A 53,351-nucleotide genomic window follows, 5' to 3' on the forward strand; every position below is an offset into this window, starting at 1 on the left:
CATGCCCACCGGGCTCAACAACCAGGGGAGCATTGTGAGTGTTGTGTTCCACACGAAATGACGAAGGACCGCGGCAAGCCCCCTTAAGCTGTGGCCTCATGAGCGACACCACCCTGCCCCACCCTTTGCTGGCGCCGCTGTTCGAGGCCGAACGCCAGCGCTTCATCGCCGCCCACCCGCAATCGCTGGCCCTGTCGCAACAGGCGCAGGCGCACTTTTTGTTCGGCGTGCCCATGCACTGGATGCGCGACTGGCCCACCCCCGCCACGCTCTTTGTGCGGCAGGCGTTTGGCGTTACCCTGGAATGCGCAGACGGCGTGCACTACACCGACTTCTCCCTGGGCGACACAGGCGCCATGTTCGGCCACAGCCCTGCCCCCGTGGCCGAAGCCATTGCCCGCCAGGCCGCGCGCGGCCTCACCTGCATGCTGCCCGCCACACAAACGCCCGAGGTAGGCGAACTGCTGGCGCAACGCTTCGGCCTTCCCGTGTGGCAACTGGCCATGACGGCCAGCGACGCCAACCGCTTCGTGCTGCGCTGGGCGCGCGCCGTGACGCGCCGCCCCCAGCTGCTGGTGTTCGACGGCTGCTACCACGGCGCCGTGGACGACACCCTGGTGGACATGGACCCGGGCACCGGCCAGACGCTGCCACGCCCTTCGGTGCTGGGGCAGGTGCACAACCACCACAGCTACACGCGGGTGGTACCGTTCAACAACCTTCAGGCGCTGGAAGCCGCACTGGCCGACGGCCAGGTGGCCGCGCTGCTGGCCGAACCCGCGCTCACCAACTTTGGGCTGGTACCGCCCGAGCCAGGCTTTTGGGAAGCGGCCCAGGCCCTGTGCCGACGTTACGGCACCCTGCTGGTGCTGGACGAAACCCACACCCTGTCCACTGGCCCCGGCGGCTACACCCGCACCCACGGTCTGCAGCCCGACATGCTGGTGGTGGGCAAGGCTGTGGCCGGGGGCCTGCCCTGCGCCGTCTATGGCTTCACCGAAGACATGGCGCGGCGCATGCGCCTGGCCAAGGAAAGCGCCCCCGAAGGCCACAGCGGCATCGGCACCACGCTCACCGCCAACCCGCTCACCCTGGCCGCACTGCGCGCCGCGCTGGAATATCTGCACACGCACGAGGCCTACGGCCACATGCTTGACCGTGCAGAGGAGCTGGAAACCGGGCTGATGCAACGCATCCAGGCGGCCAGGCGGCCCTGGACCGTGACCCGCATGGGCGCGCGCATGGAACTGCAGTTCATGCCCCGCACCCCACGCAGTGCGCAAGACGTGCGCGAACTGGGCCAACCCGAACTGGAGGCCTTCACCCACCTCTTCATGCTCAACCGGGGGGTGCTGCTCACGCCCTTCCACAGCATGATGCTGTGTTCACCCGCCACCAGCGCCGACGACGTGCAGCAACTGCTGCGCAACTTCGACGAACTGCTGGCGACGCTGCCCTTCTGAGCGGGCCAGCGTCAAAAACCTTCAGCCGCCCAGCCCGATGGGCGCTGGTGCGTCGTGCACGATGCGCTGGAACAAGCGCTCGTACTCCGGCGTGGCCGGGTACTTGCCGGTGAGCGGATCGCGGTTCGCACCGAAGGCCTCGTCCAGCTCGCGCCAGTCGTCGGCGCTGAGGCTTCTCTCCGCCTCGGGCAGGATCTCGTGCTCCTCCAACCGCATGTGCTCCAGGTAGAAGCGCATGTAGCGGTCGTAGGCGTCCACGAATGCCTGGCGGCGCGAATCGCCCAGCAGTTCCCAGGCCAACAGCAGGTGCTGCATCTCGCGCACCGAAGCCTCGCCCTTCATGTGGTCCTGCTCCAGCCGCTCGATGGCCGTCATCGTCTTGGGCGCCACCCGCACCACGCGCGGGAACAGCAAGTCTGATTCCTTCGGGTGGTGCAGCCGCTCGGGAAACTCGTCGATGTAGAACAGCATGGCGCGCAGCGTGTCAAAGAAGCGCTTGGCGTCATTTCCCGGGCCTTGCTGGACCAGCAGGTGCAGAGACTGCAACATGGCAGACAGCGCCATGTGTTCGTCGCGGATGACGCGCAGGGTTTCGGGGGTGGGCATGGAAAAGGGTCTCCTTGTGATGACTCAAGGATGGCAGCGGCGGCGGCACCTTGCATTGACGCATGTCAAACACACCCATGGCACCGGCGGACCAGAATAGGCAGACAAGCCCCGACTACCGCAAGTGGCCAAGAAATTCCCGATCAACCCGCCACACCCCGAGCGCATCTGCTGGGGTTGCGACAAGTACTGCCCAGCCGGCGACATGGCATGCGGCAACGGGTCTGACCGCACACAGCACCCTGCCGAGTTGTTCGGGCCGGACTGGAACGAGTGGGAGCCGCCTGGCGAAGCGTTTCGCAAACCTGCCAACGCAGAGTCCACCGCGACCGATTTCACATTTCAATAATGTCAACCGAGGAGAAAACCATGAGAATGAAAACCCTTGTCATGGCTGCCTGCATGGCTGCCGCCCTGTCGGGATGCGCTCTGACAACCGACACGATCGCGCTGCAATACACCGCACAAACCGGGGTAGCGAAGATTCCGGGTGCCAACAACGTATCCGTCAGTGTTCAAATCTCTGACCAGCGTCAGGACAAGAGCAAGGTCAGCAGCAAGAAGAACGGCTTTGGCATGGAAATGGCCCCCATCCTGGCCACCGAGGATGTCACCGTAACGATTCGCAGGGCCATTGAGCAAGAGTTGCTGGCACGAGGATTCCAGCTGGGTTCGGATACTGCGCTGGTACAGATCGCAGCCGATCTGACCCGCTTTTACAACGACCACAAACTGGGTTTTTTTGCCGGTGATGCGATAGCAGACTTGAACATGTCGGTGAATGTCAAATCCCAAAAGGGCGACCTTTTGTATGCCCGGCAGGTCGTTGCGCAAGGCATCGAACCCAATACCCAGCTGATGACGGGTGAGAACGCCCGGCTCGCGCTCAACCGGGCGCTGGAAAACGGCATGAAGTTGCTCTTTGAAGACCAGGCATTTCTGGCCGCCTTGGTCAGTGCCTCCAAGGCCAAGTGACAAGCGCGGGTAAGTACATTCAGCGTTGCGGCCGCCAGCGCTTGAGCAACAGCGCGTTGGTCACCACGCTCACCGAACTCAAGGCCATGGCGGCACCCGCCACCACTGGGCTCAGGTAACCGAGCGCCGCCAGCGGAATGCCCGCGGTGTTGTAGACGAAGGCCCAGAACAGGTTCTGGCGGATCTTGCCCACGGTGCGGCGCGAGATGTCCAGCGCGGCGGACACCAGCAGCGGGTCGCCGCGCATCAGCGTGATGCCCGCCGCGTGCATGGCCACGTCGGAGCCGCCTTGCGCGTGGCTCATGGCCAGGCCCACATCGGCAGCGGCCAGGGCGGGCGCGTCGTTAACACCGTCGCCCACCATGGCCACGCGGTGCCCGCCCGCCTTGAGTTCGGCCACACGCGCGGCCTTGTCGCCTGGCAACACCTCGGCCAGCACCTCACCTTCCTCGGGCCGCAGGCCCAGGCGGCGCGCCATCGCTTCGGCCGCGCCCCGGTTGTCGCCCGAAATCATGGTCAGCCGCAGGCCGCGCGCGCGCAACTCGGCCACGGCTTGTGCAGCGCCGGGTTTGGCCTCGTCGGCAAAGGCCAGCAGGGCCAGGGGCACCACCCGGGCGGGTTCGGCACCGGGCTCACCGCCCTGCCCCACGGCCAGTGCAGACACGGTGGTACCTTCGGCCTGCAGTGCGCGGGCCTGTTCGGCCAGCGGCCCCAGCACCACACCCAGTTCTTCCATCCAGCGCAGGCTGCCCACGTAAATCCACGCCCCCTGCACCCGCCCGCGCGTGCCCCGGCCGGGTACGGACTGCACGTCCTCGGCAGTCTGCGCGTCGGTGGATGAAGCGGCGGCAGCCTGCACCACTGCACGGGCCAGCGGGTGTTCGCTTTGCGCCTGCAAGGCAGCAGCGGTCTGCAATGCACCTGCCTCGTCCACACCCTCGGCAGGCACCAGCTTCACCAGACGCGGTTCGCCCACGGTGAGCGTGCCCGTCTTGTCAAAGGCCACGGTATCCACATGGTGCGCCACCTCCAGCGCCTCTGCGTCCTTGATGAGGATGCCGTGCCTGGCGGCCACGCCCGTGCCTGCCATGATGGCCGCCGGTGTGGCCAGGCCCAGCGCACAGGGGCAGGCAATCACCAGAACGGCCACGGCATGCAGCAACGCCCCTTCCAGGGGGGCACCTTGCCACAGCCACCACGCCAGGAAGGTGACCAGCGCAATCACCAGCACCGCCGGCACGAACACGGCAGCCACCTTGTCCACCATGCGCTGCACTGGGGCCTTGGCAGCTTGGGCATCTTGCACCAGCGCGATGATGCGGTTGAGCACGCTTTGCGAACCCACCGCCGTCACCCGCACCTGCACCGCGCCATCTCCGTTCAGGCTGCCGCCAGTCACATGGTCGCCCGGCTGTTTGGCCACCGGCATGGGCTCGCCCGTCAGCATGGACTCGTCCACCTGTGTCTGCCCTTGCAGCACTTCACCATCGGCGGGCAGGCGCTCGCCAGGTCGCACCATCACCACGTCACCCGGCAGCAGTTCGGCCACAGGCACGTCCTGCATCTCTTCACGCTTGATGCCGTCGGGCAACAAGTGCGCCACCTCAGGCCGCAAGGCGTGCAGCGCGCGGATGGCCTCGGTGGTCTGGCGCTTGGCACGTGCCTCCAGCCATTTGCCCAGCAGCACCAGGGTAATGACCACTGCCGACGCCTCGTAATACAGGTGCACCATCTCGTCAGGTTCGGCCCGCAGCCACAACCAGGTGCTCATGCCCCAGGCAGCGGTGGTGCCTATGGCCACCAGCAACTCCATGTTGCCGGTGCGGGCCTTCAAGGCGTGCCAGCCCGCCACATAAAAACGCGCCCCCAGCACAAACTGCACCGGTGTGGCCAGCAGGAACTGGATCCATGCAGGAAGCATCCAGTGCTTGCCCAACAGGTCGCCCACCATGGGGCCAGCCAAGGGCAATGAAAGCAGCACACCCAGTACCACCGGCCAGGCATCGCGCGGCAAACCCAGCACGCCCGTCTGGCTGGCCGCTTCGTCCACCTCAATGGGCCGGGGTTCGTAGCCTGCGTCGCGCACCGCACGCTGGATGCGCGCTGCCATCGCGGGTTGAACACCAGCCTCCTCAGCCACCGGGTTTTCGGTCCAGCGCACACGGGCCGACTCGGTGGCCAGGTTGACCGTGGCCTCCTGCACCCCTGGCAACTTCTTCAAGGCGCGCTCCACACGCGACACGCACGAAGCGCAAGTCATGCCGCCGATGCCCAAGTCCAGCTCGCACACCGTGCCGTCGGCACCATCAAGGGAGGTAGTTGCAGTGTTCATGAGGGGCAGTATGAACCTTGACACCATGTCAGAGTCAAGCGTTCCAACACAAAAAATCCGGCCTTGACCTTCCCACCATGGAAAGGTTCATACTTCTTTCCACAAACCCTCATCAACCCCTTTTCGAACAGGAGAACCACCATGACCCAGACCTTCACCGTGACTGGCATGACCTGCGGCCATTGCGAAAAAGCCGTGACCCAGGCCATCAAGACCGTGGACCCCCAGGCACAGGTGCGCATTGACCGCCAGCAGAACAAGGTGGAAGTGGAATCCGCCCAGCCGCGTGACGCCATTGCCCAGGCCATTGCCGAAGAAGGCTACAAGGTTGCGGCCTGAACCAGAGCCCTCGAAGATGAAAGTCCACGCCGACACGGCCCCGCTGCCTGCCAGCGGCTGGCCGGTGCACATTGGCCAGGCGGCGGCGTTGTCGGGGGTGTCGGCCAAGATGGTGCGGCACTACGAATCGCTGGGGCTGCTGGCTCCTGTGGGCCGCACCGACAGCGGCTACCGCCTTTACAGTGCCGCCGACGTGCACACCCTGCGCTTCATCAAGCGGGCACGCGACCTGGGTTTTTCCATGCCCGACATTGGCGAACTGGTGGGCCTGTGGCACGACAAGGGCCGCGCCAGCGCCCAGGTCAAGGGCATCGCGCAGCGCCATGTGCAGGCATTGCGCCAGCGCATTGAACAGCTGCAGGCCATGGAGCGCAGCCTGCAGCACCTCACCCACTGCTGCCAGGGCAACGACCGGCCCGACTGTCCCATCCTGGATGACCTGGCCGGGCTTTGACAAACCGTGACGCTTCTTTACACAAGCGTCACGCAACAAGGGGCAGCCCGACACACGCGGGGCAGACACTTTCCTCACCGCAACCGCAAAGGAAAGGAAGCCACATGAAACCCATCACCAAACGCCTGCTCATCGCCACCGCTGCCGCTGGCGTGCTGGCCACCACCGCCACCGCCTGGGCCTTTGGCGGCGGCCGTGGCTGTGCCATGGAAGACGGCCCCCGCGCCGAGCGCATGCAGGAACGCATGCAAAAACGCATGGCGGAACACGAAACCCGCCTGAAGGAAGCCCTGAAGCTGACACCCGCCCAGGAAAGCGCGTGGAAAGAATTCACCGCTTCCATGCAGCCGCCCAAGGCACCGGCCCAGCGCCTGGACCGCGCCGAGTGGGACAAGCTGACCACGCCGCAGCGCATGGAAAAGATGCAGGCCCTGCGCAGCGAACGCGAAGCGCACATGAACCAGCGCCTGGAAGCCGTGAAGAAGTTCTACGCCACGCTCACACCCGAACAGCAAAAAGCGTTTGACGAACAACACCAGCGCATGGGCCGCCACGGCGACCGCAAAGGTGGCCAGCACGGTGGCCACGGCCCCATGCATGGCTGATATCCGGCACCGCGAACCCTTCTCCTCACTTTGCCAGCCTTCGGGCTGGTTTTTTTATTTATCAACAAGTCTGTGGATAAAAATTTAAGAACACATAACTTATCCACAGGAAATTGGATATCTCCCGACTTGTTACCTGTTTCCACCATCCGCCCAAGGCCCTGCTCCACATGGTTTGAAATTTTCCAAGTGCTTGATGGAAAAACACAAAATGACCTTTTCCACAGAAGGGGCCGGTGCTTACTACTACGACTATCTTTAAAAATTAAATTCAAAGAAGAATAAGAACAACAAGGTACGCCGCCTTGGCCCCGCTCCGGCCGGCTTCCGGCCCCTTTCCCCGGGTTTTTGGCCTGCGCGACTGTTAAGATTTGGTTTTTCGCCCTTCAAACCCTGCATGTCATCCGCTTCCCCGGGCTCCGGTGCCCTGTCTTTCGAGATCAAGAGTGCCCAGCTGCCCCTGGTAGCCTTGCTTCTGCGCAGCACCGACACCGGGCAGCTTGCGAAGGATCTGGCCCAGCGCTTTGGTGACGTTCCCGACTTTTTCGACAACGATCCCCTGTTGATCGACCTGTCTGGCGTGCAGGAAGACAGCGCGGTTCCGGATTTCGCCGCGCTGCTGCCCTTGCTGCGCGAGCGCCGCTTGCTGCCGCTGGCCGTCAAGGGCGGAGGCGAAGCACAACGCCAGGCGGCCCTGGCTGCTGGTCTGGTGGCTGCCGAAGAGGCCACCTGGACACGTTCACAGGCAGCCCAGCCCGCAGCGCCAGCCGCCCCTGCGGCACCCGCGCCGGTGGCGGCGCCCACGTCTGCCCTGGTGGTGGACAAACCCCTGCGGTCCGGTCAGCAGGTCTATGCGCGCGGGCGCGACCTGGTGGTGCTGGCCATGGTCAACCCCGGTGCCGAGGTCATTGCCGACGGGCACATCCACGTGTACGCGCCGCTGCGTGGCAAAGCCATTGCGGGGGCGCGCGGCAACGCCGACGCCCGCATCTTTGCCCAGGCACTGGAAGCGGAGCTCATTTCCATCGCTGGGGTCTACCGCACCAGCGACGTGCCCTTGCCCGACAATGTGCGTGGCAAGGCCGCCCAGGTGCGGCTGCAAAGCAGCGCCGAAGGCGACAAACTGCTTCTTGAACCCATACTCTGATCTGAAAGAACCACCCAAATGGCAAAAATCGTTGTCGTGACTTCCGGCAAGGGCGGCGTGGGCAAGACCACCACCAGTGCCAGCTTTGCCACTGGCCTCGCCCTCAAGGGCTTCAAGACCGTGGTGATCGATTTCGACGTGGGGCTGCGCAACCTCGACCTCATCATGGGTTGCGAGCGCCGTGTGGTGTATGACTTCATCAACGTCATCCACAACGAAGCCAACCTGAACCAGGCACTCATCAAGGACAAGCAGTGCGACAACCTGTTCGTGCTGGCCGCCAGCCAGACGCGCGACAAGGACGCCCTGACCCAAGAAGGCGTGGAACGCGTGCTCAACGACCTGGCAGGCATGGGCTTTGACTACATCGTCTGCGATTCGCCCGCGGGCATCGAGACCGGTGCCCTCATGGCCATGCACTATGCCGATGAAGCCCTGGTGGTGACCAACCCCGAAGTCTCCAGCGTGCGCGACTCCGATCGCATTCTGGGCATGCTGGGCAGCAAGACCAAGCGCGCCATGGAAGGTGGCGAGCCCATCAAGGAACACCTGCTCATCACCCGCTACAACCCCAACCGCGTGCAAGACGGCCAGATGCTGTCCCTGGAAGACATCCAGGACATCCTGCGCATCAAGCTCATTGGCGTGATCCCCGAGAGCGAGACCGTGCTGCAGGCGTCCAACCAGGGTGTGCCCGCAGTCCACATGCAGGGCACCGACGTGTCCGAGGCCTACAAGGACGTGATCGAGCGCTTCCTGGGCAACGAGCGCCCGCTGCGCTTCATCGACGCCGAGAAGCCCAACTTCTTCAAACGGCTCTTTGGAGGGAAATGACCCATGTCCTTCCTGTCCTTCCTGCTGGGTGAAAAGAAGAAAACGGCCAGTGTTGCCAAGGAACGGTTGCAGATCATCCTGGCGCACGAGCGCTCGGGCCGCAGCGCGGCCGAGCCCGACTACCTGCCCGACCTGCAGCGCGAGCTGGTGGCCGTGATCGGCAAGTACGTGCACATCAACCCGGACGACATCAAGGTCAACCTGGAACGCCAGGACAACCTCGAAGTGCTCGAAGTCAAGATCGAGCTGCCCGACGCACGTTGACCCCACACACCGAGACCTTGCCCATGTCACTCAAGATCGTTGTCTATTCCAAGTCTGCCTGCCCGCAGTGCGAGTCGGCCAAGATGCTGCTGAAGTCCCGTTCCATCGATTTTGAGGAAATCAAGATCGACGACGAGGCCGAGCGCCTGGCCTTCTACGAGAAATGCGGCCCCGCCGTGCGCCAGATGCCGCAGATCTTCATCAACGACCAGCGCGTGGGCGGTTTGACCGGCTTGCAGGCAGCACTGGCGCAGCTGGGGCGCTGATTTCCCGGGCTGCGGCTCAGGCAGCTTCGCGTATGACACCTTGGTAGCCAAGGTGGTGCATGCATTCCCGCAATACCAGCAGTTCTGCTGCAACCCTGCGCCCTGACGGCCATCCGTCCAGCAGGCCTTTGATACTGTTTTGGTGATTGTGTTGCCTGGCGCGTAATCCCTTTCCAACCGCGTGTACTGCGGCGGGCCCATACCATGGGGCCATTCTGATGAAAGGACTGCGCAGTGGACCAACCCCGAATTCTGGTGATCGCTGGAAGTGCCCGGCAGGGCTCCTGGAACGTTGCACTGGCGGCCTTCGCGGCCCGGCGCGCGCAGGCGCTGGGCATGCAGCCCACAGTGCTGGACCTGCGTACCCTGGCCTTGCCCATTTACGACGGCGACCTGGAGAAGACCGCTGGCGTGCCCCAGGGGGCCTTTGAGCTGCAACGCGCGCTGGAGGCGGCTGACGGCCTGCTGGTGGTGACGCCGGAGTACAACGGCTTTCCCACACCGCTGTTCATCAACGCGTTCGACTGGCTGTCGCGCATCCAGCCTGCCGCCAGTCAGCGGGGCGGCCCGGCCACCACTGCGAACAAGCCGGTGGCGCTGCTGGCGGCATCGCCCGGCGCGGGTGGCGCGTTGCGGTCCATGAACTATGTGCGCCAGTACTTGCAGATGGCGTTCCAGATGATCGTGGTGCCGCAGCAGTTTGCCCTGGCCCGCGCCAATGAAGCGTTTGACGAGCAGGGTGGTTTGAAGGACGAGCGTGCCGCGCAGACCGTGGATGGTGTGCTGGCGGCATTGCGTGGTCTGGCAGTGGCGCTGGCCGGTACCCGCCCGCCACGCTGATCAACGGCCCAGCCGCTGCGACCGCCACTGCTCAAGCTGCCGGCGGTCGTTCGCGCTTTCTGCCTCAATGGAGTCTTGAGGCAGCTGCTTGAGGCACTCTTCCAGTGCCTGCGCATCCATTTTTTCGGTGGCTGGCTGCACGGCAGGGCCTTGGTCTGACCTGCCGTCCCACGCATAAGGGTTCCTGAACGCGGGGCGGTCGGGCAGGCAATCGTCCTTGTACACGGGCGGATCGTCGGTGGCAAAAGGCTGGAACGAGATGGTCTTTTCAAAGACCAGGGGTTTGCCCGTCGGCGTGGGTGGCAGTGGCGGCATGTTTTGGATGGCCTTGCGCGCCAGCTGCTCGGCGGCGGGAGACGTGCTCCACAGCGTTTCCAGGCGGGACAACGTCCCGTCCGGTGCGATTTCCACCAGAAACCGCACCTCGCCCTGGTCGGCGCCTTCGAAGGCTGTGCCCATCATGCTGCGCACCTGTTGCCCCCAGGTGTAGCGGTAGCGCTTGCTGTTCTTCAGCTTGTAGGTGGACGCAAGCGCCCACTCCTGCGCGGTAGGGGCGGGCGGCGCGGCCATGTAGGCCCGCTCGCGTTCCGTGGCCGGTGGTGGCACGTCGTCGCTGGGCAGGGTGATGGCCGCAGCGGGCGCGGGCAGAGGTTCAGGAGCCAGGGCTTCGGCTGGCGGGGGCGGCTCGGGGGAGGGCGCTTCAGGCGGCGCTGGCGCCATTTCCAGAAAGACGATGTTTTCCTCCGGCCGGGCCTCTGGCGGCTGCGGTTGTCTGAACGCGTACGTGCCAGCCAGCGCCAACACCAGGGCATGCAGCGTCACCGACAGGAAGACGGCGAGGACGTGCTCTTTTCTGGGGTGGTGCATGGGGCGCAGGTGCGGCGGCAAGGTTCGGAGGATTCTGCGCCTGAATTTTCGTGTATATTTAATCTAAATATCTTTAGAATGTTAACATGAACAAACGACAGCTCAAAGATCTGCTCTACGAGCAGGTGGCCCGCATCGGCAAGGCGGTGGCCAGCCCCAAGCGGCTGGAGTTGATCGAACTGCTGGCACAGGGCGAAAAGTCGGTGGAACAACTGGCCACGGAGCTATCGATCGACATCAAGCTGGCGAGTGCGCATCTTCGTGCGCTGCGCGAGGCGCGGCTGGTCACTTCCCGCAAGGAGGGAAAGTTCGTTGTCTACCGCCTGACTGGCGACGACGTGGCGGGGCTGTGGGTCAAGCTGCGGGAGGTGGCTGAAGAGCACCTGCTGGATCTGCGGGTGGCCCTGGACCAGATGGTGGCCGAACCGAAGAAGCTGGTGTCGCTGGACCGCCAGGCGCTGATGAAACATGCCGAGCTGGGCGAGGTGGTGGTCATAGACGTGCGCCCGCAGGCGGAGTACGAGCAGTCGCACCTGCCGTTTGCGCGTTCCATGCCGGTGCAGGAGATTGCCAGCCGCCTGTCGGAACTGCCCAAGGACAAGGCCATCGTCGCCTATTGCCGTGGCCCGTTCTGCCTGTTCTCTGAGGAAGCCTACGAACTGTTGAGCAGCAAGGGCTACCGGGTGCACAAACTGCTCGATGGCGTGAGCGAATGGCAGGCGGCGGGCATGCCTTTGAACACACCCTGATACGCCGACAAAGGACAGATATGTTTTTCAAGCAGCTGGCAACGCGTGAAGCTTCCTTGTCCTACTTTTTCGGCTGCGCGGGGCTGGGCCAGGCCGTGGCCGTGGATGTGGTTGCAGGCGACGAGGGCTGGTTTGTCCAGCAGGCCCAGGAGGCGGCGGTGCAGATCACCCATGTGATCGACACCCATGTACACGCGGACCACCGCTCGGGCGGGCGTGAACTCGCACGCCGGGTAGGGGCACATTACTGTCTGCACGAGGCGGCGCGAGAACTGGTGGCGTTTGACTTCGAGGCGCTGCGGGACGGCCAGTGGCTGGACATTGGCAACGTGAAGATCGAGGTGCTGCACACACCCGGCCACACGCACGAGAGCATCTGCCTGCTGGTAAAAGATGTGCGGCGGGGTGACGCCCCCTGGTTCGTGGTGACGGGTGACACGTTGTTTGTGGGCGCGGTCGGCCGCCCCGACCTGGCGGGCCACGAACAAGAGATGGCCGCCACACTGTGGGACAGCCTGCACCGCAAGTTGCTGTGCCTGCCCGACGAACTGGAGATCTACCCTGGCCACCAGGCGGGCAGCGCCTGTGGCGCAGGCCTGTCGGGTAAGCCTTCGTCCACCATCGGCTTCGAAAAGCGCTGGAACCCCGCCCTCACGCAGGACAAGGCCACCTTCGTGCGTGAACTCACCGCCAACATACCGCCACGGCCCGCGGACATGGACCGCATCGTGGCGGCCAACGTCGCCGCCTGACGCGGCAGGCGCGCCGCGATGAAACACGAACACGGCATCCGGGTCAACCTGGGGCAGTTTCTGCACCAGCTGCTGCAGGTCTTGCTGGTGGGGTTGACCATCGGCATGATGCGCACAGTGGTGCCCGCGCTGGCGGAGTCCGAATTTGGTGTGCCCAAGACGTCGTTCCTGCTGCTGACGGCGTTCGTGGTGGCGTTCGGCGTGGTCAAGGGAACCATGAACTTCGTGGCGGGGCGGCTTTCCGAGCGCGTGGGCCGCAAGCGTGTGCTGCTGCTGGGCTGGCTGGTGGCCTTGCCGATACCGGTGATGGTCTGGTACGCGCCAGACTGGAACTGGGTAGTGGCCGCCACCGTGCTGCTGGGCGTGAACCAGGGGCTGACCTGGTCGATGACGCAAACCGCCAAGCTGGACATCACGCGCATGCAGGAACGCGGGCTGACCCTGGGCCTGAACGAGTTTGCGGGCTACGTGGGTGTGGCGCTGGCGGGCATTGCCACCGCCTGGCTGGCAACGTGGCTGGGGCCCCGCCTGGGGCTGCTGCTGTTTGGCATGGCTGTGGTGCTGAGCGCACTTGTTCTGACGCAGCTGTGGGTGCGCGAAACTCTGCCCTGGGCGCGGGCCGAGGCGGCACGGCACGCGGCGGGCCCTGGCCAGCTTTTGGCGCAGCCCCGCTACCCCCGCAACATCTCCAGCGCCCCCGGCACCTGGGAGGTTTTCACACTCATGAGCTGGCGGGACCGGAGGCTGTTTGCCCTGAGCCAGGCCGGGCTGGTCGAGAAGTTCGTTGACGCGCTGGTGTGGGTCTTCTACCCGGTCTACCTGTACCAGATGGGGCTGAGCCTGCCGCAGGTGGGCTCGGTGATAGGGGTGTACGGTTTGTCTTGGGGGGCGTCGCAACTGTTCACGGGGCGCCTGTCAGACCGCATCGGCCGGCATGGCCCCAACGTGTGGGGCATGTGGTTGTGTGGCGCTGGCGTGGCCTTGATGGTGCTGGGCCAGGGGGTGCTCTGGTGGTCGGTGTCTGCCGCGCTGTCAGGGGTGGGCATGGCGCTGCTGTATCCCAACCTGTCGGCTGCGGTGGCGGACATCGCCCACCCCAACTGGCGGGGCACGGCCATCGGCATCTACCGGTTCTGGCGCGACCTGGGCTATGGCATCGGGGCGCTCGGGCTGGGTTTGACCGCCCATTTCACGGGTCAGGTGGAGGCAGCCTTCTGGTTTGTCGCGCTGTCCATGGGGGTTTCAGGCACCGTTCTCTGGTGGATGGGCGACGAAACCCACCCCCGGCTCAACCCGGAGCTGTGCGAGTAGTCAGCGCACCAGACTCTGCAGCGCGCTGATGCCCACCGGCGGCTGTGCCTGCCACGGCAGCACAAACAGCTGCCTGGCCAGCCGCCCCTGCTGGATGCGCTCGATCTGTCTGGCTTCCCCCGCCAGCCTGGCCTGCAGCAACGGGTCTGCGGGGGCCGCTGCCAGCAGCGAACGGTTCAACACCCAGGCGTAAGGTTCCACGTTGGCGCGGCGCAAGTCGTCCTGCAGGGCGCTGGCCTGGGACACGGGCGTGGTCTCGGGCAAGGTCACCAGAATGACTTGCGTGTAGCGCGGGTCCTGCAGGCGCATCAAGGGCGTTACCACCCGCGCGCCCGTGCGCTCCCCCAGGCCGCGCAGCATCTGGCGGTGGTAGGCACCGGTTGCGTCCATCAGCAACAGCGAGTGGCCGGTTGGTGCCGTGTCCATCACCACAAACGCGCTGGATGCCTGGGCCACCATGTGTGAGAACGCATGAAACACGGCGACCTCTTCGGTGCAGGGTGACTGGAGGTCCTCAAGCAGCAAGGCGCGCTCGTGCTCGTCCAGGCCCTTGCCTTTGGTTGCCATCATCTTGTCGATGTAGCGCTGGGTTTCCACCTTGGGGTCGATGCGGCTGACCTGCAAGCCGTCGGCGTTGCCGTCCAGCGTCAGGCTCAGGTGGGCGGCTGGATCGGTGGTGGTGAGGTGCACCTGATGGCCCTTGGCTACCAGGCCCAGCGCCAGGGCTGCGGCGATGGTCGTCTTGCCGACACCACCTTTGCCCATGACCATCACCAACCCGCGCCCCTGGCTGGACAGCTGCTCGACCAGTTGGGCCAGAGCAGGCAGGTCCAGCGCCTGGTGCTCAGCCATGTTGCCCAAGGGGTGCAACGCTTGCGCCAGGTCGTCGTTCAACAGCGCGCGCAGGGCTGGCAGGCCAACCGAATCGAATGGCCGCAAGGGCACCCGAGCCTGGGGCAGCGAGCGCAGCACTGCGGGCATGCCTGCCAGGGCCTGCTCGCCTTGACGGGCGACGGACTGGGCCACGGGGTCGCCTGCAAGCGAAGGCTGGAACACCGCGTTGAGCACCAGCCACTGGTGCGTCAGGCCAATGTCCTGCAGTTCCTCGGCCGTGCGGCCTGCCTCGGCCAGGGCACCGGCTTCGGCGCGCGCCACCAGTACCACGGACGTCTGCGCAGGGTCGGTCAACGCCGCCAGGGCCTGGTTGAAGCGGGACTCCTGCATCTTCAGGCCCGAATGCGGCCCCAGGCAGGAAGCGCCCCGGTCGTTGCCCGCCAGAAAGCCGCTCCAGGCCTTGGGCAGGCTCAACAGGCGCAAGGTGTGGCCGCTGGGCGCCGTATCAAACACCACGTGGTCAAAACGGCTGGCACCGCCAGCCAGCAGGCTGGAGAACTCGTCGAAAGAGGCAATCTCGGTCGTGCATGCGCCAGACAACTGTTCCAGCACCGTGGCCTGCTCTTCGGCGGGGGCGCCCGCCATCTGGGCCAGCACGCGGCTGCGGTACTGGTCGGCGGCCACGTCGGGGTCGATGTTGGCCAGCTCCAGCCCGGGCACACCCGGCACGGGCACCGGGGTGTTGGACAGGGGCACGCCCAGCATCTCGTCCAGGTTGGACGCGGCGTCTGTGCTGACCAGCAAGACGCGTTTGCCAGCGTCGGCCAGGGCAATGGCCGATGCCGTGGAGACGGAGGTTTTGCCCACCCCGCCTTTGCCGGTGAAGAAGAGAAAGCGGGTAGGGTTTTGTAGCCAGTTCATGGGAGTGTTGGGGGCGCAAGGCAAGGAGGCTTCAACCCACAGTATGGGGGAGGAACGGCCCTGCGCAGTGCAGACACGCTGCGGGAATGGGGCGAAGATTACGTTCGCGGAGGGGACGTTCTCCTGGGGCACTGAATACCGGTTTGGCGGTCTACAGTATTGCCGGGAGCATCAGGTGGTGTTTCGTTAAAGGGGCGTTATCAGCCGGAAACGGACTATGCGGGTTACTGAGCTAACGGCGGCTTCAGGCTGGGGGCGGACGGTCAGGTTGGGCCCGCATATTGACGGAGATCGCCAATACCTGACATTGGGCAACGCTCACCTTGAGCGAGTGGGGTCGGCCGGGAACAGACATCACGAGCAAACGGGCCTACTGTTGGTTCCTGTGGCGCTCAGGCCTCGCCGAGTGATGTTCGATCAGCCCCTAGCCCCAATTTCCCTCGTAGGAGCGCCTTCGTCACATTAAACACCGCGTCGAACGCCTCACCCAGCTCTGCTTCGTCTGCCGCGCCGGTGTGGACGAGCTGTCCCCGAAGGTCGTACGCTCGTACCACGTTACGCGCTATCTGTTTTCGATCTGCGGGCAGCCCAGGGCCCGTAAGGACCAACTCGCGCACTCTTCGCCGAATAGAAGTCTCTTTGCGGAAATCCAGTTCTCTCCTCAGCGACTCAAGTGCGAAGTTCTCCTCTTCGTCATGGCATTGAGAGAGCCGCGCGTCGATGTCTGCAGTCAATTGCGATAACAACTGCACTGCGGAAGTGTGTTTTGGAATCTCTGGTGCAAGCACTTCCAGAACCATCATGAGCGTGAGCAGCCGTGCTCTTTGCGACGTCTCAAAGAACTGACCGAGGTACAGCGAGATTGCGGTCTGTAGTTTAGGATCGTCAATGTCAGACAAGTCCGCTGCGTGGATGCCTTCTACGATCGTGGAGTGGACCTTATCGAAGGGGGATGACACTGTCGCGGTGATGTCGCCAAGGCCCAAGAATCTGATGTTTTCATCTGTGCGGAAGATGGCGTAGCCGGCCTCGTCAGCAAGTCCGTGAACAGGCGAGTCGTCCGGCAAGCCGAAATTCCTAGCAACGTTCTTCCCGGCTTGCACTGGATCGTCGGCGAACGTGATCTCGCAATGCCGGAATTCTGGGATGAACGCTACGTGGTGCACGAGGGCCATGCTCCAGAGCCCTGCCTTCACGCGCGGCAAGAAACTCGTCGCCTCAGTCTCACTGGCGAATCCGGAAACCCGGATGATCAGGTGGCGGTGTCGCAATTGGAAGACCGCAGGCAGCCCGGCGATCTGTGTTGCAACCGGTTGGTCAATACCGGCGATCGGCGACTGCCCAAGTGTCTTCACCGATACACGCAGCGTGTAGGTCATTATTCTGGCCCGAAGTTTTACCCGTGCCATGGTAGCGTCGAGAAAACAGGCGGACAGCCTGCGGGGCGGAGGATGACCGTTTCCGACCCGCCGCCGTCATTCGCTCGTCTATGGTCCGCATGGGTCAGTGACAGCATTGGCGCCGAAACCGGGAATATGACGTCCACCGGCGCCCGACCGCTATCGCTGCAAAGCGGTCCGTCCCTCAAAGCTGTTGATTGGCTACAACGGGTCGAAAGCTACCTTTCAAACCCATCAACCACTGCCATAGCCCCCCTCACCTCACCCCCGCCTTCCGAATCCTCTCCCAATCCTTCAGCGTCTGCTGCAAGCGGTTCTTCTGGTTCGGGTGGCCGTTGGCGAACGTTTTCACCAACCGTTCCTTGAGTTCTGCATTGGGCAGCGGTGCCGCCAGGGCCTTGAGCTGGTCTATCAGCAGCATCACCGTCTGAAAACTCCCGGACTGCACCGCCAGAGCCAGCATGCCCTGCCCGTCGGGCGTTTCGCTCAGCACGTTGGCGCCCTGGGCGATCATGTGTTTCACCAAGCCGTCTTTGCCGTGCGCGCAGGCCCAGTGCAGGGGCACCAGGCCGTTGCCTGCCGGGGCGCAAAAGTCGTTGCCGGGGTACAAGAGTTCGGGCGCCAGGGGCCAGCCCGACGCCTTCACCATCTGCTGCAGCTTCCAGTCCGCCGCCGCCGTCACAGGCGCCTCGCTTTCACGGTCTTGCCCTTCACCTTGCCCGCGTTCAGCCCGCGCAGGGCCTGGTCGGCCACGCTGCGTTCTACGGCCACGTAGGTAGAAAACTCGTTCACGTTGATCTTGCCGATCTGCTCGCCCTTTAGGCCCAGGTCTTTGGTCAGCGCGCCCAGCACGTCGCCTGCGCGGATCTTTTCCTTGCGGCCACCCACGATCTGCAGCGTGACCATGGGCGGGTGCAGCGGTTCGGCGTCGGCGGGCTCGGTCAGCTCGCTCAAGGGGTGCCACACGCTTTCGCTGCCTTGCATCTGTTCAATGCGGCCCACGCTGCCCATTTCGTCCATGGTGGCCAGGCTGAAGGCCCAGCCGTCGCCATCCGCGCGGCCGGTGCGGCCTATGCGGTGGGTGTGCACTTCGGGGTCGGGGGTGATGTCCACGTTGATGACGGCTACAAGCTGGGCAATGTCCAGCCCGCGCGCGGCAACGTCGGTAGCCACCAGTACGCTGCAGCTGCGGTTGGCGAATTGCACCAGCACCTGGTCGCGTTCGCGCTGGTCCAGATCGCCGTGGAGTTCCAGCGCCACGATGCCTTGCGCCTGCAGCACGGCCACCAGATCGCGGCAGCGCTGCTTGGTGTTGCAGAACGCCAAGGTGCTGGCCGGGCGGAAGTGGTTGAGCAGCAGGCCCACGGCGTGCAGGCGGGCGGTTTCGTCCACCTTGTAAAAGCGCTGGCGTATCTTGCTGGCGGCGTGGCCTTCGGTCAGCTTCACTTCCTTGGGCTCGCGCATGAAGCGCCCTGCCAGCTTGGCCACGCCGTCGGGGTAGGTGGCCGAGAACAGCAGCGTCTGCCGCTCTTTGGGGCAGGCCTGAATCACCTTGGCCATGTCTTCGGCAAAGCCCATGTCCAGCATGCGGTCGGCTTCGTCCAGCACCAGGGTGTTCAGCGCGTCCAGCGTCAGGTTCTGGCGCGCAAGGTGGTCCAGCACGCGTCCGGGCGTGCCCACCACAATGTGCGCGCCGTGGCCCAGGCTGGCCACCTGGTTGCGCAGCGGCACGCCGCCGCACAGGGTCAGGGTCTTGATGTTGTCTTCGGCACGGGCCAGGCGGCGTATCTCTTGCGTGACCTGTTCGGCCAGCTCGCGAGTGGGGCACAGCACCAGGGCCTGCACGGCAAAGCGGCGCGGGTTGAGGTTTTGCAGCAGCGGCAGGGTGAAGGCGGCGGTCTTGCCGCTGCCGGTCTTGGCCTGGGCAATCAGGTCTTGCCCGGCCAGCGAAAGCGGCAGGCTGGCGGCCTGGATGGGCGTCATGGACACATAGCCCAGCTGCTGCAGGTTGGCCTGCATGGCGGGGGGCAGTGGCAGGCGGGTAAAAGACTGGGCTTGGGCGGCTTTGGCGGCGGATTCGCCGTCGGGGGCAGTTTGGGTCATGCGTGATTGTCCGCTTTCTGCGCCCGCCCCGCTGGTTCAGAGCCCCACCAGCACGTGGCGCGCCAGCAGCGCGGCCAGCACCCACATGGTCAGGCCGATGAGGCCGTCCAGCACCTGCCAGGCGCGGGGCCGAGCGAACCACGGGGCCAGCCACCGCGCGCCAAAGCCCAGCAGGCTGAACCACAGCATGCTGGCCGAACTGGCCCCGGCTACGAACCAGCCTTGCAGCGGCGTGGGCTGCTGCGCGCCTATGCTGCCCACCAGCAGCACCGTGTCCAGGTACACGTGCGGGTTGAGCAGGGTGAATGCGGCAGCCTGGGCCAGCGCCGCGCCACGGCGCAAGCCTTCGCCCCCTTCGGCGGCCTGCAACTGGCCCGCGTGCCGCACCCGCAACAGGGCCTTCCAGCCGTACCAGGCCAGGAACACGGCCCCGGCCAGTGCCAGCGCTCGGGCCATGTTCGGGCGGTCGCCCAGGGCCTGGGCCATGCCAAACACACCTGCGGTGATGAGCACCGCGTCGGCCACGCCGCAGAACAGCACCACGCTGCCCACGTGTTCGCGGCGCAGGCCCTGGCGCAACACAAAGGCGTTTTGCGCCCCAATGGCCACGATGAGGCCGAAGCTCAGGGCCAAGCCCTGCATGTAAACGGGCCATGCGGCCCCGGTGGTGGAAACAACTTCGTTCATGCCAAGAGCTTGCGGCCTGCGGTAAATGAAGGCAAGCTATATTTGCTTGTGTAAATTAAGAATGGCTAATTAAATGCTGGACTACGCTTCGCTCCAAGCCCTGGCCGCCGTGGTGCGCGAAGGCAGTTTTGAACGCGCCGCGCGCACGCTGAACGTGACGCCATCGGCCGTGTCGCAGCGCATTCGTCTGCTGGAAGAGCGCATGGGCTGCGCCCTGGTGGTGCGGGGCCAGCCTTGCGAGGCCACGGACACGGGCCGCAGGCTGTGCCAGCACGTGGACAGGGTGCGCCTGCTGGAACACGAGCTGCGTGGCGATTTACCCGCGTTGGCGCCAGACGAACAGGCCTGGGTGAGCGTGCCGGTGGCGGTGAACGCCGACAGCCTGGCCACCTGGTTCACTGGGGCCATGACCGCGTTTGCCGCCCAGGCGCCCGTGCTGCTGCAACTGGCCGTGGACGACGAGGGCCACACCGCAGAGTGGCTGCGCAGTGGTGCGGTGCTGGCGGCGGTTACATCTGTAGAGCAACCGGCGGCGGGCTGCAACAGCCGGCCCTTGGGGGCGATGCGTTACGTGGCGGCGGCCAGCCCGGCGTTTGTGGCGCGCCATTTTGCGCAAGGGGTGAGCGCCAGCACCCTGGCCGCCGCCCCCAGCCTGTTGTTCAGCGCCAAGGACGAACTGCAGCACCGCTGGGTGAGCCGCCTGTGCGGCCGCCATGTGGAGCTGCCCCGGCACACGCTGCCGTCGTCACAAGGTTTTGTGGTGGCGGGGCTGGCGGGCATGGGCTGGGGCCTGCACCCGCTGGGCCTGGTGGCAGGGCACCTGGCCAGCGGCGCCTTGGTGGAGCTGGTGCCCAATGCCCCGCTGGATGTGCCCCTGTACTGGCAGCAGGCCAGGGCTGCGTCAACGTTGCTGGACGCCCTGACGCAATCGGTGCTGCGCGTGGCGCGTACCGAACTGTTGCAGCCCTGAGGCGCGGGCGGGCAAGTCCCCCCTGTAGAACAGGTCATTGATCAGGGTTTCAAATGCAGCATTTACGGCCCTTGTTCCCTGACCCTTGAAGGAGCTGACATGCCCACTCGACTGACCGCCCAGGATTTCGACCAGGAACTGTTGATTCTTTTTGACGCTTACGTGCACGGTGACCTGGACCGGCGCGGCTTTTTGCGGCAGGCCCAGCGCTTTGCGAAGGCGGGCGTCACGGCAGCTGGGTTGCTGGCCGCGTTGAGCCCCAACTTTGCGGCCGGTCAGCAGGTGCGGCCGGACGACAACCGGCTCAAGACCGAAATGGTGACCATTCCCTCACCGGCAGGCTACGGCACCATCAAGGCCTACCTGGCGCGGCCCGCGTCGGCGGGCAACGCCAAGCTGCCCATGGTGCTCGTCATCCACGAGAACCGGGGGCTCAACCCGCACATCGAGGACATTGCCCGCCGCCTGGCGCTGGACGGCTTCATGGCGCTGGCCCCCGACGCGCTGACCCCGCTGGGCGGCTACCCAGGCGATGAAGACAAGGCCCGTGCCGAATTCGCCAAGCTGGACCAGGCCAAGACGCGCGAGGACTTTCTGGCCAGCGCCGCCTGGCTGCGCGCCCGTGCCGACGGCAACAACAAGATGGGTGCGGTGGGCTTTTGCTACGGCGGCGGCGTGGTGCACTGGCTGGCCACGCGCCTGCCCGATTTGCAGGCCGCCGTGCCCTTCTACGGCAACAGCCCGGCACCCGAAGAGGCAGCCAAGGTGAAGGCGCCGCTGCTGGTGCACCTGGCGGCGGTGGACGAACGCATCAACGCCGCGTGGCCTGCCTACGAGGCCGCGCTCAAGGCCGCAGGCGTGCCCTTCACCATGCACCAGTACCCCGGCACGCAACACGGCTTCAACAACGATACCACCCCGCGTTACGATGCCGCTGCGGCCCAGCTGGCGTGGGCGCGCACACTGGAGTTCTTCAAAACCCGCCTGGCCTGACGCGACCCACCAAGATGTACCTGCCCGCCCACTTCGCCGAGACCCGCCCCGAGGAACTGCACCGCGTCATCCGCGAACACCCCTTGGGCATGCTGGTCACACCCGGCGAGGCGGGCATGGACGCCGACCACATTCCCTTCGAGTTCGACCCCGGTGCGGGCGCACACGGCGTGCTCACCGCCCACGTGGCGCGGGCCAACCCGCTGTGGCAGCGCTGCCCCACGGGCACGCAGGTGATGGTGGTGTTCCGAGGTGCGCAGGCCTACATTTCGCCCAGCTGGTACCCCAGCAAACACGAAGCGCACCGCCAGGTGCCCACGTGGAACTACGAAGCGGTGCATGTGCACGGCACGCTCACCGTGCGCGACGACGAGCGCTTTGTGCGTGGCCTGGTGGCGCGCCTGACGCGGCGGCACGAGGCCGCCGAGCCCCAACCGTGGAAGATGGGCGACGCCCCGCCCGATTACATCGACAGCATGCTGCGCAACATCGTCGGCATTGAAATTGCCGTGACCACGATGACGGGCAAGTCCAAGCTGAGTCAGAACAAGGAAGAGCGCGACCGCCTGGGTGCGGCGGATGCGCTGGCCGCGCGGGGGCAGGGGGAGATGGCTGATTTGATGCGGCGATAGGGCAGCGAGGCCAACTTGACGAGACGTACATAAAAGCGTACGCTTTGGGCCAGGAGTTCAACATGCCCGCACTTACCGCAAGCGAAGCCCGCGCCAACCTCTACCGCCTCATGGATCAGGCTGCGGAGTCGCACCAGCCCATTGTCATCGCAGGCAAGCGCCACGATGCCGTGCTTGTTTCGGCGGAAGACTGGCAGGCTATTCAGGAAACGCTTCACCTGCTTTCGGTGCCGGGCATGCGCGAGTCGATCAAGGAGGGCATGGCCGAGCCGGTGGACGCCTGCGCCAAGGAGCTTGACTGGTGAGTTGGCAAATCGTCTATGCCAAGCACGCACAAAAAGACGCGCAGAAGTTGGCCGCAAGCGGCCTGAAGGCCAGGGCCTCGGAGTTGCTTGCCGTCTTGAAGGAAAACCCGTTCCAGAACCCGCCGCCCTACGAAAAACTGGTGGGCGATCTTTCGGGCGCCTATTCGCGGCGGATCAACATCCAGCACCGTCTGGTTTACGAAGTGCTGCACGAGCAAAAGACCATCAAGGTTCTTCGGATGTGGTCGCACTACGAATAGTTTGAGTGCCAGCACAGCAGGAAAGTTGTACTCACTTGGCATCAGCTGCCGGGGGATGTGGCATCTTCACCGGTTTGCCTAGGTGCGTGTGCAGGTACTCCTGCGGCGTCATACCCATGTGGCGGCGGAACATGGCGATGAAGGCCGAGGGGGTGACGTAGCCCAGTTCGATCGCCGCGTCCTTGACGGGGTGGCCCGCTTCGAGCAACGCGATGCCGCGCAGCACCTTCAGGCGTTGGCGCCAGTCGTTGAACGTCATGCCCAGGTCGCGCAGGCAGCGCCGCGCCAGCGTGCGCTCGGTGGTGTGCACCCTGGCGGCCCAGGTGGCCAGCGGGGCCATGTCCCAAGGGCGCTGCTGCAGTTCGTCCAGCACCTGCCGCAGCTGCGGGTCGGTGGACGCGGGCAGGAAGCTGTCCAGATGCGGCGCTGCGGTCAGCTCGTCCAGCAACACGTCGAACAGGCGCTGCTGCGCCGGGGTGGCAGGGTGCTCCACCGCATCGTCGCGCAGGCGCGTAAGGATGGCGTCCATCAGCGGGCTGACCGCCACAGTGCAAGGCTGGGTGGGCAAGGCCGCGCAGAGCTGGTCTTCCAGGTACAGGGTGGCGTAGCTGGCCGCACGCTGGTTGCTGGCGCTGTGTTCCATGCCGGGCGGAATCCACACCCCGTACTGCGGCGGCGCCAGGAAGACGCGCCCGGCCATGGTGATTTCCAGCACCCCGCTCAAGGCCTGCACGAACTGCCCGCCGTTGTGCCGCCCCGGCGGGTAGGCGCTGCCAGCGGCCAGGTGCACCACCAGAAAGCGGGCGGGTTGGGTGAGGGTTTGTGCCTCGGGGCGCAACTGGCGGGCCGGGGGCATTTTGTCCACCTTGTCCTATGGTTTGTCTGTTTTGGCGTATTCAAGCCAATGCTGCCACAACAGAATGGTGCCTACAAGGAGACGAAACCATGCCCACCCTTTCCCCTGCTCCCCAAGACCTGCAAGCCCTGGTGTCGCCCGAATTGGTGGACGCTTTCGAGGCAGATGGCGTGGTCTGCCTGCGCGGCGTGTTGCGCCAGGCCGAGGTAGACCGCCTGCGCCAAGGCATAGACGACAACCTGCGCCAGCCCAGCCCCCGCGCCAAGGTGGCCAGCCGGGCGGACGACCCGGGCCTGTTCATCGAGGACTTTTGCAACTGGCAGGAAAACGCGGCTTACCGGGAGGTGATCGAGCAGTCGGCGTTGGCGGCGGTGGCTGCCCGCCTGACGCGCAGCGAGCAAATTCGCCTGTACCACGACCACATGCTCACCAAGGAAGCGGGCACCCTGCAGCGCACGCCCTGGCATCAGGACCAGCCCTACTACAACGTGGAAGGCGGCCAGAACGTGAGCTTCTGGATACCGGTGGACCCGGTGTCGCGCCCGGCCACGCTGGAGTTTGTGGCGGGTTCGCACAAAGGGCCGTGGCTGATGCCGCGTACCTTCATGACCAACGAGGCCAAGTGGTTCCCCGAAGGCAGCCTGGCGGACTTGCCCGACATCGAGGCCGACCGTTCGCGCCACCGCATTCTGGGCTGGGCGCTGGAACCTGGTGATGCCGTGGCCTTCAACATGCTCACGCTGCATGCGTCGGCAGGTGTGGAGCCGGGGCGCAGGCGGCGGGTGTTTTCGGTGCGCATGCTGGGCGACGACATGCGCCACGCGCCGCGCCGCTGGAAAACCTCACCCGACTTCCCCGGCCTGGCTGAGGAGTTGCCGCCCGGCGCGCCCCTGAACCACCCGCTTTTCCCGGTGCTGTGGCCGCGTTAGGCGGAGCAGGGGGAAGCGGCTCAGGTCACCGTGCCCAGCGCCCAGGGCACGAACTCGTTCTGGCCGTAGCCGTGCAGTTCGCTGCGCGTGCGTTCGCCTGAGGCCACCGCCAGCATCTGCGCAAAGATGCGCTCACCCACGGCGGCCACGGTGTCGTGGCCGTCCACGATGCCGCCGCAGTCGATGTCGATGTCGTCGGACTGGCGCTGCCACAACGCGCTGTTGGTGCCCAGCTTGAGCGAGGGCGTGGGCGCGCAGCCGTAGGCCGAGCCACGCCCGGTGGTGAAGCAGATGAGGTTGGCGCCGCCCGCCACCTGGCCGGTGGCGGATACGGGGTCGTAGCCGGGCGTATCCATGAAGACGAAGCCGCTGCTGCGCACTGGCTCGGCGTATTCGTACACGGCCATGAGCGGGGAGGTGCCACCCTTGGCAATGCCGCCCAGGGACTTTTCGAGCACCGTGGTGAGCCCGCCCGCCTTGTTGCCTGCTGAAGGGTTGTTGTCCATGGCGGCGCCGTGGCGCGCGCAGTGCGCTTCCCACCAGCGTATGCGGTCCACCAGCTTCTGGCCCACTTCGGGCGTGCTTGCGCGCCGGGTGAGCAGGTGTTCGGCGCCGTAGATTTCGGGCGTTTCCGACAGGATGGCCGTGCCGCCGTGGCGCACCAGCAGGTCCACTGCTGCGCCCAGGGCGGGATTGGCCGAGATGCCGGAATACCCGTCGGACCCGCCGCACTGCAGACCCACCACCAGATGGCTGGCGGGCACGGGCTGGCGCTGCACGGCGTTGGCCTGGGGCAGCAAGGCGCGCACCTGTTCCACGCCGCGCGCCACAGCTTTGGCGGTGCCGCCCGCGTCCTGGATGTTGAAGCTCTTCAGCCGGGCGCCGCTGGCGTTGCCCGCCAGCCCTTCGCTTTCGATCCACTGGTCGATCTGGTTGGTCTCGCAACCCAGGCCCACCACCAGCACCGCGGCAAAGTTGGCGTGCCGTGCGTAGCCTGCCAGCGTGCGGCGCAGCACGGCCAGCCCTTCGCCGCGCGCGTCAATGGCGCAGCCTTCGCCATGGGTCAGCGCCACCACGCCATCCACTTGCGAGTAGCCGCGCAGCGCCTCGGGGTGGATGTCGCGCCGGAAATGGTCGGCAATGGCGCGTGCAACGGTGGCCGAACAGTTCACCGAGGTGAGCACGCCGATGTAGTTGCGCGTGGCCACGCGCCCGTCGGCTCGCACGATGCCCATGAAGGTGGCAGGCTGGGCCAACGGCTCCAGCGCCCGCGCCCCTTGGCTGAAGGCGTAGTCGCGCGTGAAGTCGCCCACCGCCAGGTTGTGCGTGTGCACGTGCTGGCCTGCCGCAATAGGCTGCGTGGCAAAGCCGATGACCTGCCCGTAGCGCCGCACCGGCTGGCCGCTGGCCAGCGTGCGCACCGCCACTTTGTGCCCTGGCGGCACCAGGCCAGCCACCACCACACCTTCGTCTGGCAAGACGGTGCCGCCCATCAACTGGCGGCGGGCGATGACGACGTCGTCGTCCGGGTGCAGGCGGATGACGGGGGACAGCGCAGCGTTCATGAATGGGATTCCTGCAAGAAGGCTGCCACGTCGGCGTGGCTGGGCATGCCCGCGATGGCTCCACTGGCCTGTACTGACAGTGCGGCGGCAGCGTTGGCCCAGGGCACCGCCTGTTCCAGCGGCTCGCCACGTGCCAGTGCGGCGGCCAGCGCGCCGTTGAAGGTGTCGCCTGCGCCGATGGTGTCGCGCACGGGCATTTGGTGGCCGGGCACCGTGTGAACCGGCTGGCCGGGACGGTATAGCGCCACGCCGTGTGAACCCAGGGTGACCAGCACGGCGCGCACGCCCTGGTTCAGCAGGGCCTGTGCGGCGGCAGCGGGGTTGCCCTGCACGCCCGCCAGCGTGGCCAGTTCGGTTTCGTTGGGGGTGAGCAGGTCCACCAGGCCCGCCAGCTCCGCCGGAAAGGGGCGGGCCGGGGCGGGGTTGAGTACCGTGGTGGCGCCAGCCGCGCGCGCCAGCGCAAAGGCCTCCCGCGTGGCGGGCAGCGGCACTTCAAACGTGGCCATCACCACCTTGCACGCGGCCAGCGCGCTGGCGGCTGAGCGCACCTGTGCCTGGTCCAACCCCGAGTTGGCACCGGGGCTCACCACAATGCTGTTGTCGCCGTCCGGGTACACCAGAATCAGCGCAACGCCGCTGGCCTCACGCTCGTCTTGCACCACGGCGCTTGTGTCTATGCCTTCGCGTTGCCACAGGTCCAGGCCCATGCGGCCAAATTCGTCTTGCCCGGTGCGGGCCACAATGGCCACGCGCGCACCCTGCCGCGCTGCCGCCACCGAGGCGTTGCTGCCCTTGCCGCCCGGCCCCACCGAAAAGCCGTGCCCTTGCAGGGTTTCGCCGCGCAAGGGCGCGCGCTCGGCGTGCGATGTCAGGTCGGCGTTCCAGCTGGCTATGGACACGACGTCAGGGGCAGCGGTCATCGGTGTCTCCGTGGTGGGCGTCACAGCCCGTAACCCATGGACTGCGGCAGCCACAGCACGATCTGCGGGAACAGCGTCATGGCCAGCACCAGCCCCAGCAGCATGGCCAGGAACAGCCAGCCTTCGCGCAGCATGTCCTTGATGGGAATGCGCGTGAGCGCGTTGGTGACGAACAGCAGCATGCCAAACGGCGGGGTGATGAGGCCCACCATCATGTTGACGACGATGAGCACGCCAAAGTGCACCAGGTCCACGCCCACGGCCTTGACGGCGGGCAGCAGCATGGGCACGAAGACCAGCAGCATCACTGCGGTGTCCAGGAAGCAGCCCAGCACCAGGAACACCACGTTCACCATCAGCAGGAAGGCCACTTGGCTCAGGTCGAGGTGCGCCACCCATTGCGCCAGCGCCTGCGGCACGCCCTCGGCGGTGAAGGCGTAGTTGAGCATGAAGGCGCCAGCGATGATGAGTGTGATGATGGCGCTGGAGCGCGTGGACTCCACAAACACCCCGCCCAGCGTGCGCCAGCTCAAGGCGCGGTAGACGAGACCGGCCAGCACCAGCGCGTGCAAGGCCGCCACGGCGGCGGCTTCGGTGGGTGTGAAGGCGCCGCTGTAGATGCCGCCCAGCAGCACAACGGGCAGTGACAGCGGAAGCGCGCCGCGCCACACCACGGCAGGCCATTCCTTCAGGGGAACAGGTTTGTCCCTGGGCATGTTGCGGCGCGTGGCAATGATGTGAACCGCGATCATCAGCAGCAGGGCCATCAGCAGCCCGGGCAGTACGCCACCCAGGAACAGCGCCCCTACCGAGGTGCCGGAGACCAGGGCGTAGATGACCAGGGGGATGGACGGCGGAATGATCGGGCCGATGGTGGCGCTGGAAACGGTGATCGCCCCGGCGAAACCGGGGGTGTAGCCCTTGTGTTTCTGCATTTCCCGAATCATCACCAGGCCTGGGCCTGCGGCGTCGGCAATGGCGCTGCCGCTCATGCCGGAGAACACCAGGCTGACCATCACATTGACTTGTGCCAGCCCGCCGCGCAGGCGCCCGACCAGCAGCCGGCAGAAATCAAAGATCCGCTCGCTCACCGTGCCAGCGTTCATGATGTTGGCCGCCAGGATGAACAGCGGCACGGCCAGCAGCACGTAGCTGTTGTACATGCCGTTGAGCACCTGTTCGGCCGCCAGTCCCATGTCTTGCCGGGTGGCAGCCAGGTAGGCCACGCCGCTGAGCAGCATGGTGAAACCGATGGGTGCGCGCAGCAGCATGCCTGCGCACAGCACGCCCAGCAGGGTCCAGAGTCCCAGGGTCATTCTTCTTCTCCGTGTCCGCGCAGGGCGCACCAGGCCAGCCAGCCGTAGCGGACCACCACCGCTGCAAGCATCACCACAAAGGGCAGGAACACCCACATGAAGGGCAGGCCCAGCACGGGCGTGCCTTCGCGTTGCATGAACTGCACGTAGTCCCAGCTGCCGGGCAGTGCCATGGCCGCCAGAACGGCGATCAGCGCGCTGCCCAGCACCCGCATGGCGCGCCGCACGTGCGGGCCCACACTTTGGTAGACGAGATCGAACACCACGTGCTCACGCGGCTTGACCATGAAAGCGCTGGCCCAAAGGATCACCCAGATGTAGAGGATCACGGCCAGTTCGTCGGTCCAGGGCAGGGGGCGACCGAAGCCGAAGCGGGCCGTGATCTGCACCAGGAACACCAGGAACAGGCACGTGAAGAGCGCGCCGCCGATGCCATCGGCGGCTCTTTGCAGCCAGCGTTGCATGCGCGTTTACTTCGTGTTGTTGATGCGCTCGAGCAGCCCCTTCGGCCACGCCTTGGCGATGTCCGATTGCGCATACGCGGCCTGCACCGACTTGCGGAAGGCGTCCACGTCGGGGGTGCTGACCTGCAGGCCCTGCTGCTTGAAGAAGTCCACGATCTGGGCTTCTTCCTTGATGCGGTTCTCGTTGTTGTAAACGGCAGCGGCGCGGGCGGCGGCCTTCACCTTGTCGCGCTGTGCGGGCGTCATGGCGTTCCAGCTCTTGTTGGAGATGGCGATGAAGATGCCGTCCACCAGGTGGTTGGTCAGCACCAGCTGCTTGGTCACTTCGTAGAACTTGGCGGCGCGCACGGTGGGCAGCGGGTTGTCCTGGCCGTCAATGGTGCCGGTCTTCAGGCCCAGGTACACCTCACCAAAGGCCAGCGGTGTAGCGGTGGCGCCCAGTGCTTCACCCAGGAACAGCCATTCCTTTGAGCCGGGCATGCGCAGCTTCACGCCTTTCAGGTCGGCCGGGGTCTTGACGTTGCGCGCCTCGCGCAGGTTCACCTGGCGCGTGCCCAGGTAGATGGGCGACAGCACGGTCACGTCCATCTTCTCGGAAACGAGCTTGTACAGCTCTTCGCCAATGGGGCCGTTGAAGACCTTCTGCTGGTGGTCCGGGTCGCGGATGATGTAGCCCGCCGTGAAGATGGAGAACTCGGGCACCAGCTTGGCGATGTCGAACGCCGAGATGGACGACAGCTCCAGGTTGCCACGCGCCATGGCAGCGGGCTCGGTGCCCTGCTTGAACAGCGCGGCGTTGAGGTTGATCTGCACGTCGAACTCGCCGGGCGCGCTCTTGTCCAGCGAGTCCTTGAACACCGTCCACATCTTGCCGTGCCAGTCGTCGGCCACGGCGGGGGTGGAAATGCGCAGCGGGATCTTGCTCTGTGCCTGCGCGGGCAGGGCCACGGCGCCCAGCAGGGCGGTGGCGGCGGTGGCGGCCAGCAGGCCGCGGCGGAAGAGGGAAGTGGTCATGGCTGTCTCCTGTTTGTTGGCGTGGGGGAAAAAATCAAAGCTCAATCATGGGCTGGATCAAGACCAAGCGCCAGCAGGCGCTGGTGCAGTTCGGCCTGTTCGCTGCCGGCCAGGGCCACCAGCGGCGGGCGCACCCGCAGCCAGCTTGCCTGGCCATCGCGTTCGGCCATCACACCCTTGAGCGCGGGCATGAGCGAAAAACCTTCAAAGATGGCCAGCAGGTCTTTCACACGTTGCTGGTCGCGTGCGGCGGTGGGGGCGTCGGGCTGGGTGACCAGGCGGTGCACCAGCCGGGGCACGAAGTTGGCCAGGCCGCTGATGGCGCCAGTGCTGCCCAGGCGGCCCAGGGTCTGCAGGTCGGGCTCGAAACCCACGTACACCGTCAGCGGCGGCATGAAGGCGTTGGCCAGCCCTACGGAATGGGCCTGGTCGCAGGCGCTGTCCTTGATGCCTGCGATGGTGTCGGGGTAGAGCTTGAGCAGCGTGGCAATGACGTTGTGCGACAGGCCCACGCCCACCACCTGGGGGATGTGGTACAGGTACAGGCGCAGGCGCGGGTTGGCGACGCGGTCGATGACCCAGCGGTAGGCGTCGATGATGCCCTGGTCGGACACGCCCTTGAAGAAGAAGGGCGGCAGCACCAGGCAGCCATGCACGCCCAACTCCACCGCATGGCGCGTCAGGGCCACCGTTTCCGACGGCGCGGCGCAGCTGGTGGAGACCATCAGTCGGCTGGCGGGCACGCCGCGCGCCACCAGTGCCTCCACGGCGGCCATGCGCTCGGCCATGGAGAACGAAGGGCCTTCGCCCGTGGTGCCAAAGGCGGTCACGCCGCCGCAGCCTGCGTCCAGCAGCTTCAGGGCGTGGGCGGCAAAGGCGTCGTGGTCAATGTCCAGCGACTCGGTCAGGGGGGTAAGCATCGCGGGCCAGATGCCGCGAAACGCGTTTTGGTGGGCAGGGGTCATTCGGATTTTTCCAGTTGCTCTGAAGACCACGGCAGCGGCGGGCGTGGCAGCCCCAGCACGCGGCGGCGGGCGCTTTCGATGTGGTGCGTCAGTCGTTCGGCGACGGCGGCGGCGTCGCGCCGCCGCATGGCTTCGATGAACCACAGGTGCTCCTCCATGGCGGCCAGCAGGATGTCGGCCGACAGGCTGGAGCTTTCGAACTTGATGAGGCGCACCCGCAAGCTGTTGATGCGGTAGGCCTCCGAGATGAGGTCGTTGCCCATCGCGTCGATCATGTGCTCGTGCAGGCCCCAGTCCACCTGGGTGGCTTCGGCCAGCAGGGCTTCGTCGATGGGGCCGCTGCGCGCGCGGCGCACGATGGAGAGGTGTTCGGCCTCGATGCTTTCCAGCTCGGCGTCGCTGGCCTGGGTGGTGAAGCGCACGGCGGCTTCGCGTTCCAGCAGCAGGCGCAGCTCAAACGCGTTCTTGATGAGCTTGACGTCCACGTTGGCCACTTGCAAGCCGCGCTGCGGCACGGTGTGCAGCAGACCTTCAGCCTCCAGGCGCGGAATGAGTTCGCGCACCGCACCCAGCGGCATGCCGAGCAGCTGCATCAGTTCCCGCTGCGAAATGAACTGCCCCGGGCGAATGTGCGCCTGCATGATCTGCTGGCGGAAGTTTTCATAGGCCTGCGCACGCAGGCTGGGCGCGCGCTGTGCGGGTGTGGTAGTGCTCATGCCTGTTCCTCCAGCCACACGCCCTTGCGCAGCAGCAGGTTGCCGTAGGGGCGCTGCTCGCCTGAGCGCAGGATCACGAAAGCCCTGGCCGCCGCTTCGTAGAAGGCGTGCCGCTCCACGGGCACTGGGGCGGCCAGCCCAGCGGCCTGCAACTGCTGCGTGAATGCCTGCACCGGCGGGGGCACTGCCTGCGGGTTGCCCACCACCGCCATGCAGCGTGCCGGGTCGGGTTCAAAGTCGTCCACCGGCAGCAGTGCCAGCACCGCGCGCAGCACTGCGGGGGCGTCGGCGCCGGGCAGTTCCACCAGGCGCGCACCACCCTGCGCCGCCACACGCGCCGACGGGAAGTTGGCGTCCACGATGGCCACGTCATCACCATGCCCCATGCTGGCCAGGGCGTGCAGCGCATCAGGGGTGAGCAGTGGGGGCAGGTGCTTGAGCATGGCTAGGGTTTGTACTGGTTTCAGACTGACATGTTAGTTAGAAAATAACTGACAGTTCACTGGTGGAAACCCTGAGATGCCTTTTTCTTTCGTGAGCCAGATGGCTGGCGGCCTGCGCGTGGGCCTGGGCGGTGCCGCGCTGGGCAACCTGTTCGCGCCTGTGGCCGATGCCGACGCCCGCACCCTGTTGCAAGCCGCCTGGGACGACGGATGCCGCAGCTTCGACACGGCGCCGCATTACGGCCACGGTTTGTCGGAGCGCCGCCTGGGCGATGCTCTGCGCCCGCACCCACGTGACGGCTGGTGCCTTTCCAGCAAGGTGGGCCGCCTGCTCACCCCCTGCCAGAACGTGCCGCGCGAACAGCACGCTTATGTGGATGGCCTGCCCTTTGTGCAGCACTGGGACTACAGCGCCGCAGGCACGCGCCGTAGCGTGGAAGACAGCCTGCAGCGCCTGGGCCTGGCCCGGTTGGACTTGGCCTATGTGCACGACATGGACGCCGCCACACACGGTGAACGCGCGCCGCAGGTGCTGCGCCAGGTGCTGGAGGAAACCCTGCCCACCTTGCGTGCCTTGCAACGCGAAGGCCTGGTGGGCGCCGTTGGCTTGGGGGTGAACGACCATGCCGTGGTGCTGGAAGTGCTGCGCCACGCCGACCTGGACGCCCTGTTGCTGGCTGGCCGCTACACCCTGCTGGACCACGCCGCCCTGCCCGCGTTGCTGCCCGAGTGCCAGCGCCGGGGCGTGCGGCTGGCGCTGGGCGGGCTGTTCAACTCCGGCCTGCTGGCGCGCGGTACGCGGCAGGGCCCGGCCACCTTCAATTACGTGCCCGCCGCCAGCGCCTGGGTGGAGCGCACAGCGCGCATCGAAGCGGTGTGCGACGCCCATGGTGTGCCCTTGCGTGCTGCCGCCCTGCAGTTTGCCCAGGCCCACCCCGCCGTGGACCTGCTGGTGCTGGGCGCCCGCCACGTGGACGAGTGGCGCGACGGCCTGGCCATGCTGCGCCGCCCCATCCCCGCCGCCTTCTGGGAAGACTTGCGCCGCCAAGGTCTGCTGCCCGATGCAGCACCCACACCATGACGAACACGCCCGCCCCCGTCATCGATGCCCACTTCCACGCCTGGCAGCTCAGCCGTGGCGACTACGGCTGGCTCACTCCCGCGTTGGCCCCCATCTACCGTGACGTAGCCGTGCCCGACTGGCGTGCTCAAAGCCAGCCGCACGGTGTGAGCGCCGCCGTGCTGGTGCAGGCCGCGCCCACCGAGGCCGAGACCGCCTTCCTTCTGGCGCAGGCCGACGCGCACCCCGAAGTCCTGGGTGTGGTGGGCTGGGTGGACTGGCTGGCGCCTGACGCCCCAGACCGCATCCACACCCTGGCCCGCCACCCCAAGCTCAAGGGCCTGCGCCCCATGCTGCAAGACATTGCCGACCCCGACTGGATCCTGCAGCCTGCGCTTGATGCCTGCCTGCACGCCATGGCCGATGCCGGGTTGGTGTTCGACGCCCTGGTCAAGCCGGTACACCAGCCCCGCCTGCTGGAACTTGCGCGGCGCCACCCAGGCCTGAAGGTGGTGATTGACCACGCAGCCAAACCCGATATTGCCCAGGGCCAGTGGCAGCCTTGGGCTGATGGCATGGCGCAACTGGCACAGGAGACGCCGTTTGCCTGCAAGCTCTCGGGCTTGCTCACCGAATGTGGCCCTAACCCCGCGCCCCATGCTGCCCGCCGTTGGGCGCGGCACGTGATCGACGTTTTCGGCCCGAGCCGAGTGATATGGGGTAGCGACTGGCCCGTGCTGGAGTTGGCCGCCACCTACGCCAGCTGGTGGCAGGAGACCCAGACCCTTCTGTCGCCACTGGCCCCGGCCGAACGCGATGCCATTCTGGGCGCCAACGCCGCCCGTGTGTACCAACTTTCCACCCCCCGACCCTGAACCCTGCAAGCCATGAGCCAAACCCACCCCAGCGTCAGCGAACGCCTTGCCCATTCCCTGCCCCAAGACCACGAACGCGCCACCCTGCTCGGGCGGCTGTGGCTGCCCGGCACCGGTGCCCTGCCCGTGACCCTGCACCAGGGCCAGTTGCTGGACTTGTCGCCCCTGGCCCCCACCAGCAGCCAGTTGCTGGAGCTGGACAACCCCGCCCGGGCCATTGCACAGGCGGTGGCAAGCGGCGGTTTGCGCGCCGTGGCGCGAATGGATGCCGCGCTGGCCAACAGCGACGAGGACCACCGCAACCCCGCCCTGCCCTGGCTGCTGGCCCCGTGCGACCTGCAGGTGGTCAAGGCCAGCGGTGTCACCTTCGTGGCCAGCATGCTGGAACGGGTGATAGAAGAGCAAGCGCGCGGCGACGCCAGCCGCGCCGACGGTATCCGCCGCGAGCTGTTCGCCATCCTGGGTGACAACCTGGGCGCCATCGTGCCCGGCTCCGCCGAGGCGGCCGAGGTCAAGCGCGTGTTGCTGGCCCGCGGCGCCTGGTCGCAGTACCTGGAAGTGGGCATCGGGCCCGACGCCGAGATCTTCACCAAGGCCCCGGTGCTGTCGGCCGTGGGCAGCGGCGCGCACGTGGGCGTGCACCCGGGCTCCGACTGGAACAACCCCGAACCCGAAATCGTGCTGGCCGTGAACAGCCGTGGCCAGACGTTGGGCGCGGCCCTGGGCAACGACGTGAACCTGCGCGACTTCGAAGGCCGCAGTGCCTTGCTGCTGGGCAAGGCCAAGGACAACAACGGCTCCTGCGCCATCGGGCCCTTCATCCGCCTGTTCGACACACACTTTGGCATTGACGACGTGCGCCACTGCACCCTGACGCTGGAGGTGGACGGCCCCGAAGGCTTCAACTGGCGCGGCTCGGGAAACATGGGCACCATCAGCCGCGACCCGCTGGACCTGGTGGGCCAGGCCATCAACGCCAACCACCAGTACCCCGACGGTTTCATGCTCTTCCTTGGCACCATGATCGCGCCCACGCAAGACCGGCGCGGCGCGGGCCAGGGCTTCACGCACGAGGTGGGCGACCGCGTGTGCGTTTCCACCCCGCGCCTGGGCACGCTGGTCAACCGCGTGCGCCCCTCGTGCGACGTGGCGCCGTGGACTTACGGCATTGCCGCACTGATGCGGCAGTTGCGCGCAGCCGCCTGAACGTTACGCCTGCAGGCGCGTAACCATGTGGCCAAAAGCCGTGGCGTCGATGCCGTGGCCCAGTCCGGGCACGCTGTCGTGCGTCACCTGGCTGCCCAGTGCCTTGAGCGCCTGCGCTGCTTCCTGGCTGAAGCGCGGGGAAATCACGTTGTCCTGGTCGCCATGGATGAGGTGCACCGTCAAACCCGCAGGCGCTAGGCGTGGGGCGGTGGCAAAGCGCCCGGCGAAGGCCACCACCCGGTGAGCTGGCAAGGTGGCCTGCTGGGTGGATTCCAGCGCCATGATGGCGCCCTGCGAAAAACCCACCAGCGTGGTTTGAGCGGGCTCCACGCCTGCCTTTTGCTGCCATTCGCCAACGGTGGAAATGAACAGCGGCATGGCCTGCGCAATGCGGGCGGGCCGCCCCTCTTCCGTCACGCCAATCACCGAGAACCACTGCCTTCCTGCGCCCAGGTCCGACGCATGTGGGCCGTCCACGCTTACCACCATCGCCCCGGGGAACTGCCGGGCAATGCCCTGCCCAACGGGCAGCAGGTCGTGCGCGTTGGAGCCCACGCCGTGGAACAGCAGAAACAAATGGCTGGCGCCAGCGGCGGGCTGCTGGATGACGATGCTGCTGCTCATGACTGCTCCTCAAAACGCCGGACGGGGCCCTGCGTGGTGTCCACCATCTCGTCGAAAGCCGCGGCAGGGCGCATCCAGGTCAGCGCCGCGCCGTCGCCTTGCAGGGGGCGGTAGAGAATGCCCGTTTCCAGGGTGGCCTCGATCAGGCAGGCGCCCGTCACTTCGTACAAGCCCCCCTTGTAGTGGCGCAGGCGGCGGCCGGGCTGCAAATGGGGTGGAACGTGGATGCTGGGTGTCATGCGTTGTTGGTTCGATGCCTAAAACAAGGGCCTGGGGCTTTTGTGGAATTCCCGGAAAAGGTATATTTTCCAGGGTTTACCCTGGCGTGTCTGGGGCAAACGTATCACCCACCTAGCTCCACCTATGGCTACCTTCTCGCCCGAATGGGTCGGCATGATCGCCGCCGTGTTGACCACCGCCAGCTTTTTGCCGCAGGTGTGGTTGACCTACAAGACCCGCAATGTCTCGGGCATCTCCCTGGGCATGTACAGCGTGTTCACGGCAGGGGTGGCTCTGTGGCTGGTTTATGGTCTCTACCTGGAATCTTGGCCGGTGATCCTGGCCAACTTTGTCACCCTGACGCTGGCGCTCCTCATTCTGGGCATGCGCCTGAAGTACGGCAAGCGCCAACAACATTGCCCGGGGTCGGCCTCCCGCTAGAATCGCCGCCTTGGCACACCTGAGCGAAAGCCAGGGCCGCAAAGCCTCCGGTCTGCATCCCGTTCGCCTGGCGGGACACGATAGCGGGGTTGCCCGTCAGACACCTCACTCTGACGGCCACTGTTCCGGCAGTTCCGCCGGGACGGTCTTCGCGTCGATACCGGCTCCACCGGGTGCTGCCACGGCTGTTAGATTGGCCCCCCATTTTGTGCAATCCGGTGTTTTTGATACGACGCATGCCCTTCATCGCCCCCTTGTGTTTCCCTGAACCTTGGTTCGCCCAGGCTAAGCAGCCTGGCGCGGAGCCTGCTCGATGAATGTCGAACTGACCCGCGAGGGCTGGCAGGCCGTGTGGGCCTGGGTGCAACGCAGGGCCCTGCATCCGGAGCGTCAAGACGAGACCGAATGGCGCAGGCATGCTCAACGGTGCCTGAACTTGGCTGCTGAGGGGGAGCCTGCGGGAGTCAGCATGGGGGGGCGGGTGTCCAGCAGCGGCCAACTGGAGGTGATCCGCCTGAAGCCGCATTGGTACCGCGTTTCCAGCCGCTGGGCGAAGACCGAGCCAAGCCCGAGCAGGCCCGACCCGACAGCCGACTTGCTGGCGGATTTCCTAGCCTAGCCAGCCTACACCAGCCCGTGTGCCGCCAGCTCCGCACGGCATTGCGCCGGGTCGCGGAAGTGCACCGCGTGCCAGCCGTGGGCGTGCGCGGTGTCGATGTTGGGCCGCGAATCGTCAATGAACAATGTGCCCGGTCCGCTCGCGCCGAAGCGTGCGTCGGCGCTCTTGAAAATCGGGCGCTCGGGTTTGATCTGGTTCACATGCGCCGAGAAGATGCCGTCGCGGAAGCGGTCAAAGAAGGCGTTGCCCTGGACCAGGATGTCGGCATACGGCGCGGGCATGTTCGACAGGAAGTACAGCGGCACACCCTTGCGGTGCAGCGTGTCGATCAGGTCCACCGTTTCGCTCATGGGGGTGAGGTGCGGCGGAATGCCTTCGATGACGGTGTGCACCTCGTCCTCGGTCAGCCCGGTGCGCTGCGCAATGCGGCTGGCCAGCGCAGGCGGTTCGATCTGCCCCAGGTCGAACAGCGCCCAGTCGCTTTCCGGGTGGAAGGTCTGGAAAATTTCGCCTGCCCAGTGGCGGGCCTGTTCCTCGTTCTGAATGCGCTGCGGCAGCAGCTGCCCCAGCACCACCAGCGGCTGCCAGTTGAAGACGACGCCGCCCAGGTCGAATACCACGCGTTGAATCATGAGTTTTTCCTTGTCTTTCAGATGCTGACCACGGACACGCCGTGACCGTCGAGTGCCAGGCCCACAGTGTCACCCAGCTGCCAGGCGCGGTGCACGTCGGAGCTGATCACGAAAATCGGGCCCAAGGCCGTGTCCACCGTGAGTTCCTGGTGGCTGCCCAGGTAGGCCTGTTTGGTGAGCGTGCCGTTGAGTGTGCCTTCGGCGGGCGCGGTGGCCTGCCAGGCTTCCGGGCGAATGGCCACCTTGACTGCACCCGCCGCGCATCGGTGCCGTGGCATCAGCGCCAGCGGGCCGACCTGCACCTGCCCGTCGGGCAACGAGTTGCCGTCGTAGAGCATGGCCTCGCCCATGAAGCCCGCCACAAAGGTGCTGCGCGGGCGCTCGTACAGTTCTTGCGGTGTGCCCGCCTGGGCGATGTTGCCGCCGTCCATCACGATGATCTGGTCGCTCACGGCCAGGGCCTCGCTCTGGTCGTGCGTCACGTAGGCCACGGTCAGGCCCAGGCGCTGTTGCAGGCTGCGAATTTCCTCGCGCATGCTGCGGCGCAGCCGCGCGTCCAGGTTGGACAGGGGCTCGTCGAACAGCAGCACCGCCGGTTCGATGACCAGCGCGCGGGCCACGGCCACGCGCTGCTGTTGGCCGCCGGACAGCTCGCTGGGGTAACGCTGGTCCATGCCGGACAGGCCGACCGTGGCCAGGGCTGCGCGGGCGCGGTCTTCGGTCTCGCGGGCCGATGCGCGGCCCACGCTCAGGCCGTAGCCCACGTTCTGCAGCACTGTCATGTGCGGGAACAGCGCATAGTTCTGGAACACCATGCTCACGTTGCGGTCGGCCGGGCCCAGCGTGGTCACGTCGCGTCCGTCGATCAGGATCTGCCCGCTGCTGGGGGTTTCCAGCCCCGCGATCATGCGCAGCGTGGTCGTCTTGCCGCAGCCCGAGGGGCCGAGGATGGTGGTGAGCGTGCCGCGCGGGACGCAAAAATCGATGCCGCGCACCACCAGGGGCGACGCTGCGTCGCCATAGCGTTTGGTCACGTTGCGGAATTCGATGCCGTAGGTATTCGTGGTCATGTCAGGCTCCAGGAAAGCGGTCGTGTCAAGGTGGCTTCAGTGGGGTTGCGAGCGCCTGCCGAGCTGGCGGTCGCCCACCAGGCGCTGCACTACCAGGGTGATGAGTGACATCAGCACGATGAGCACGGTGCAATACGCCAGGGCCACGCCGTAGTCGCCATTGCCCACGCGGCCGATGATGTAAGTGGTGGACAGTTCGTACTTGGCCGAGACCAGGAAGATCACCGCCGACACGGTGGTCATGGAACGCACGAAGCCATAGATGAGTGCGGCGGTGAGGGCAGGCTTGAGCAGCGGCACCACCACCCGGCGCAGCGTGGTGAGGGTGCTGGCGCGCAGCATCATGGAGGCTTCGTCCAGTGAGCGGTCCAGCTGCTTGAAGGCAGCGGTGCCCGCCCGCACGCCCACCGGCAGGTTGCGGAACACGAAGCACAGCACGATGATGAGCCCGGTGCCCGTGAGTTCGAACGGCGGCACGTTGAAGGCCAGGATGTAGCTCACGCCCAGCACCGTGCCGGGGATGGCGAAAGTGAGCAGTGCCGAGAACTCGAACGCCGACTTGCCCCGGAACTCGGTGCGCGCCAGCAGCCAGGCAATGAGCAGGCCCAGCGCGGCGCACAGCGGTGCGGCAATGCCCGCCAGCGTGACCGTGGTGAACAGCGAATTCCACGCCGTGCCCGCCCAGACCAGGCCGAACTCGCTCCATTGCACGTCAAAAGCCGCGCGGAAGTGGTTGAGCGTGATGGTGTAGTCGCGCCCCCAGGTTTGCACAAAGCCCCCTGCGAAGGCGAACAGGTACAGCGCCACCGTGAACAGCAGCCACGGCCCGGCCACGCCGATGGACACCCAGCGCACGCCGCGCGGCAGCGGCATGGGCAGGCTGGCGTCGCCCTTGCCGGTAACGGTGGTGAACTGCGAGCGGCCCAGCACCCAGCGCTGCACGAAGAACACCGTCAGCGCGAACAGCGTGAGCACCATGGCCAGGGCAGCGGCCATGCCGGGGTCGATGGCGGCGCCCACGATGGCGAAGAAGATCTCGGTGGACAGCACCGCGTACTGGCCGCCCAGGATGATCGGGTTGCCGAAGTCGGCCATGCTTTCGATGAAGCCCACCAGGAAGGCGTTGGCCAGGCCCGGCTTGAGCAGCGGCAAGGTCACGCTCGTGAAGGTGCGCCAGCGGCTGGCGCGCAGCGTCTGGGCGGCTTCTTCCAGCGATGGGCTCACGCCCTGCACCACGCCGCGCATGATCATGAAGGCGATGGGCGTGAAGGCGAACATCTGTGCCAGCCACACACCAAACACGCCATAGAACCAGCGTGAGGGCGGGATGCCGAAGGCCCATTCCATGAACTGGTTGTAGAGCCCCGCGCGGCCAAAGATGAGGATGAGTCCCAGGCCCACCACGAAGGGCGGCGTGATGATGGGCAGCATGGCCAGGGCGTTGAGCGGTTTCTTCAGGCGGGTGCCGCCGCGCTCTGCCCACAGCGCCATCAACGTGCCCATGATGGTGGTGCCTGCGGCGGTGAGCAGCGCCAGGTACAGCGTGTTCCAGGCCACGCCACACTGGCGGCCTTCGGCCAGGCAGCCCAGGCCCCAGATGCGCTCGGTGGCCAGACGCTCGATGAGCGAGGCGGGGTGGAACACACCCATGTCGTCGTGGAAGGCCGACACCATGGAGCGGGCGACCGGATACACCACGAACAGCGCCAGCAAGGCCACACAGCCAACCACCGAGGCGGCCACGAACAGGTCGGAACGGAAGTACCCCAGCCGAGCCAGCGCGGCGCCCAGCACCACCACCAGGCTGAGCAACACCACGAAGGCGCCCCAACCCATGCCGTACTGGCCGTGTGCAAGCGGCCCCCAGGCAGCTTCCAGGCTGGGGAACACCCAACCCGGCACACCGATGGTGAAGCCGCTGCCCAGCAAACCGAGCAGCCCGAGCAATGCGCCGCCGAGCAACACCCAGCCTTGGCGCCGGTCTGCGGGGAACATGAGCGCCAGGCCTGCCAGCAGCAGACCCGCCACGCCGCTCCAAAGCCAGGGCCGGTCGTGGGTGGTGGCCTGCAACAGGCCGTTGCCAAAGCCTTCACCGCTCCACACCTGGGGCAGGGCCGACAGCAAAGATCCGTCTTGCAGGAAGTACCAGGGCAGCAGCGCATAGGCCGCCAGACCGATCAGAACCCAGGTTCCGATCGCTCTGTTGGAGCGCAGGGATAAAACTCGCATCATGGCGATCACTCTTGTTGGTGCTGAAGGAGGGGGTGGCCACGCGGGCCGCACCCCATCGGCAGGGCTGGGTTCAGCGCGGCAGGCTGTTGACCTCGCGCTCCCAGCGCTGGATCAGACGGCGGCGTTCGGCCACCTGGCCGTACTTGGCGTAGTCGTAGTCGATCAGCTTGATGCGGCGGAAGTCGGGCACGCGCGGGTCTACCTTGGTGGCCTTGTTGGACGGCAGCTGGAACTGCAGCGTGGCGGCACCCAGCGCCTGGGCGGAGGGCGTCAGCGCCCACTCGTAGAACTTCTTGGCAGCGTCCAGGTTGCGGGCGCCCCGGATGATGGACATGGAGCCGATTTCGGCGCCGGTGCCATCGGACGGGGTGACCGTCTCCAGCGGGAAGCCCTGGGCTTTCTCGCCAGGGCCGTCGTGCACGAAGCTGATGGAGACGGTGGCTTCGCCACGCGCCACGGCCTTGATCGGGCCGGTGCCCGAGCGGGTGTAGGTGGCGATGTTGCCGTGCAGCTTCTTCAGGTATTCAAAGGCCTGGTCTTCGCCCATGAGCTGCACCAGCGTGGCGATCATGGTGTAGGCCGTGCCGCTGGACGCCGGGTTGGCCGACTGGATCTCGCCCTTGTATTCGGGCTTGAGCAGGTCGCTCCACAGCGTGGGCACGGGCAGGTTCTTCTTCTTGAGCAGTTCAACGTTGTAGCCAAAGCCCAGCGGACCGGAGTAGATGCCCACCGTCTTGTAGCCGGACTGCTGGGCCTGCCTTTGGGCCCATTCGTGCAACTGCGGCAGCGATGGCGAACGGTATTCCTGCGAGAGGTTCTGCTCGGCAGCCTGCAGGTGCGGGTCGCCGGTGCCGCCGAACCACACGTCTGTCTTGGGGTTGGCCCGCTCGGCCAGGATCTGTGCCAGGGCCTCGCCAGAGCCCTTGAGCGTCATGTTGACCTTGACGCCCTGGCTCTTTTCGAACGTCACGGCGATCATGCTGCACCAGGCCGCCTGGGCGGAACAGATCAGGTTGAGTTCCTTGTTCTGTGCATGCGCAGGAGCGATGGCAATGGCCAGCAGCGGAGTCAGCAGCAGGGATTTTTTCATGGTGTCTCTCTCTATTCAGGGTGGGGTTGATCGGCAGGAGGGTGGAACCGTTGGCGCCATTCAGGGGCCCGCTGGCATGGCTGTGTTGGACGGCGGCAGCACGCTGACGTCTCGTGCGCGCAGGAACAGGCTCACCGGTGAACCCGGGCGCCAGCCAGTTTGTTCCCCGGCGCGAAGGATGAACAGCGTGCCCAGGGTGGTGCTGACCTGGTATTCGGTCTGGCGGCCCACATAGGCGCGGCCGATGACTTTGCCCGCCAGCCCTTCGCCGCAGGCCGCCTCCATGCGCCAGGCTTGTGGGCGTACCACCAGCCTCAGCGGACCATGCCTGGTGCCCGGGTGGGGGCCTAGGTCCAGCGGGCCCAGCCGCAGGTGGCCGTCAGTGCCGGTGTGGGCATCGAAAATGGCTGCATCTCCCATCATCGACGCCACCGTCTCGCTGGCCGGTGTCTCGTAGATGTCACGCGGCGTGCCGACCTGAAGAATGCGCCCCTCGTGCATCAGCGCAATCTGGTCGCTCACGGCCATGGCTTCGTCCTGGTCGTGCGTCACGTAGAGCACGGTCAGGCCATGGCGGCGTTGCAGTTCGCGGATGTCTTCACGTATCTGGCGGCGCAGGGCCACGTCCAGGTTGGACAGGGGTTCGTCCAGCAGCAGCACCTTGGGTTGCAGGGCCAGTGCCCGGGCCAGGGCCACGCGCTGCTGCTGCCCGCCCGACAGTTCCGTGCTGAAGCGTCGCGCCATGCTCCCCATGCCCACCATGTCCAGCGCCTGCTGGGCGCGGGCTGCCTGTTCCTTCGGGGCCACGCCGCTGGCGCGCAGGCCGAACAGCACGTTGTCCCACACGCTCAGGTGCGGAAACAGTGCGTAGTTCTGGAACACCATGCTGACGGGGCGTTGGGCGGGCCCAAGGGTGGTCATGTCCAGCTCGTCCAGCCAAAGGCGGCCGGCGCTGGGCAGTTCCAGCCCAGCCACCAGGCGCAGCAGCGTGCTCTTGCCGCAGCCCGAAGGGCCCAGCAGCGTGGTGAGCTGCCGCCGGTGCAGGCGCAGGTGTATGCCGCGCAGTGCCCGGGTGCCGTCGGGGAATGCTTTTTCTAGGCCGTCCATGACCACCTCGGCGCTCACGTTGAGTCCTTGGCCGCGGGCGCGCCGCCTTCCGCCACTGGCAGGGGCCAGCGCACCACGGCGTCCACGCCGATCACCTTTTGATCTTGCAGGCGGTTGTAAAGCGCCACGGTGGCGTCCATGGACTGCGCGATCTGCTGGCAGATGGACAAGCCCAGGCCAATGCCGGTGCCCCCCGATGCCGATTCAAACGGTTTGAAGAGCTTGTCGCGCACGGCTTCGTCCACGCCGCCCGCGTTGTCCCAGACGATCAGTTCCGCCTCGCCGGGCAGCACACGCACCACCATGCCCAGCGCCGAGCCCTTGGGCGCGTGGTGAATGGCGTTGGACAGCAGGTTGCGCACCATTTCGCCCAGCATCCAGGGGTCGGTCTGCAGGCTCAGCGGCACCGCCTGCAGGTTGAAGTCGAGCCGCTTGCGGGCCAGCAGCGGGGCGAATTCCATGGCAATGTTGCGTGCCACCTGGGCCAGATCCACGGCGTGCCATTCGCCACGCTGCTGCAACTGCTCCACCTTGGCCAGCGCCAGCAACTGGCGCGTGAGGTGGCTGGAGCGGTCCACCGTGGCCAGCATGCGGGGAAGGGCGTCGTGCGCGTCCAGTTGGCCAGACATGAGACCCTGTAGCTGCGTGCGCAGCACCGCGAAGGGGGTACGCAGCTGGTGCGACGCATCGGCCAGAAAGCGGCGCTGCTGCGCCAGCGATTCGCGTTGCCGCAGCAGCAACTGGTCGATGGCCTCGACCAGGCCGCGCAGTTCTGTGGGGTGGTTTTGCACGGGCAGCGCGTGGTCTTCGCGGATGGCACGGCGCAGGGGCGCCTCCAGTTGCGTGACCTGGCGCATGGTGCGGCGCAGCACCCACGCAAAGGGCAGGGCCGTTGCCGCCAGCAGGTAAACGGTGTCTTGCAAGGCCCCTTCTGCAACCGGCAACACACCCCAGGCCGTGAGCCCGGCCAGCAGCAGCCGGGCCAAGGCCAACAGCGCCAGCAGTTGCAGCAGCAGCCTGCCCTGCAGGCTTTGGCACCAGGCGGTCAGGCGCTTCATGGCCGTTCGCCCAGGGCCTCATCGGCCAGGAAGTAGCCCACACCGCGCAGGGTCATGAGGCTGGCGCCTGTGCCGCTCAGCCGTTTGCGCAGGCGGTGCACCAGCACGTCGATGGCGTCGGGCCCCACCGCTTCGTTGCCAAACACGGTGTCTATCAGGTGCTCGCGGGCCACTGCCTGGTGGTTGCGCTCCATCAGCGCCTTGAGCAGCGCCAGCTCGCGCGCGGGCAGCTCCATGGGCACCGGGCCGCGGTACACCAGCCCGCTGGCACGGTCCACCCGCAGCAGGCCGCAGCGGATCTCCTCAATGCCCAGGCTGCGCCGCACCAGCGCCTTCAGGCGGGCAGTCAGCTCCTGGATGTCGAAAGGTTTGGTGAGGTAGTCGTCGGCGCCGGTGTTCAGGCCCAGCACCCGCTCCTCCACGGCGCCGCGTGCCGTCATGATCAGCACAGGCACCGCCGAGCCGCTGCCGCGCAGGTGCTCCAGCACCTCCAGCCCGTCCATGCCCGGCAGGCTCAGGTCCAGCAGCACCGCGTCGAACCGGGTGCGGCGCAGCATGGACAGGGCGTCTTCGCCGTCTGCGCAGCAGGTCACCTCGAAGCCCTCGGTGCTCAGCACCCGGCTCAAGGCGTGGACCAGGTCCAGATCGTCTTCGACCAGCAGCAGTTTCATGTTGCCGATCATGGCAGTTCAACCCCGGCTGCGCGATAGAGGAAACCTTGGGAAAGCTTGAAAGCTGGGTGAAATGTTCAGCGCCCCAAGGGCTGCCTACAATCGCCCGATGAACGAACGCCCAACACTTATTGCCACCCACAACGGTACTTTTCATGCGGACGACGTGTTCGGCGTAGGGGTTTTGATGGGCGCCTTCCCCAGCCACGAACTGCTGCGCACCCGCCAGCAGACCGCCATTGACGCGGCCGACTTTGCGGTGGACGTGGGCGGGGAATGGGTGCCCGAGCGGGGCCGCTTTGACCACCACCAGCGCGGATTCGCCGGTGCCCGCCCCGCCCAGAAGGTGAACGGCCTGGAACAGCCGGGCGTGGGCTACGCCAGTGCCGGGTTGGTCTGGTCGGTGCACGGCGCGGCCTATGCGCGTGCGCTGGCTCAGGCACGTGGCTTTGTGCTTGATGATGACGCCATCGCCAGCATCGTCCACTCCATTGACCATTCGCTGGTGCAGTACCTGGACATGGTGGACACCGGCCAGGGTGAAGTGGCGCCGGGCATCTTCGGGCTGTCTTCGCTGATCGCGCAACTCAACACCAACTGGCTGGAGGAGCGCGGGCTAAACGTGCAGGCCAAGGCGCAGTTGCAAGACGCGCGCTTTGTGGAGGCCGTGGCCATCACCCGCAAGTTTCTGGACCAGGCCATCGTCAAGAAGATCGGGCAGATTCTGGCCGTGGACACCGTGCGCCAGGCGCCGCGTTTGCTGAACGGGCGGGTGCTGCACCTGCGAGAGGGCGGCATGCCGTGGACGCGTGTGGTGGTGGACGAAATGCCCGACGTTCGCCTGGTCATCTACCCCGACTCGGACGGCAGCCAGTTCCAGGTCAAGACCGTGCCGGTTGAAGTGGGGTCTTTCGATTCCCGCATTGACTTGCCCGCTGCCTGGGCGGGCCTGCGCGACGCGGAACTGGCCGCCGTGACCGGCGTGGCCGACAGCGTGTTCTGCCACCTGAACCTGTTCATTGCAGGTGCGCGCAGCTTTGAAGGGGCGGTGCGGTTGGCGGAGTTGGCGTTGAGCGGTGCGGAGGCGGTGTGATCTGAGCGGGGGAGGTTCGCAGGGCGCGGCCAAGACCGGTCCCTGCAGCTCACCCCTCCTGGCGTTGGGTGCAGGCGGGGCCAGCAGCCGATGGCGCCTGCTCAAGACGGTGTTGCCCCGCCGCTGACGTCGTCACCATCCAGATCCCGCTGCACACCAGCACCAGCGCCACGGCGTTGTGCCAGGCCAGAATGCTTTCGCCCAGGAACGCGGCCGACAGCAGCGCGCCGAACACCGGAATGAGGAACACGTACACCGACACCGTGCCCACGCGGTTGTGCTTGAGCAGCGCCGCCCACAGGGCAAAGGCGGCGGCAGAAAGCACCACCATGTAGGCCAGCAAGGCACTGGACGCCCAGGTGAACCCTTGCAGCGTGCCGCCGCTGGCGTAGCCGCCCAGCAGCAGCACCGCACCGCCCAGGGCCAGCTGGTGGCCGGTCATCACCATCGCGTCCATGCGTTGCGACATGTGCTTGCCGTAAATGGTGCCTGCCGACAGCACGAACGCCGCCAGAACGATGAAGCCTTCGCCCAGCAGGGTGAACTCCATGTTCATCTGCCCGCCGCCGCCGAGGTTCACCACCATCACCCCGGCAAAGCCGATGGCGCAGCCCAGCGCCTTGCGGTGGGTGAGCCGGTCGTTGTGGTAGATGAAATGGGCCAGCAGCACGCTGAAGAAGGTGCCCGTGGCGTTGAGGATGGAACCCTTGACCCCGGTGACGTGCGCCAGCCCGACGTAGAAGAACACGTACTGCAGCGAGGTTTGCGTCAGCCCCAGCAATGTGAGGCGGCCCACGTCGCGCGCGTCCAGTTTCCACAGCGGCTTGCGCATGAGCGTGGCCATCACCAGCAACAGCAGCCCGGCGAACAGGAAGCGGTAGCCCGCAAAGACGAGCTGCGAGGCCACGTCGTCGCGTGCAATGTTGAACAGCGCGTACCCGTTTTTGATGGCGGGGTAGGCGCTGCCCCACAGGGCGCAGCACAGGGTGGCCAGGGCCAGCACCACCCTGGGCCTTTGCAGCAGCGGCAAGCGCTGCGCCGTGCTCAACACGGCTGGCCCTGCCGGTCCAGCAACCAGCGGGGAGCGTCTTGCAGGCAGACGGGGCGCAAAAAGCGCTGCAGCGCAGCGTCACCCACCGAGGTGGTCATGGGCGCGGTGGAGGCGGGCCACGGGCCGCCGTGTTGCTGCGCGGCGGTGACGGCCACGCCGGTGGGCACGCCCTTGAAGAGCACGCGACCGGCCACGCTGGCGGCGGTGCGTACCAGTTCGCGGTGAGCGGGGGTGTCTTCGTCCACACCCCACAGCGTCACGGTCAGGCTGCCTTGCACGGCGCGCAGCACCTGCTGCACTTCGTCCAGCGTGCGCGCACGCACGATCAGGCTGGAGGGGCCGAAAACCTCTTCACGCAAGGCGTGCTCGGCGATGAAGCGCTGGGCGTCCACCTGCGCCAGGAAGGGGCGGGGCGCTTGCGGGCCGTCGGCCTCTTGCACCAGGGCCTGGGCGCCATGGGCCAGCTGGGCTTGCGTGCCTGCGGCAAAGGCCTTGCGCATGCCTGCCGTCAGCATGGCGTGGGGTTGCTGCTGCGCCAGTGCGGCGGCCAGGGCTTCCACGAAGCGGTCGCTGGCGGGGTCGTCCAGCAGCACGATGAGGCCAGGGTTGGTGCAGAACTGGCCGCAGCCCAGGGCAATGGAGCCTGCCAGTGTGGTGGCCAGTGCGGGGCCTTGTTCGGCCAGCGCGGCGGGCAGGGCCACCACGGGGTTGATGGCGCCCAGTTCACCATAGAAGGGAATGGGCTGCGGGCGTGCCTGTGCCTCCGCCAGCAGGGCCAGGCCGCCCCGGGTGGAGCCGGTGAAGGCGGCGGCAGCAATGCCGGGGTGGCGAATGAGTGCCACGCCCACGTCGTTGCCCGCGCCCTGCACCAGGCCGATGAGGCCAGCGGGCAGGCCCTGCGCCTGCAGCACCTTTTGGATGAGACCGAACACGCGCACCGACAGGTGCGGGTGGCCTGGGTGGGCCTTGACCACCACCGGGCAGCCTGCGGCCAGGGCGCTGGCGGTGTCGCCACCCAGCACCGAAAAGGCGAACGGGAAGTTGCTGGCCGCGTACATGGCGACCGGGCCCAGGGGCCAGAGCTGGCGCGTCATGTCCGGGTGGCCCACGGGCGGGGCACCGGCCACGGCGGGGTCGTCCACACGCGCGAAGGGGGCACCGCTGGCGGCCAGGTCGGCAAAGCGGCGCAGCTGGAAGGTGGTGCGGTCCAGCTCGCCGTTCAGGCGCACGGGGCCCAGGGCGGTTTCGGTGTCGGCCAGCTCCACCAAGGCGGTGCGGTCGGCTTCCAGCGCGTCGGCCAGGCCGCGCAGCAGTTGTGCGCGCGCTTCGCCGCTGCTGGCGGCCCAGGCGGCAGAGGCCTGCGCGGCGGCTTGCACGGCGCGGTCAATGTCGGCGGCGGTGGACGCTTGAAGGGGTTGACCAAAGGCTTGGCCGGTGCGGGCTTCGACAGATTGCAGTTGAGACATGTTGGGTTGAGGGGTCAATGTGTTGCTGGCGGTTCGGTGGGCTGTGAGCGGCGCAGCCGTTCACGGCTGTTGGACAAATGCGTGCGCATGGCGGCGCGGGCAGCTTCGGCGTCTTGGGCGCGTATGGCCTGGTAGATGTTCTCGTGCTCGCTGTGCACGCGCTGCAGGTAGGCCAGGCGGCCTTCGGGCGCGGCGTCGGCAGTGTTGAGCCGCGTGCGCGGAATGATCATGGTGCCCAGGTAGGTCATCAGGTCGGCAAAGTGGCGGTTGCCGGTGGCACGTGCCACTTCCATGTGGAACTGGAAGTCCGAGGGCACGGCGTCAGACACCGCCTGGATGGACGCCTCGAAGGCGGCCAGCGCCGCTTCCATGTTGCGCAGGTGGGTGTCCTCGCGGCGCTGCGCGGCCAGCCCGGCGGCTTCGGTTTCCAGGCTGATGCGCAGCTCCAGCAGCGAGATCACGTCGGCCACGGTGGCGAAGTCTTCCGGGGCGATGCGGAAGTTGGCCGGTTCCTGCGACGCCTTCACGAAGGTGCCGATGCCATGGCGCGTTTCCACCAGCCCCGACGCCTGCAGGCGCGAAATGGCCTCGCGCACCACGGTGCGGCTCACGTCAAAGCGCTCCATCAGCGCCGACTCGGTGGGCAGCTTGTCGCCCGGCTTGAGCTGGCCTTCGCGGATGTCACCGCTGAGGCTTTGCACGATTTCGGGCACCAGGCCGCGCTGGCGCCGCTGGGGGGCGGCCGGTGCGGGCACCGGGCTTGGGGTTTTCACTAGGTCCATCACTTTTTCCTTGACACCGTGTGAAAGGCTTGGCTACATTCGCTCACGTTGTCAGACAACGTACAACAGACAACGGCATACCGGCAACTGTATCAAACCTTCGCGAATTTGTCCAAAACTGCTGCGAAACGCTGAAAATCATGAGTGAAACGCTGAAAAATCACCGAAAAATACTGCTCACGGGGGCGGCGGGCGGCTTGGGCAAGGCCTTGCGGGACCGGCTGAAAGCCAATTGCGATGTGCTTAGGTTGTCTGACAAGTCGGACATGGGCCTGGCCCAGCCTGGTGAGGAAATTGTGCTGGCCGACTTGGCCAACGCGACCGAGGTGGATGCCATGGTGGCCGGCTGCGACGCGATTGTTCACCTGGGCGGCATCTCGGTGGAGGCGCCTTTCGAGGCCATCGTGCAGGCCAACATCCTGGGCGTGTACCACCTGTACGAGGCGGCACGCAAGCACGGCGTCAAGCGCATCGTGTTCGCCAGCTCCAACCACGTCACCGGCTTTTACAAGCAGAGCGAAACCATCAACGCCGACCACCCGGCCCGCCCCGACAGCTATTACGGCGTGAGCAAGGCCTTCGGCGAGGACTTTTCGCGCTTCTACTTCGACCGTTACGGCATCGAGACGGCCTGTGTGCGCATCGGCTCGTCGTTCCCGGAGCCCCGGGACCGCCGCATGCTGGCCACCTGGCTGAGCTACGACGACCTGCACCGCCTGATCGCGGCCTGCCTGAGCACGCCGGTGCTGGGGCACAGCATCATCTTCGGCATGTCGGACAACGCGGTGACGTGGTGGGACAACTCGCGTGCGCGCCATGTGGGCTATGTGCCGCAAGACAGTTCCGACGTGTTCCGCGAGGCGGTGTACGCCCGTACCAGCGCGCCCGATTTGAACGACCCTGCTGCTGTTTACCAGGGCGGTGCCTTTGTGAAGGCTGGGCCGTTCTGATCATGAGCGCCACCGCCGAACTGCTGCTGGACGCCCGCTGCGGCGTGGGCGAAAGCCCCGTGTGGAGCGCGCGCCACCAGGCCCTGTACTGGGTGGACATCCCCGCCCGGCGCCTGTGGTGCTGGCAGGCCGTCAGCGGCCAGGCGCGCTTCTGGGAAGCAAAGCAACAGATCGCCTGCATCGCCCTGCAAGCGGGCAGCGAAAACCACCCGCATGGCGGTTGGATAGCGGGCATGGAAGGCGGCATCGCCCTGTTGACCCCCGCAGACGACGGCCGCCTGACCGTGGAACCGCTGGTGGGCGTGGACCACCCCCACACAGGCATGCGCTTCAACGACGGCCGCTGCGACCGCCAGGGCCGCTTCTGGGCAGGCACCATGGTGGCCGACATGTCGCTCGCCGCCGTGCAGGGCACGGTGTACCGGCTGGACGGCGGCCCCAGCCGTGAAAGCCTGCGCGCCACCCCCGTCATTCCCGGCTTCATCACCCCCAACGGCATGGCCTTCAGCCCTGATGGGCGCACCATGTACCTCTCGGATTCACACCCGCAGGTGCAGACCGTGTGGGCCTTCGATTACGACCCCGACACCGGCACGCCCAGCAACCGCCGCGTGTTCATCGACTTCAAACCCCTGCCCGGCCGCCCCGACGGCGCTGCCGTGGACGCCGACGGCTGCTACTGGATCTGCGGCAACGACGCGGGCCTGGTGCACCGCTTTACACCCGAAGGACGGCTCGACCGTTCGCTACCCGTGCCCGTGAAAAAGCCTGCCATGTGCGCCTTCGGCGGCCCCGGGCTCGACACCTTGTTCGTCACCTCCATACGGCCCGGCGGCGATGTGTCCGACCAGCCCCTGGCCGGGGGATTGTTTGCACTTCGTCCGGGCGTGAGGGGCCTGGACGAGCCGCAGGGCGTCGTTTGACGCCGGGCGGTCATTCTTCACCCTTGCTTACCCACCACCCAACAGGAGACACCATGAAAACACCCCGCCGACTGATGCTGGCGCTTGCGCTGGCAGGCCTGCTGCCCGTGGCCGCACAGGCACAGAACATCGTGCTCAAGTCGCACGACACCCACCCCGCTGGCTACCCCACCGTGGTGGCCGTGGACAACATGGGCAAGAAGCTGGACGCCGCCACCAACGGCCGCATCAAGGTTCAGATGTTCCCGGGCGCCGTGCTGGGCCAGGAAAAGGAAGCCGTGGAACAGGTGCAGCTGGGCGCCATCCAGATGGCGCGAATCTCGCTGGGCGTGATCGGCCCCGTGGTGCCCGAGGTGGACGTGTTCAACATGCCCTTCGTGTTCCGTGACATTGCCCACATGCGCGCAGTGATCGACGGCCCCGTGGGTGACGAACTGCTGGCCAAGGTGACGGCCAGCCCGGCACGCCTGGTAGGCCTGGGCTGGATGGACGGCGGTGCGCGCAGCCTGTACACCAAGAAGCCGGTGCGCAAGCCCGAAGACCTGAAGGGCCAGAAGGTGCGCATGATGGGCAACCCACTGTTCGTGGACACCATGAACGCCATGGGCGGCAACGGCATCGCCATGGCCTACGGTGAGGTGTTCACCTCGCTGCAGACCGGCGTGATCGACGGTGCCGAGAACAACCCGCCCAGCTATTTCACCGCCAACCACTACAACACCCCGGCCAAGTACTACAGCCAGACCAACCACCTGATCATCCCTGAGATTCTGGTGATGTCCAAGGTGACCTGGGACAAGCTGACCCCCGCCGACCAGGCCCTGGTGAAGAAGCTGGCGCGCGAAGCCCAGCTGGAACAGCGCGCCCTGTGGGACAAGAGCGTGGAGGAGTACACCGCCAAGCTCAAGGCCGCCGGTGTCGAGTTCATCAACATCGACAACAAGCCCTTCTACGACGCCACCGAGCCGGTGCGTCAGAAGTACGGCGCCAAGCATGCTGACCTGATGAAGCGCATCGCTGCGGTGAAGTAAGCACCCCCTTCACCTCATCGCGGTTTTCCCCCTGAGGGCAAGCACACCTGCGGTCCGGCCCAGCCGGTTCCGCGGTGTGTGCCGGATGCGGGTTCCTGCGTCTCTCCTTCTCTTGTGAGCTTTCTATGAGTCACCACTCGCCTGGCGGACATCCTGTCTCGCGCCTGCTGGACCTGGTCTACCTGACCTGCATCTGGGTGGCGGGGGCGTGCATCTTTCTGATGTCGCTCTTCATTCCCTGGGGCATTTTTTCGCGCTACGTGCTGGGCACCGGTTCGCAGTGGCCCGAGCCCATCTCCATCCTGCTGATGGTGGTGTTCACCTTCCTGGGGGCCGCGTGCAGCTACCGCGCCGGGGCGCACATTGCCGTCGAAATGCTCACGCAGCGCCTGCCCTCCACAGTGCGGCGCCCGCTGCGCGGCGTGGTGCACGTGCTGATGCTGGTGGTTTCGCTGTTCATGCTCTGGTATGGCGCGCAGCTGTGCATGGGCACCTGGGGCCAGTCCATCCCCGAACTGCCGTGGATGCCCGTGGGCTTCACCTACCTGCCCGTACCCATCGGCGGCGCGGTGACTGCCCTGTTCGTGCTCGAACACATCTTCCTGGGTGACCAGAGTCGCCGCGCGGTCGTCACCTTCGACCACGAGCCTGCTCACCCCAAAACCAACGCCGAAGGAGCCGCATGATGGAAGCCTGGGTCCTGCTCGGCAGTTTTTTCGTGCTGATCCTGATCGGCACCCCCGTGGCCTACGCCATGGGCATCGCCGCCCTGATCGGCGCCTGGTGGATCGACATCCCGCTGGACGCGGTGATGATCGCCATTGCCAACGGCGTCAACAAGTTCTCGCTGCTGGCCATTCCGTTCTTCGTGCTGGCCGGTGCCATCATGGCCGAAGGCGGCATGGCACGGCGCCTGGTGGCGTTCGCCAACGTGCTGGTCGGTTTCATCCGCGGCGGCCTGTCGCTGGTCAACATCCTGGCCTCCACCTTCTTCGGTGCCATCTCGGGCTCGTCCATGGCCGACACGGCATCGGTAGGCACCGTGCTCATCCCC

The 53,351-nt window shown here is 66.2% G+C and carries 60 protein-coding genes and 1 riboswitch (1 of these 61 running past the window's edge); of the genes, 31 read left to right on the top strand and 29 right to left on the bottom strand.

Annotated features, from left to right (window positions below; translation table 11 throughout):
* Positions 1-98 precede the first annotated feature (98 nt).
* Positions 99-1,463 (top strand): aspartate aminotransferase family protein, encoded by a 1,365-nt coding sequence (locus ACYVHH_RS03305; protein ID WP_460563621.1) that lies wholly within the window; start codon positions 99-101, stop codon positions 1,461-1,463.
* 21 nt (positions 1,464-1,484) lie between these two features.
* Here ACYVHH_RS03305 and ACYVHH_RS03310 read toward each other — a convergent pair whose 3' ends face one another.
* Positions 1,485-2,069 carry a hemerythrin domain-containing protein gene (locus ACYVHH_RS03310; protein ID WP_460563622.1) on the bottom strand — a complete coding sequence of 195 codons (585 nt, stop codon included), beginning with the start codon at positions 2,067-2,069 and terminating at the stop codon, positions 1,485-1,487.
* 124 nt (positions 2,070-2,193) lie between these two features.
* On the opposite strand from ACYVHH_RS03310, the gene ACYVHH_RS03315 reads away from it, so the two are divergent.
* Positions 2,194-2,418, top strand: a complete 225-nt coding sequence (locus tag ACYVHH_RS03315) for a DUF3079 domain-containing protein (protein WP_460563623.1) — start codon at positions 2,194-2,196, stop codon at positions 2,416-2,418.
* A 20-nt stretch (positions 2,419-2,438) separates the two neighbouring features.
* Entirely contained in the window at positions 2,439-3,044 is a 606-nt protein-coding gene (locus ACYVHH_RS03320; RefSeq protein WP_460563624.1) for a YajG family lipoprotein, read from the top strand.
* A gap of 19 nt (positions 3,045-3,063) precedes the next feature.
* Here the strand turns inward: ACYVHH_RS03320 and ACYVHH_RS03325 are convergent, their stop codons facing one another.
* Positions 3,064-5,376 (bottom strand): heavy metal translocating P-type ATPase, encoded by a 2,313-nt coding sequence (locus ACYVHH_RS03325; protein ID WP_460563625.1) that lies wholly within the window; start codon positions 5,374-5,376, stop codon positions 3,064-3,066.
* A 141-nt stretch (positions 5,377-5,517) separates the two neighbouring features.
* On the opposite strand from ACYVHH_RS03325, the gene ACYVHH_RS03330 reads away from it, so the two are divergent.
* The 8 genes from ACYVHH_RS03330 (at position 5,518) to ACYVHH_RS03365 (ending at position 10,125) form a co-directional block, all read left to right on the top strand.
* Positions 5,518-5,715, top strand: coding sequence for a heavy-metal-associated domain-containing protein (locus tag ACYVHH_RS03330; protein ID WP_460563627.1), 198 nt, complete (start codon positions 5,518-5,520; stop codon positions 5,713-5,715).
* Positions 5,716-5,731: 16 nt separating this feature from the next.
* The gene (gene cueR, locus ACYVHH_RS03335) at positions 5,732-6,169 is read left to right on the top strand and encodes a Cu(I)-responsive transcriptional regulator (RefSeq protein ID WP_460563628.1); all 438 of its coding nucleotides are present in this window, start codon (positions 5,732-5,734) and stop codon (positions 6,167-6,169) included.
* A gap of 104 nt (positions 6,170-6,273) precedes the next feature.
* Positions 6,274-6,774, top strand: coding sequence for a Spy/CpxP family protein refolding chaperone (locus ACYVHH_RS03340; protein WP_460563629.1), 501 nt, complete (start codon positions 6,274-6,276; stop codon positions 6,772-6,774).
* Between the two features lie 397 nt (positions 6,775-7,171).
* Entirely contained in the window at positions 7,172-7,921 is a 750-nt protein-coding gene (gene minC / locus ACYVHH_RS03345; protein ID WP_460563630.1) for a septum site-determining protein MinC, read from the top strand.
* An 18-nt stretch (positions 7,922-7,939) separates the two neighbouring features.
* Positions 7,940-8,755 (top strand): septum site-determining protein MinD, encoded by an 816-nt coding sequence (gene minD / locus ACYVHH_RS03350; RefSeq protein WP_460563631.1) that lies wholly within the window; start codon positions 7,940-7,942, stop codon positions 8,753-8,755.
* 3 nt (positions 8,756-8,758) lie between these two features.
* A complete protein-coding gene (gene minE / locus ACYVHH_RS03355) occupies positions 8,759-9,019 on the top strand; it encodes a cell division topological specificity factor MinE (protein WP_460563632.1) in 261 nt (86 codons plus the stop codon).
* A 23-nt stretch (positions 9,020-9,042) separates the two neighbouring features.
* Positions 9,043-9,285, top strand: coding sequence for a glutaredoxin domain-containing protein (locus ACYVHH_RS03360; RefSeq protein ID WP_460563633.1), 243 nt, complete (start codon positions 9,043-9,045; stop codon positions 9,283-9,285).
* A gap of 234 nt (positions 9,286-9,519) precedes the next feature.
* Positions 9,520-10,125, top strand: a complete 606-nt coding sequence (locus ACYVHH_RS03365; protein WP_460563634.1) for an NADPH-dependent FMN reductase — start codon at positions 9,520-9,522, stop codon at positions 10,123-10,125.
* Here ACYVHH_RS03365 and ACYVHH_RS03370 read toward each other — a convergent pair whose 3' ends face one another.
* Positions 10,126-10,992, bottom strand: a complete 867-nt coding sequence (locus ACYVHH_RS03370; RefSeq protein WP_460563635.1) for an energy transducer TonB family protein — start codon at positions 10,990-10,992, stop codon at positions 10,126-10,128.
* Between the two features lie 86 nt (positions 10,993-11,078).
* Between ACYVHH_RS03370 and ACYVHH_RS03375 the strand changes: the two genes are divergently transcribed.
* From ACYVHH_RS03375 to ACYVHH_RS03385, 3 genes are read left to right on the top strand one after another with little or no spacing between them, the layout of a single operon-like run.
* Positions 11,079-11,741, top strand: a complete 663-nt coding sequence (locus ACYVHH_RS03375; protein WP_460563636.1) for an ArsR/SmtB family transcription factor — start codon at positions 11,079-11,081, stop codon at positions 11,739-11,741.
* A gap of 20 nt (positions 11,742-11,761) precedes the next feature.
* Positions 11,762-12,493: an MBL fold metallo-hydrolase gene (locus ACYVHH_RS03380; RefSeq protein ID WP_460563637.1), complete on the top strand. Its 732-nt coding sequence runs from the start codon at positions 11,762-11,764 to the stop codon at positions 12,491-12,493.
* 18 nt (positions 12,494-12,511) lie between these two features.
* The gene (locus ACYVHH_RS03385) at positions 12,512-13,804 is read left to right on the top strand and encodes an MFS transporter (RefSeq protein ID WP_460563638.1); all 1,293 of its coding nucleotides are present in this window, start codon (positions 12,512-12,514) and stop codon (positions 13,802-13,804) included.
* Here the strand turns inward: ACYVHH_RS03385 and arsA are convergent, their stop codons facing one another.
* The 5 genes from arsA to ACYVHH_RS03410 all read right to left on the bottom strand — a co-directional run bounded on the left by arsA (position 13,805) and on the right by ACYVHH_RS03410 (position 19,749).
* Entirely contained in the window at positions 13,805-15,559 is a 1,755-nt protein-coding gene (arsA, locus tag ACYVHH_RS03390) for an arsenical pump-driving ATPase (RefSeq protein ID WP_460563639.1), read from the bottom strand.
* A 392-nt stretch (positions 15,560-15,951) separates the two neighbouring features.
* On the bottom strand, positions 15,952-16,938 hold the full coding sequence (locus tag ACYVHH_RS03395) for a hypothetical protein (RefSeq protein ID WP_460563640.1): 987 nt from the start codon (positions 16,936-16,938) through the stop codon (positions 15,952-15,954).
* 277 nt (positions 16,939-17,215) lie between these two features.
* A complete protein-coding gene (locus ACYVHH_RS03400) occupies positions 17,216-17,641 on the bottom strand; it encodes an ankyrin repeat domain-containing protein (protein WP_460563641.1) in 426 nt (141 codons plus the stop codon).
* Positions 17,638-19,062: an ATP-dependent RNA helicase DbpA gene (dbpA, locus tag ACYVHH_RS03405; RefSeq protein ID WP_460563643.1), complete on the bottom strand. Its 1,425-nt coding sequence runs from the start codon at positions 19,060-19,062 to the stop codon at positions 17,638-17,640. Before dbpA ends, ACYVHH_RS03400 begins: the two co-directional genes overlap by 4 nt.
* Positions 19,063-19,098: 36 nt before the next feature.
* Positions 19,099-19,749 carry a LysE/ArgO family amino acid transporter gene (locus ACYVHH_RS03410; protein WP_460563644.1) on the bottom strand — a complete coding sequence of 217 codons (651 nt, stop codon included), beginning with the start codon at positions 19,747-19,749 and terminating at the stop codon, positions 19,099-19,101.
* 73 nt (positions 19,750-19,822) lie between these two features.
* Between ACYVHH_RS03410 and ACYVHH_RS03415 the strand changes: the two genes are divergently transcribed.
* The 5 genes from ACYVHH_RS03415 (at position 19,823) to ACYVHH_RS03435 (ending at position 22,909) form a co-directional block, all read left to right on the top strand.
* Positions 19,823-20,719 carry a LysR family transcriptional regulator ArgP gene (locus ACYVHH_RS03415; protein ID WP_460563645.1) on the top strand — a complete coding sequence of 299 codons (897 nt, stop codon included), beginning with the start codon at positions 19,823-19,825 and terminating at the stop codon, positions 20,717-20,719.
* Positions 20,720-20,818: 99 nt separating this feature from the next.
* Entirely contained in the window at positions 20,819-21,712 is an 894-nt protein-coding gene (locus ACYVHH_RS03420; RefSeq protein WP_460563646.1) for a dienelactone hydrolase family protein, read from the top strand.
* Between the two features lie 14 nt (positions 21,713-21,726).
* Positions 21,727-22,344 (top strand): FMN-binding negative transcriptional regulator, encoded by a 618-nt coding sequence (locus ACYVHH_RS03425; protein ID WP_460563647.1) that lies wholly within the window; start codon positions 21,727-21,729, stop codon positions 22,342-22,344.
* Between the two features lie 62 nt (positions 22,345-22,406).
* Positions 22,407-22,649, top strand: coding sequence for a type II toxin-antitoxin system Phd/YefM family antitoxin (locus tag ACYVHH_RS03430; RefSeq protein ID WP_460563648.1), 243 nt, complete (start codon positions 22,407-22,409; stop codon positions 22,647-22,649).
* On the top strand, positions 22,646-22,909 hold the full coding sequence (locus ACYVHH_RS03435) for a Txe/YoeB family addiction module toxin (RefSeq protein ID WP_460563649.1): 264 nt from the start codon (positions 22,646-22,648) through the stop codon (positions 22,907-22,909). Before ACYVHH_RS03430 ends, ACYVHH_RS03435 begins: the two co-directional genes overlap by 4 nt.
* Positions 22,910-22,940: 31 nt before the next feature.
* On the opposite strand, the gene ACYVHH_RS03440 is transcribed toward ACYVHH_RS03435, so the two are convergent.
* Positions 22,941-23,765 (bottom strand): AraC family transcriptional regulator, encoded by an 825-nt coding sequence (locus ACYVHH_RS03440; RefSeq protein ID WP_460563650.1) that lies wholly within the window; start codon positions 23,763-23,765, stop codon positions 22,941-22,943.
* A gap of 89 nt (positions 23,766-23,854) precedes the next feature.
* On the opposite strand from ACYVHH_RS03440, the gene ACYVHH_RS03445 reads away from it, so the two are divergent.
* Positions 23,855-24,694 carry a phytanoyl-CoA dioxygenase family protein gene (locus ACYVHH_RS03445; RefSeq protein ID WP_460563651.1) on the top strand — a complete coding sequence of 280 codons (840 nt, stop codon included), beginning with the start codon at positions 23,855-23,857 and terminating at the stop codon, positions 24,692-24,694.
* 20 nt (positions 24,695-24,714) lie between these two features.
* Here ACYVHH_RS03445 and ACYVHH_RS03450 read toward each other — a convergent pair whose 3' ends face one another.
* Genes ACYVHH_RS03450 through ACYVHH_RS03485 form a run of 8 tightly spaced genes read right to left on the bottom strand, consistent with a single transcriptional unit; the run spans position 24,715 to position 32,097 of the window.
* On the bottom strand, positions 24,715-26,259 hold the full coding sequence (locus ACYVHH_RS03450) for a UxaA family hydrolase (protein ID WP_460563652.1): 1,545 nt from the start codon (positions 26,257-26,259) through the stop codon (positions 24,715-24,717).
* The gene (locus ACYVHH_RS03455) at positions 26,256-27,179 is read right to left on the bottom strand and encodes a ribokinase (protein WP_460563654.1); all 924 of its coding nucleotides are present in this window, start codon (positions 27,177-27,179) and stop codon (positions 26,256-26,258) included. Before ACYVHH_RS03455 ends, ACYVHH_RS03450 begins: the two co-directional genes overlap by 4 nt.
* 20 nt (positions 27,180-27,199) lie before the next feature.
* Entirely contained in the window at positions 27,200-28,495 is a 1,296-nt protein-coding gene (locus tag ACYVHH_RS03460) for a TRAP transporter large permease (protein ID WP_460563655.1), read from the bottom strand.
* On the bottom strand, positions 28,492-28,959 hold the full coding sequence (locus tag ACYVHH_RS03465) for a TRAP transporter small permease (RefSeq protein ID WP_460563657.1): 468 nt from the start codon (positions 28,957-28,959) through the stop codon (positions 28,492-28,494). The genes ACYVHH_RS03460 and ACYVHH_RS03465 overlap by 4 nt, the downstream gene beginning before the upstream one ends.
* Before the next feature lie 6 nt (positions 28,960-28,965).
* Positions 28,966-29,973 (bottom strand): sialic acid TRAP transporter substrate-binding protein SiaP, encoded by a 1,008-nt coding sequence (locus ACYVHH_RS03470; protein ID WP_460563658.1) that lies wholly within the window; start codon positions 29,971-29,973, stop codon positions 28,966-28,968.
* Between the two features lie 41 nt (positions 29,974-30,014).
* A complete protein-coding gene (locus tag ACYVHH_RS03475; RefSeq protein ID WP_460563659.1) occupies positions 30,015-30,938 on the bottom strand; it encodes a dihydrodipicolinate synthase family protein in 924 nt (307 codons plus the stop codon).
* On the bottom strand, positions 30,935-31,654 hold the full coding sequence (locus ACYVHH_RS03480) for a GntR family transcriptional regulator (protein ID WP_460563661.1): 720 nt from the start codon (positions 31,652-31,654) through the stop codon (positions 30,935-30,937). Before ACYVHH_RS03480 ends, ACYVHH_RS03475 begins: the two co-directional genes overlap by 4 nt.
* Complete coding sequence (locus tag ACYVHH_RS03485) at positions 31,651-32,097, bottom strand: RbsD/FucU family protein (RefSeq protein WP_460563663.1); 447 nt, start codon at positions 32,095-32,097, stop codon at positions 31,651-31,653. Before ACYVHH_RS03485 ends, ACYVHH_RS03480 begins: the two co-directional genes overlap by 4 nt.
* Positions 32,098-32,173: 76 nt before the next feature.
* Between ACYVHH_RS03485 and ACYVHH_RS03490 the strand changes: the two genes are divergently transcribed.
* From ACYVHH_RS03490 to ACYVHH_RS03500, 3 genes are read left to right on the top strand one after another with little or no spacing between them, the layout of a single operon-like run.
* Positions 32,174-33,178 carry an aldo/keto reductase gene (locus tag ACYVHH_RS03490; RefSeq protein WP_460563664.1) on the top strand — a complete coding sequence of 335 codons (1,005 nt, stop codon included), beginning with the start codon at positions 32,174-32,176 and terminating at the stop codon, positions 33,176-33,178.
* Positions 33,175-34,032: an amidohydrolase family protein gene (locus ACYVHH_RS03495; RefSeq protein ID WP_460563665.1), complete on the top strand. Its 858-nt coding sequence runs from the start codon at positions 33,175-33,177 to the stop codon at positions 34,030-34,032. The genes ACYVHH_RS03490 and ACYVHH_RS03495 overlap by 4 nt, the downstream gene beginning before the upstream one ends.
* 12 nt (positions 34,033-34,044) lie before the next feature.
* Positions 34,045-35,238, top strand: coding sequence for a fumarylacetoacetate hydrolase family protein (locus ACYVHH_RS03500; protein ID WP_460563666.1), 1,194 nt, complete (start codon positions 34,045-34,047; stop codon positions 35,236-35,238).
* Between the two features lie 3 nt (positions 35,239-35,241).
* Here ACYVHH_RS03500 and ypfH read toward each other — a convergent pair whose 3' ends face one another.
* Both ypfH and ACYVHH_RS03510 read right to left on the bottom strand, forming a co-directional pair.
* Entirely contained in the window at positions 35,242-35,862 is a 621-nt protein-coding gene (ypfH, locus tag ACYVHH_RS03505; protein WP_460563667.1) for an esterase, read from the bottom strand.
* On the bottom strand, positions 35,859-36,101 hold the full coding sequence (locus tag ACYVHH_RS03510) for a DUF1653 domain-containing protein (RefSeq protein WP_460563668.1): 243 nt from the start codon (positions 36,099-36,101) through the stop codon (positions 35,859-35,861). Before ACYVHH_RS03510 ends, ypfH begins: the two co-directional genes overlap by 4 nt.
* 124 nt (positions 36,102-36,225) lie before the next feature.
* Here ACYVHH_RS03510 and ACYVHH_RS03515 point away from each other — a divergent pair, with 124 nt between their 5' ends.
* Together ACYVHH_RS03515 and ACYVHH_RS03520 are read left to right on the top strand one after the other, a co-directional pair.
* Entirely contained in the window at positions 36,226-36,522 is a 297-nt protein-coding gene (locus ACYVHH_RS03515) for a SemiSWEET family sugar transporter (protein ID WP_460563669.1), read from the top strand.
* A 2-nt stretch (positions 36,523-36,524) separates the two neighbouring features.
* Positions 36,525-36,619, top strand: a riboswitch (cyclic di-GMP riboswitch).
* 216 nt (positions 36,620-36,835) lie between these two features.
* Positions 36,836-37,141 (top strand): hypothetical protein, encoded by a 306-nt coding sequence (locus ACYVHH_RS03520; RefSeq protein WP_460563670.1) that lies wholly within the window; start codon positions 36,836-36,838, stop codon positions 37,139-37,141.
* A 5-nt stretch (positions 37,142-37,146) separates the two neighbouring features.
* On the opposite strand, the gene ACYVHH_RS03525 is transcribed toward ACYVHH_RS03520, so the two are convergent.
* The 7 genes from ACYVHH_RS03525 to ACYVHH_RS03555 all read right to left on the bottom strand — a co-directional run bounded on the left by ACYVHH_RS03525 (position 37,147) and on the right by ACYVHH_RS03555 (position 45,001).
* The gene (locus tag ACYVHH_RS03525; protein ID WP_460563671.1) at positions 37,147-37,773 is read right to left on the bottom strand and encodes an HAD family hydrolase; all 627 of its coding nucleotides are present in this window, start codon (positions 37,771-37,773) and stop codon (positions 37,147-37,149) included.
* A 17-nt stretch (positions 37,774-37,790) separates the two neighbouring features.
* Positions 37,791-38,843 (bottom strand): ABC transporter ATP-binding protein, encoded by a 1,053-nt coding sequence (locus ACYVHH_RS03530; protein ID WP_460563672.1) that lies wholly within the window; start codon positions 38,841-38,843, stop codon positions 37,791-37,793.
* Positions 38,844-38,879: 36 nt separating this feature from the next.
* Entirely contained in the window at positions 38,880-41,075 is a 2,196-nt protein-coding gene (locus ACYVHH_RS03535; RefSeq protein WP_460563673.1) for an ABC transporter permease, read from the bottom strand.
* Positions 41,076-41,145: 70 nt separating this feature from the next.
* Entirely contained in the window at positions 41,146-42,165 is a 1,020-nt protein-coding gene (locus ACYVHH_RS03540) for an ABC transporter substrate-binding protein (RefSeq protein ID WP_460563674.1), read from the bottom strand.
* Positions 42,166-42,225: 60 nt separating this feature from the next.
* Positions 42,226-43,290, bottom strand: coding sequence for an ABC transporter ATP-binding protein (locus tag ACYVHH_RS03545; protein ID WP_460563675.1), 1,065 nt, complete (start codon positions 43,288-43,290; stop codon positions 42,226-42,228).
* Positions 43,287-44,330: a sensor histidine kinase gene (locus tag ACYVHH_RS03550; RefSeq protein ID WP_460563676.1), complete on the bottom strand. Its 1,044-nt coding sequence runs from the start codon at positions 44,328-44,330 to the stop codon at positions 43,287-43,289. The genes ACYVHH_RS03545 and ACYVHH_RS03550 overlap by 4 nt, the downstream gene beginning before the upstream one ends.
* A complete protein-coding gene (locus tag ACYVHH_RS03555) occupies positions 44,327-45,001 on the bottom strand; it encodes a response regulator transcription factor (protein WP_460563677.1) in 675 nt (224 codons plus the stop codon). The genes ACYVHH_RS03550 and ACYVHH_RS03555 overlap by 4 nt, the downstream gene beginning before the upstream one ends.
* 109 nt (positions 45,002-45,110) lie before the next feature.
* Here ACYVHH_RS03555 and ACYVHH_RS03560 point away from each other — a divergent pair, with 109 nt between their 5' ends.
* A complete protein-coding gene (locus ACYVHH_RS03560) occupies positions 45,111-46,094 on the top strand; it encodes an MYG1 family protein (protein ID WP_460563678.1) in 984 nt (327 codons plus the stop codon).
* Positions 46,095-46,143: 49 nt separating this feature from the next.
* Here the strand turns inward: ACYVHH_RS03560 and ACYVHH_RS03565 are convergent, their stop codons facing one another.
* The 3 genes from ACYVHH_RS03565 to ACYVHH_RS03575 are packed head-to-tail and all read right to left on the bottom strand — an operon-like array spanning position 46,144 to position 49,393.
* Complete coding sequence (locus tag ACYVHH_RS03565; protein ID WP_460563679.1) at positions 46,144-47,142, bottom strand: DMT family transporter; 999 nt, start codon at positions 47,140-47,142, stop codon at positions 46,144-46,146.
* Positions 47,139-48,611, bottom strand: coding sequence for an aldehyde dehydrogenase (NADP(+)) (locus ACYVHH_RS03570; RefSeq protein WP_460563680.1), 1,473 nt, complete (start codon positions 48,609-48,611; stop codon positions 47,139-47,141). The genes ACYVHH_RS03565 and ACYVHH_RS03570 overlap by 4 nt, the downstream gene beginning before the upstream one ends.
* Positions 48,612-48,625: 14 nt before the next feature.
* Complete coding sequence (locus ACYVHH_RS03575) at positions 48,626-49,393, bottom strand: FadR/GntR family transcriptional regulator (RefSeq protein WP_460563681.1); 768 nt, start codon at positions 49,391-49,393, stop codon at positions 48,626-48,628.
* A 140-nt stretch (positions 49,394-49,533) separates the two neighbouring features.
* Here ACYVHH_RS03575 and ACYVHH_RS03580 point away from each other — a divergent pair, with 140 nt between their 5' ends.
* The 5 genes from ACYVHH_RS03580 to ACYVHH_RS03600 form a co-directional block, all read left to right on the top strand.
* A complete protein-coding gene (locus ACYVHH_RS03580) occupies positions 49,534-50,343 on the top strand; it encodes an NAD-dependent epimerase/dehydratase family protein (protein ID WP_460563682.1) in 810 nt (269 codons plus the stop codon).
* A gap of 2 nt (positions 50,344-50,345) precedes the next feature.
* Positions 50,346-51,266 (top strand): SMP-30/gluconolactonase/LRE family protein, encoded by a 921-nt coding sequence (locus ACYVHH_RS03585; protein WP_460563683.1) that lies wholly within the window; start codon positions 50,346-50,348, stop codon positions 51,264-51,266.
* 53 nt (positions 51,267-51,319) lie between these two features.
* Positions 51,320-52,297: a TRAP transporter substrate-binding protein gene (locus ACYVHH_RS03590; RefSeq protein ID WP_460563684.1), complete on the top strand. Its 978-nt coding sequence runs from the start codon at positions 51,320-51,322 to the stop codon at positions 52,295-52,297.
* Between the two features lie 125 nt (positions 52,298-52,422).
* The gene (locus tag ACYVHH_RS03595; RefSeq protein ID WP_460563685.1) at positions 52,423-52,983 is read left to right on the top strand and encodes a TRAP transporter small permease; all 561 of its coding nucleotides are present in this window, start codon (positions 52,423-52,425) and stop codon (positions 52,981-52,983) included.
* Positions 52,983-53,351, top strand: the start of a protein-coding gene (locus ACYVHH_RS03600; RefSeq protein WP_460563687.1) for a TRAP transporter large permease. The gene runs 915 nt beyond the window's last position; only the first 369 of its 1,284 coding nucleotides appear in the window; the start codon lies at positions 52,983-52,985; the stop codon falls past the right edge of the window. Before ACYVHH_RS03595 ends, ACYVHH_RS03600 begins: the two co-directional genes overlap by 1 nt.

Source organism: Hydrogenophaga aquatica (assembly GCF_054780915.1).

What these genes read in the sequence shown, in the direction of transcription:
- dbpA (WP_460563643.1), bottom strand. Translation starts at nt 19,062, where the DNA reads ATGACCCAAACTGCCCCCGACGGCGAATCCGCCGCCAAAGCCGCCCAA.
- ACYVHH_RS03580 (WP_460563682.1), top strand. Translation starts at nt 49,534, where the DNA reads ATGAGTGAAACGCTGAAAAATCACCGAAAAATACTGCTCACGGGGGCG.
- ACYVHH_RS03470 (WP_460563658.1), bottom strand. Translation starts at nt 29,973, where the DNA reads ATGACCACTTCCCTCTTCCGCCGCGGCCTGCTGGCCGCCACCGCCGCC.
- ACYVHH_RS03385 (WP_460563638.1), top strand. Translation starts at nt 12,512, where the DNA reads ATGAAACACGAACACGGCATCCGGGTCAACCTGGGGCAGTTTCTGCAC.
- ACYVHH_RS03460 (WP_460563655.1), bottom strand. Translation starts at nt 28,495, where the DNA reads ATGACCCTGGGACTCTGGACCCTGCTGGGCGTGCTGTGCGCAGGCATG.
- ACYVHH_RS03450 (WP_460563652.1), bottom strand. Translation starts at nt 26,259, where the DNA reads ATGAACGCTGCGCTGTCCCCCGTCATCCGCCTGCACCCGGACGACGAC.
- ACYVHH_RS03415 (WP_460563645.1), top strand. Translation starts at nt 19,823, where the DNA reads ATGCTGGACTACGCTTCGCTCCAAGCCCTGGCCGCCGTGGTGCGCGAA.
- ACYVHH_RS03485 (WP_460563663.1), bottom strand. Translation starts at nt 32,097, where the DNA reads ATGCTCAAGCACCTGCCCCCACTGCTCACCCCTGATGCGCTGCACGCC.
- ACYVHH_RS03465 (WP_460563657.1), bottom strand. Translation starts at nt 28,959, where the DNA reads ATGCAACGCTGGCTGCAAAGAGCCGCCGATGGCATCGGCGGCGCGCTC.
- ACYVHH_RS03585 (WP_460563683.1), top strand. Translation starts at nt 50,346, where the DNA reads ATGAGCGCCACCGCCGAACTGCTGCTGGACGCCCGCTGCGGCGTGGGC.
- ACYVHH_RS03540 (WP_460563674.1), bottom strand. Translation starts at nt 42,165, where the DNA reads ATGAAAAAATCCCTGCTGCTGACTCCGCTGCTGGCCATTGCCATCGCT.
- ACYVHH_RS03395 (WP_460563640.1), bottom strand. Translation starts at nt 16,938, where the DNA reads ATGACCTACACGCTGCGTGTATCGGTGAAGACACTTGGGCAGTCGCCG.
- ACYVHH_RS03480 (WP_460563661.1), bottom strand. Translation starts at nt 31,654, where the DNA reads ATGAGCACTACCACACCCGCACAGCGCGCGCCCAGCCTGCGTGCGCAG.
- ACYVHH_RS03490 (WP_460563664.1), top strand. Translation starts at nt 32,174, where the DNA reads ATGCCTTTTTCTTTCGTGAGCCAGATGGCTGGCGGCCTGCGCGTGGGC.
- ACYVHH_RS03560 (WP_460563678.1), top strand. Translation starts at nt 45,111, where the DNA reads ATGAACGAACGCCCAACACTTATTGCCACCCACAACGGTACTTTTCAT.
- ACYVHH_RS03445 (WP_460563651.1), top strand. Translation starts at nt 23,855, where the DNA reads ATGCCCACCCTTTCCCCTGCTCCCCAAGACCTGCAAGCCCTGGTGTCG.
- minD (WP_460563631.1), top strand. Translation starts at nt 7,940, where the DNA reads ATGGCAAAAATCGTTGTCGTGACTTCCGGCAAGGGCGGCGTGGGCAAG.
- minE (WP_460563632.1), top strand. Translation starts at nt 8,759, where the DNA reads ATGTCCTTCCTGTCCTTCCTGCTGGGTGAAAAGAAGAAAACGGCCAGT.
- ACYVHH_RS03360 (WP_460563633.1), top strand. Translation starts at nt 9,043, where the DNA reads ATGTCACTCAAGATCGTTGTCTATTCCAAGTCTGCCTGCCCGCAGTGC.
- ACYVHH_RS03595 (WP_460563685.1), top strand. Translation starts at nt 52,423, where the DNA reads ATGAGTCACCACTCGCCTGGCGGACATCCTGTCTCGCGCCTGCTGGAC.
- ACYVHH_RS03375 (WP_460563636.1), top strand. Translation starts at nt 11,079, where the DNA reads ATGAACAAACGACAGCTCAAAGATCTGCTCTACGAGCAGGTGGCCCGC.
- ACYVHH_RS03500 (WP_460563666.1), top strand. Translation starts at nt 34,045, where the DNA reads ATGAGCCAAACCCACCCCAGCGTCAGCGAACGCCTTGCCCATTCCCTG.
- ACYVHH_RS03430 (WP_460563648.1), top strand. Translation starts at nt 22,407, where the DNA reads ATGCCCGCACTTACCGCAAGCGAAGCCCGCGCCAACCTCTACCGCCTC.
- ACYVHH_RS03495 (WP_460563665.1), top strand. Translation starts at nt 33,175, where the DNA reads ATGACGAACACGCCCGCCCCCGTCATCGATGCCCACTTCCACGCCTGG.
- ACYVHH_RS03570 (WP_460563680.1), bottom strand. Translation starts at nt 48,611, where the DNA reads ATGTCTCAACTGCAATCTGTCGAAGCCCGCACCGGCCAAGCCTTTGGT.
- ACYVHH_RS03340 (WP_460563629.1), top strand. Translation starts at nt 6,274, where the DNA reads ATGAAACCCATCACCAAACGCCTGCTCATCGCCACCGCTGCCGCTGGC.
- ACYVHH_RS03380 (WP_460563637.1), top strand. Translation starts at nt 11,762, where the DNA reads ATGTTTTTCAAGCAGCTGGCAACGCGTGAAGCTTCCTTGTCCTACTTT.
- ACYVHH_RS03475 (WP_460563659.1), bottom strand. Translation starts at nt 30,938, where the DNA reads ATGACCCCTGCCCACCAAAACGCGTTTCGCGGCATCTGGCCCGCGATG.
- ACYVHH_RS03525 (WP_460563671.1), bottom strand. Translation starts at nt 37,773, where the DNA reads ATGATTCAACGCGTGGTATTCGACCTGGGCGGCGTCGTCTTCAACTGG.
- ACYVHH_RS03310 (WP_460563622.1), bottom strand. Translation starts at nt 2,069, where the DNA reads ATGCCCACCCCCGAAACCCTGCGCGTCATCCGCGACGAACACATGGCG.
- ACYVHH_RS03420 (WP_460563646.1), top strand. Translation starts at nt 20,819, where the DNA reads ATGCCCACTCGACTGACCGCCCAGGATTTCGACCAGGAACTGTTGATT.
- ACYVHH_RS03535 (WP_460563673.1), bottom strand. Translation starts at nt 41,075, where the DNA reads ATGATGCGAGTTTTATCCCTGCGCTCCAACAGAGCGATCGGAACCTGG.
- ACYVHH_RS03410 (WP_460563644.1), bottom strand. Translation starts at nt 19,749, where the DNA reads ATGAACGAAGTTGTTTCCACCACCGGGGCCGCATGGCCCGTTTACATG.
- ACYVHH_RS03555 (WP_460563677.1), bottom strand. Translation starts at nt 45,001, where the DNA reads ATGAAACTGCTGCTGGTCGAAGACGATCTGGACCTGGTCCACGCCTTG.
- ACYVHH_RS03590 (WP_460563684.1), top strand. Translation starts at nt 51,320, where the DNA reads ATGAAAACACCCCGCCGACTGATGCTGGCGCTTGCGCTGGCAGGCCTG.
- ACYVHH_RS03515 (WP_460563669.1), top strand. Translation starts at nt 36,226, where the DNA reads ATGGCTACCTTCTCGCCCGAATGGGTCGGCATGATCGCCGCCGTGTTG.
- ACYVHH_RS03550 (WP_460563676.1), bottom strand. Translation starts at nt 44,330, where the DNA reads ATGAAGCGCCTGACCGCCTGGTGCCAAAGCCTGCAGGGCAGGCTGCTG.
- minC (WP_460563630.1), top strand. Translation starts at nt 7,172, where the DNA reads ATGTCATCCGCTTCCCCGGGCTCCGGTGCCCTGTCTTTCGAGATCAAG.
- ACYVHH_RS03330 (WP_460563627.1), top strand. Translation starts at nt 5,518, where the DNA reads ATGACCCAGACCTTCACCGTGACTGGCATGACCTGCGGCCATTGCGAA.
- ACYVHH_RS03425 (WP_460563647.1), top strand. Translation starts at nt 21,727, where the DNA reads ATGTACCTGCCCGCCCACTTCGCCGAGACCCGCCCCGAGGAACTGCAC.
- ACYVHH_RS03320 (WP_460563624.1), top strand. Translation starts at nt 2,439, where the DNA reads ATGAGAATGAAAACCCTTGTCATGGCTGCCTGCATGGCTGCCGCCCTG.
- ACYVHH_RS03440 (WP_460563650.1), bottom strand. Translation starts at nt 23,765, where the DNA reads ATGCCCCCGGCCCGCCAGTTGCGCCCCGAGGCACAAACCCTCACCCAA.
- cueR (WP_460563628.1), top strand. Translation starts at nt 5,732, where the DNA reads ATGAAAGTCCACGCCGACACGGCCCCGCTGCCTGCCAGCGGCTGGCCG.
- ACYVHH_RS03305 (WP_460563621.1), top strand. Translation starts at nt 99, where the DNA reads ATGAGCGACACCACCCTGCCCCACCCTTTGCTGGCGCCGCTGTTCGAG.
- ypfH (WP_460563667.1), bottom strand. Translation starts at nt 35,862, where the DNA reads ATGAGCAGCAGCATCGTCATCCAGCAGCCCGCCGCTGGCGCCAGCCAT.
- ACYVHH_RS03370 (WP_460563635.1), bottom strand. Translation starts at nt 10,992, where the DNA reads ATGCACCACCCCAGAAAAGAGCACGTCCTCGCCGTCTTCCTGTCGGTG.
- ACYVHH_RS03575 (WP_460563681.1), bottom strand. Translation starts at nt 49,393, where the DNA reads ATGGACCTAGTGAAAACCCCAAGCCCGGTGCCCGCACCGGCCGCCCCC.
- arsA (WP_460563639.1), bottom strand. Translation starts at nt 15,559, where the DNA reads ATGAACTGGCTACAAAACCCTACCCGCTTTCTCTTCTTCACCGGCAAA.
- ACYVHH_RS03455 (WP_460563654.1), bottom strand. Translation starts at nt 27,179, where the DNA reads ATGACCGCTGCCCCTGACGTCGTGTCCATAGCCAGCTGGAACGCCGAC.
- ACYVHH_RS03510 (WP_460563668.1), bottom strand. Translation starts at nt 36,101, where the DNA reads ATGACACCCAGCATCCACGTTCCACCCCATTTGCAGCCCGGCCGCCGC.
- ACYVHH_RS03325 (WP_460563625.1), bottom strand. Translation starts at nt 5,376, where the DNA reads ATGAACACTGCAACTACCTCCCTTGATGGTGCCGACGGCACGGTGTGC.
- ACYVHH_RS03530 (WP_460563672.1), bottom strand. Translation starts at nt 38,843, where the DNA reads ATGACCACGAATACCTACGGCATCGAATTCCGCAACGTGACCAAACGC.
- ACYVHH_RS03520 (WP_460563670.1), top strand. Translation starts at nt 36,836, where the DNA reads ATGAATGTCGAACTGACCCGCGAGGGCTGGCAGGCCGTGTGGGCCTGG.